Origin of the sequence: Pseudomonas sp. IT-196MI5, from assembly GCF_949767415.1 — a bacterium.
Classification (GTDB): Bacteria; Pseudomonadota; Gammaproteobacteria; order Pseudomonadales; family Pseudomonadaceae; genus Aquipseudomonas.
Window position 1 is genome coordinate 54,439 of the sequence record NZ_CATKPZ010000009.1, and the last position, 56,158, is coordinate 110,596.

Sequence of the window (56,158 nt, forward strand, 5' to 3'; positions counted from 1 at the left end):
AAAAATGAATCCATCGCGGTGACCGGCTGGGTGCCGCACTGGATGTTCGCCAAGTGGAAACTGCGCTTCCTTGAAGATCCGAAAGGCGTGTACGGCGCGGCTGAAACCGTGAACAGCATCGGCAGCAAAGGCCTGGAGGCCAAGGCGCCGGAAGTGGCCAAGTTCCTGAAGAACTTCCAGTGGGCATCCAAGGATGAAATCGGCCAGGTGATGCTGGCGATCCAGGACGGTGCCAAGCCTGAAGCGGCGGCGAAGGATTGGGTCGCCAAACACCCTGAGCGTGTGGCTGACTGGACTAAATAATAGCAAAGAGCACGCTTGACCCTGTGGGAGCGAGCCTGCTCGCGAAGCGGTCTGTCGGTTGACTGATATGTCGACTGGCATGACGCCTTCGCGAGCAGGCTCGCTCCCACAGTTGTTTTGTACATGCCGGAAATTGGCGAATCCGTCATGGCGTTCTAAGACTAAGGTCGTCTGGAACCTGCCCCGCAGCCGCATAGAGTGGATACCGTTCCAACTTAATCTGTGCTGCGAGGATAAAAACAATGAACGACAGCATTTACCTCTCGATTCAAAACAGCCCGCGCTTCAAGGAGCTGGTTAGCAAGAGGGAACGATTCGCCTGGATTCTTTCGGCGATCATGCTAGGGCTTTACTCTGCCTTCATCCTTTTAATTGCTTACGGGCCGCAAGTGCTGGGGACGAAAATCAGTCCCGAGTCTTCGATTACCTGGGGCATACCGATCGGCGTCGGGCTGATTGTTTCCGCCTTCGTCCTGACCGCTATCTACGTACGACGTGCCAATGGCGAGTTTGACGACCTGAACAATGCGATTCTCAAGGAGGCTCAGCAATGATCCGGCGTCTACTGGCTCTATTGAGCGTCGCAGCTTTTGCACCGGGCGCCTGGGCGGCTGAAGCCCTGACCGGTGAAGTGCAAAAACAACCTCTCAACGTCGCCGCGATCCTGATGTTTGTCGTGTTCGTGGGTGCAACCCTGTGCATTACTTACTGGGCCTCCAAGCGCAACAAGTCGGCGGCCGACTACTACGCGGCGGGTGGCAAGATCACCGGGTTCCAGAATGGTCTGGCGATTGCCGGCGACTATATGTCGGCCGCTTCGTTCCTGGGGATTTCCGCGCTGGTGTTCGCTTCCGGCTATGACGGACTGATCTATTCGATCGGCTTCCTGGTGGGTTGGCCGATCATTCTGTTCCTGATCGCCGAGCGTCTGCGTAACCTGGGCAAGTACACCTTTGCCGACGTGGCGTCCTACCGCCTGGGGCAAACCCAGATCCGCACACTGTCGGCCTGCGGTTCGCTGGTGGTGGTGGCGTTCTACCTGATCGCCCAGATGGTCGGTGCCGGCAAGCTGATCCAGCTGCTGTTCGGTCTCGACTATCACGTCGCGGTGATCCTGGTGGGCGTGCTGATGTGCCTTTACGTGTTGTTCGGCGGCATGCTGGCAACCACCTGGGTGCAAATCATCAAGGCTGTCCTGCTGCTGTCCGGTGCTTCCTTCATGGCACTGATGGTGATGAAACACGTCAACTTCGACTTCAGCCTGCTGTTTTCCGAAGCGATCAAGGTTCACCCTAAGGGTGAAGCGATCATGAGCCCTGGTGGCCTGGTGAAAGATCCGGTCTCGGCGTTCTCCCTCGGCCTGGCATTGATGTTCGGTACCGCAGGCCTGCCGCACATCCTGATGCGCTTCTTCACCGTGAGTGACGCAAAGGAAGCCCGCAAGAGCGTGCTGTACGCAACCGGCTTCATTGGTTACTTCTACATCCTGACCTTCATCATCGGCTTCGGCGCGATTCTGCTGGTCAGTACCAACCCGGCCTTCAAAGACGCGGCCGGCGCGTTGCTCGGTGGCAACAACATGGCGGCGGTGCACCTGGCCAACGCAGTCGGTGGCAGCATTTTCCTGGGCTTCATCTCGGCTGTGGCGTTCGCGACCATTCTGGCGGTGGTTGCCGGTCTGACCCTGGCCGGTGCGTCGGCGGTGTCTCACGACCTGTATGCCAGCGTGATCAAGAAGGGCAAGGCCAACGAGAAGGATGAGATTCGTATTTCGAAGATCACCACCGTTGCTCTGGGTGTGTTGGCCATCATCCTGGGCATTCTGTTCGAAAGCCAGAACATCGCGTTCATGGTCGGCCTGGCGTTCTCCATCGCGGCGAGCTGCAACTTCCCGGTACTGCTGCTTTCCATGTACTGGAAAAAGCTGACCACACGTGGTGCGATGATCGGCGGCTGGTTGGGGCTGATCAGTGCCGTGGGCCTGATGGTGCTTGGTCCGACCATTTGGGTGCAGATACTGCATCACGAGAAGGCCATCTTCCCGTATGAGTACCCGGCGCTGTTCTCGATGATGATTGCCTTTGTCGGGATCTGGTTCTTCTCGATTACCGACAAGTCGACTGCGGCTGACAATGAGCGGGCGCTGTTCTTCCCGCAGTTTGTTCGTTCGCAGACTGGTCTGGGGGCGAGTGGGGCGGTTTCGCACTAAGGCTTGATGCTTTTATATAGCTGGCGATGTTTTATGAAGTGCTCCGGTCGAGAGATCGGGGCACTTTTTTATTGTGCGTTAATCGACCTGAATTTTGCGGATTTACCCGATTTACTGTGGGAGCGGGCTTGCTCGCGATGGCGGTCTGCCAGTCAGCATCGATGTGGGATGTACTGGCCTCATCGCGAGCAAGCTCGCTCCCACAGGTTTGGTGCTGTTCGAATACTTTGTGTTCGACGCAAATACTGTAGGAGCGATCCTGTTCGCGATAACGGCCTGCCAGTCGACCGAAATTTTGCAGAAAACCTACCCGGCAACCAGGCCGGCCGGTAGGCCGCCTCGGGTTAGCCGCGTACGGCCATGGATGGCCGATCGCGGCGGGCCTACGGAGCAGGACCGGAGCGAGGCACCGAACGTCAGGGGCAAAAGCGCTTGGTTACTTGGCGCTTTTCCAAGTGACCCGCCGTAAGGGCGGAACCAATGGCGGCCATAACCGCAGGAATGGATATGTACACCAGCAAAAAACCGCACAAACAAAAACGGCCTCCTGCTCTTTATATAAAAAGCAGAGGCCGTTCCCGGTACAACTCAACACGCTACAACAAGACAACTCTTACTTGCGGTCTTCCAGCTTGGTGATGTCACGCGACTCGTAGCCGGTGTACAGCTGGCGCGGACGGCCGATCTTGTACGGGCTGGAGAGCATTTCTTTCCAGTGGGAGATCCAGCCGACGGTCCGCGCCAGGGCGAAGATCACGGTGAACATGCTGGTTGGAATGCCGATCGCCTTGAGGATGATCCCCGAGTAGAAGTCGACGTTCGGGTACAGCGAGCGTTCGATGAAGTACGGGTCGGTCAGGGCGATCTCTTCCAGGCGCATGGCCAGTTCGAGTTGCGGATCGTTCTGGATGCCCAGCTCCTTCAACACTTCGTCGCAGGTCTGCTTCATGACGGTGGCGCGCGGGTCGCGGTTTTTGTAAACGCGGTGACCGAAGCCCATCAGTTTGAACGGATCGTTCTTGTCCTTGGCCTTGGCGATGAACTTGTCGATGTTCGAAACATCGCCGATTTCATCGAGCATGGTCAGTACGGCTTCGTTTGCACCGCCGTGGGCAGGGCCCCACAGTGCAGCGATACCGGCGGCGATACAGGCGAACGGGTTGGCACCCGAAGAACCCGCCAGACGCACGGTGGACGTCGAGGCGTTCTGCTCGTGGTCGGCATGGAGGATGAAGATCCGGTCCATGGCCTTGGCGAGCACCGGGCTGATCGGTTTGATCTCGCACGGGGTGTTGAACATCATGTGCAGGAAGTTTTCCGCATACGACAGGTCGTTGCGCGGGTACATCATGGGTTGGCCCATGGAGTACTTGTAAACCATCGCTGCCAGGGTCGGCATCTTGGCAACCAGGCGGATCGCGGAGATTTCGCGATGCTGCGGGTTATTGATGTCCAGGGAGTCGTGGTAGAAGGCCGAGAGGGCGCCGACTACGCCGCACATGACGGCCATCGGGTGGGCGTCGCGACGGAAGCCATTGAAGAAGGTCTTCAACTGCTCGTGAACCATGGTGTGGTTCTTTACGGTGCTGACGAACTGGGCCTTCTGTTCTGCGGTCGGCAGTTCGCCGTTGAGCAGCAGATAGCAGGTTTCCAGATAGTCCGACTTTTCAGCCAGCTGTTCGATCGGGTAGCCGCGGTGCAGCAGGATGCCATTGTCGCCGTCGATATAGGTGATCTTCGACTCGCACGAGGCGGTCGACATGAAGCCTGGGTCAAAGGTGAAACGGCCCGTGGCCGTCAGGCCCCGAACATCGATAACATCGGGACCAACGGTGCCGGTTAAAATGGGCAGCTCGACGGGGGCTGCGCCCTCGATGATCAACTGCGCTTTTTTGTCAGCCATGTGGCCTCCTATTTATGCTTGAAATCATCAGACAGACCCCCCACGCAGGGCCCGCACCACTATAGTGAGATAAATTCGAATGTCAATTTGCCTAAAGTCTTGCTCCAGAAGGCTTTAACCGGACTTTTTCCTCGAAATTGACTGCCATTTACGCCTTTTATGGCAGTTGCGCAATCAGCTGTTTGGGTTAGGTGTTTGCGTTGTCATTAGTAGCCTAACTGTCTATACTCGGCCACCGACCGCCAAGGGCTTTTGGGCCTGCTTTATTGGGGGTCGCATCCCTGGGTGGTGGTTACCTGACCAGTGCACTCCCCAACAACTTTGCCCTGATTGTTAGGGGCTCTTCAGTGTGAAAAAAAAGCCGTGAAAAGCCAACGACCTGTAAACCTAGACCTAAGGACCATCAAACTCCCCATCACCGGCGTTACGTCGTTTCTTCACCGTGTTTCCGGCATCATCCTCTTCCTGGGCCTTGGCTTCATGCTTTATGCATTGGGCAAATCCCTGGGTTCCGAGGAAGGTTTTGCCGACGTGAAGGCAACCTTGACCAGCCCGCTGGCCAAGTTCGTAGCATGGGGCCTCCTGTCCGCTCTTCTTTATCACCTGGTAGCCGGTGTGCGCCACTTGATTATGGATATGGGCATCGGTGAGACGCTGGAAGGCGGCCGCCTGGGCTCGAAAATTATCATCGCCGTTTCCGTGGTGCTGATCGTTCTGGCAGGAGTTTGGATATGGTAACCAGCGTTACGAACCTTTCGCGTTCCGGTCTTTACGACTGGATGGCGCAACGTGTGTCTGCGGTCGTTCTCGCGGCTTATTTCATCTTCCTGATCGGATACCTCGCGGTGAATCCGGGCATTGGCTATGAGCAATGGCACGGCCTGTTCGCTCACAACGGGATGCGTATTTTCAGTCTGCTGGCCCTGGTGGCCCTGGGCGCTCACGCCTGGGTCGGCATGTGGACCATCGCGACCGACTACCTGACGCCGATGGCGCTGGGCAAGTCCGCGACTGCAGTGCGTTTCCTTTTCCAGGCAGTATGCGGCGTCGCGATGTTCGCTTACTTCGTCTGGGGTGTGCAGATTCTCTGGGGTATCTGATTCATGGCTAACATTCCAACGATTTCTTTCGACGCCATCATCATTGGTGGTGGCGGTGCCGGCATGCGCGCAGCGCTGCAACTGGCACAGGGCGGTCACAAGACTGCCGTGATCACCAAGGTTTTTCCGACCCGTTCGCACACTGTATCCGCTCAAGGCGGTATCACCTGCGCCATCGCGTCTGCTGACCCGAACGATGACTGGCGCTGGCACATGTACGATACCGTCAAGGGTTCCGACTACATCGGTGACCAGGACGCTATCGAATATATGTGTCAGGAAGGCCCGGCTGCCGTTTACGAGCTGGACCACATGGGCATGCCATTCTCGCGTACCGAGCAAGGCCGTATCTATCAGCGTCCGTTCGGTGGCCAGTCCAAGGACTACGGTAAAGGCGGCCAGGCTGCGCGTACTTGCGCTGCTTCCGACCGTACCGGTCACGCACTGCTGCACACCCTTTATCAGGGCAACCTGAAAGCCGGTACCGTGTTCCTGAACGAGTACTACGCTGTCGATCTGGTGAAGAACGGCCAAGGCGAGTTCGTCGGCGTGATCGCCATCTGCATCGAAACCGGCGAAACCACCTACATCCGTGCCAAGGCCACCGTATTGGCCACCGGCGGTGCGGGTCGTATCTACGCTTCGACCACCAACGCCCTGATCAACACCGGTGACGGCGTTGGCATGGCGCTGCGTGCCGGCGTACCGGTACAAGACATCGAAATGTGGCAGTTCCACCCGACCGGCATCGCCGGCGCTGGTGTACTGGTTACCGAAGGTTGCCGTGGTGAAGGTGGCTACCTGATCAACAAGCACGGCGAGCGTTTCATGGAGCGTTATGCTCCGAACGCCAAAGACCTTGCCGGTCGTGACGTTGTTGCCCGTTCGATGGTTAAAGAGATCATCGCCGGCAACGGTTGCGGTCCGAACGGCGACCACGTGATGCTCAAGCTCGACCACCTGGGCGAGGAAGTGCTGCACAGCCGTCTGCCAGGCATCTGCGAACTGTCGAAGACTTTTGCGCACGTTGACCCGGTTGTCGCTCCGGTTCCGGTTGTTCCGACCTGCCACTATATGATGGGCGGCGTTGCCACCAACATTCACGGCCAGGCGATGACCCAGAATGCCGAAGGCGTGGACGAGATCATTCCTGGTCTGTTCGCGGTAGGTGAAGTGGCTTGCGTATCGGTTCACGGTGCCAACCGTCTGGGCGGCAACTCGCTGCTCGACCTGGTGGTATTCGGTCGTGCTGCCGGCCTGCACCTGGAAAAGGCGCTGACCGACGGTATCGAATACGACGACGCCACCGACGCTGACATCAATGCGGCCCTGGCACGCCTGTCCGCTCTGAACGAGCGTACCGAAGGCGAAGACGTGGCTACCTTGCGTCGCGAGCTGCAAAACTGCATGCAGAACTACTTCGGTGTATTCCGTACCGGCGAATACATGCAGAAGGGTATTGCCCAGCTGGCTGATCTGCGCAAGCGCATCGCCAACGTGAAGATCAACGATAAGTCGCAGGCGTTCAACACTGCGCGTATCGAAGCGCTGGAACTGCAGAACCTGCTGGAAGTGGCCGAAGCCACCGCCATCGCTGCAGAGGTACGTAAAGAGTCCCGTGGCGCTCACGCCCGTGAAGACTTCGAAGACCGTGACGACGAAAACTGGCTGTGCCACACCCTGTACTTCCCGGGTGACAAGCGCGTGACCAAGCGTGCCGTGAACTTCTCGCCGAAGACTGTTCCGACTTTTGAACCTAAGATTCGGACTTATTAAGGGTGGCCGCCATGTTGCAAGTCAGCGTTTATCGTTACAACCCTGATCAGGACGCCGCGCCGTTCATGCAGGAATTCCAGGTCGATACCGGTGGTAAAGACCTGATGGTGCTGGACGTGCTGGCCCTGATCAAAGAGCAGGACGAGGGGTTCTCCTATCGTCGCTCTTGCCGTGAAGGTGTTTGCGGTTCCGACGGCATGAACATCAACGGCAAAAACGGCCTGGCGTGCATCACGCCGCTGTCTGCTGTCGTAAAAGGTAACAAGTTGATCGTTCGTCCTCTGCCAGGTTTGCCGGTTATCCGTGACCTGGTCGTCGATATGAGCATCTTCTACAAGCAATACGAAAAGGTTAAGCCATACCTGCAGAACGACACGCCGGCTCCGGCCATCGAGCGTCTGCAGTCCCCTGAAGAGCGTGAAAAACTCGACGGTCTGTACGAGTGCATCCTGTGCGCTTGCTGCTCGACCTCTTGCCCGTCCTTCTGGTGGAACCCGGACAAGTTCCTGGGTCCAGCTGCCCTGCTGCAAGCGTACCGCTTCCTGGCAGACAGCCGTGACACCAAGACGTCCGAGCGTCTGGCTTCGCTGGATGACCCGTTCAGCGTATTCCGCTGCCGCGGGATCATGAACTGCGTCAACGTATGTCCGAAAGGCCTGAACCCGACTAAGGCCATCGGTCACATCCGTAACATGTTGCTCTCGAGCGGCGTGTGATTCAGCTGCTGTACCCGTAGGACCGCAGTACCCGTAGATGCTACGGCGCAGGCTTCAACCGGCGCCGTAGTTTTAACCTGAGCAGCAGCTTAAAAGGCTGCGGCTCTTATTTTGAAGAAATGAGACAAGCAGGGGCATCCGGGCTGGTACCCGGACTATCAGTGTGATCCTAGTGGCTTGTTTTGGTCGCTGCATTCGGACTTCTGCAAGTTTGCTCGGTGTCGACACCGATGGTGTTCCCCTAACCGAGGGTGACCAAGCATGCAAGAAAGCGTGATGCAGCGCATGTGGAACAGTGCCTACCTATCCGGTAGTAACGCTGCCTATGTGGAAGAGCTTTACGAGCTCTACCTGCACGACCCTAACGCTGTGCCAGAAGAGTGGCGCACCTACTTCCAGAAGTTGCCAGCCGACGGCAACTCTGCCACCGATGTTTCGCACTCCACAATTCGCGACCATTTCGTCTTGCTGGCAAAGAACCAGCGCCGCGCCCAACCGGTTTCCGCCGGCAGCGTGAGCAGTGAGCACGAAAAGAAGCAAGTTGAAGTGCTGCGATTGATCCAGGCCTACCGTATGCGTGGCCACCAGGCAGCCCAGCTTGACCCGCTGGGACTGTGGCAGCGTCCTGCACCTGCAGACCTGTCGATCAATCATTACGGCTTGACCAATGCCGATCTTGATACGACCTTCCGTGCCGGCGACCTGTTCATCGGCAAAGAGGAAGCGAGCCTACGCGAAATTCACGAAGCGTTGCAGCAGACATATTGCCGCACCATCGGCGCTGAATTCACGCACATCACAGATTCCGAGCAGCGCCAGTGGTTCCAGCAGCGTCTGGAAAGCGTGCGCGGTCGTCCGGTGTACTCTGCCGACATCAAGAGCCACCTGCTCGAGCGCGTGACCGCCGGTGAAGGCCTGGAAAAATACCTGGGCACCAAATACCCGGGTACCAAGCGTTTCGGTCTGGAAGGCGGGGAAAGCCTGATTCCGATGCTCGACGAGCTGATCCAGCGTTCCGGTTCCTACGGCACCAAGGAAATCGTCATCGGCATGGCCCACCGTGGCCGTCTGAACGTGCTGGTCAACACCTTCGGCAAGAACCCGCGCGAGCTGTTCGACGAGTTTGAAGGCAAGAAGAAGGTCGAGCTGGGTTCCGGTGACGTCAAATACCACCAGGGCTTCTCGTCCAACGTGATGACCACCGGCGGTGAAGTTCACCTGGCCATGGCGTTCAACCCGTCCCACCTGGAAATCGTTTCCCCGGTGGTCGAGGGTTCGGTTCGCGCCCGTCAGGACCGTCGTAACGATCCGACCGGTGAGAAGGTTCTGCCGATTTCCATCCACGGTGACGCTGCATTCGCAGGTCAGGGCGTGGTCATGGAAACCTTCCAGATGTCGCAGACCCGCGGTTTCAAGACCGGCGGTACCGTGCACATCGTGATCAACAACCAGGTCGGTTTCACCATCAGCAACCCGCTGGACTCGCGTTCCACCGAGTACGCGACCGACGTTGCGAAAATGATCCAGGCACCGATCCTCCATGTGAATGGCGATGATCCGGAAGCCGTATTGTTCGTGACCCAGCTGGCCATCGACTACCGCATGCAGTTCAAGCGTGACGTGGTGATCGACCTGGTCTGCTACCGTCGTCGCGGCCACAACGAGGCCGACGAGCCAAGCGGCACCCAGCCGATCATGTATCAGCAGATCAGCAAACAGCGCACTACCCGTGAGCTGTATGCCGATCGTCTGACCCAGGGCGGTGTGCTGGACGCAGAGCGTGTTCAGGCGAAAGTCGACGAATACCGCAACGCACTGGACAACGGTCTGCACGTGGTGAAGAGCCTGGTCAAAGAGCCGAACAAAGAGTTGTTCGTGGATTGGCGTCCGTATCTGGGTCACGCCTGGACCGCACGTCACGACACTCGCTTCGACCTCAAGACCTTGCAGGAACTCTCCGCCAAGCTGCTGGAAATCCCGGAAGGCTTCGTGGTTCAGCGCCAGGTCGCGAAGATCTACGAAGATCGTCAGAAGATGCAAGCCGGCGGCCTGCCGATCAACTGGGGTTACGCCGAAACCATGGCGTACGCGACCCTGGCGTTCGAAGGTCACCCGATCCGCATGACCGGCCAGGACATCGGCCGCGGTACGTTCTCGCACCGTCATGCAGTCTTGCACAACCAGAAAGACGCGGGCACCTACATCCCGCTGCAGAACCTGTACAACGGCCAGCCACGTTTCGACCTGTACGATTCGTTCCTGTCCGAAGAAGCGGTGCTGGCGTTCGAATACGGTTACTCGACCACCACGCCTGATGCGCTGGTGATCTGGGAAGCCCAGTTCGGCGACTTCGCCAACGGTGCCCAGGTGGTTATCGACCAGTTCATCACCAGTGGCGAGCACAAGTGGGGTCGTCTGTGCGGTCTGACCATGTTGCTGCCGCACGGTTATGAAGGTCAGGGGCCGGAGCACTCCTCGGCTCGTCTGGAGCGTTACCTGCAGCTGTGCGCCGAGCACAACATTCAGGTAGCCGTGCCGACTACGCCGGCACAGATCTATCACTTGCTGCGTCGTCAGGTTATTCGCCCTCTACGCAAGCCATTGATCGTTCTGACTCCGAAGTCTCTGCTGCGCCACAAGTTGGCCATCTCGACGCTGGAAGATCTGGCCGAGGGTTCGTTCCAGACCGTTATCCCGGAAATCGATGCCCTGGACCCGAAAAAGGTCGAGCGCGTTGTTCTGTGTAGCGGCAAGGTCTACTACGACCTGCTGGAAAAACGTCGTGCCGAAGGTCGTGACGACATCGCCGTCGTGCGTATCGAGCAGCTGTACCCATTCCCTGAGGACGACTTGAAAGAAGTCCTGGCGCCTTATACCAACGTCAAGCATGCCGTCTGGTGTCAGGAAGAGCCGATGAACCAGGGTGCCTGGTACTGCAGCCAACACCACATGCGTCGCAGCATCAGCAACCTCAACAAGTCTCTCGTACTCGAGTACGCGGGCCGTGAGGCTTCTGCTGCACCGGCATGCGGTTACGCATCGATGCACGCCGAACAGCAGGAACAACTGCTGCAAGACGCCTTTACTGTTTAACGCCTTCGCGCACCTGAAACCGAATTTAAGGAACCACAGACAATGGCTATCGAGATCAAAGCCCCCACTTTCCCGGAATCGGTTGCCGATGGCACCGTTGCCACCTGGCACAAAAAACCGGGCGACGCCGTCAAGCGTGACGAGCTGATCGTCGACATCGAAACCGACAAGGTCGTGCTGGAAGTCCTGGCCACCGCTGACGGCGTGCTGGGCGCGATCATCAAGAACGAAGGCGACACTGTTCTGTCCGACGAAGTACTGGGCTCCATCGGCGAAGGCAGCGGCGCCGCCGCTCCAGCCGCGGCTGCTCCAGCGGCTGCCGCTGCTCCAGCTGCCGCCGAAGGCGAAGACGATCCTGTTGCTGCTCCGGCTGCCCGCAAGCTGGCTGAAGAGAATGGCATCAGCATCGCTTCCGTTGCCGGTACCGGCAAAGGCGGTCGCGTGACCAAGGAAGACGTGGTTGCAGCCGTTGCTGCCAAGAAAGCCGCACCGGCCGCCGCGCCTGCCAAGGCTGCTGCACCTGCCGCTGCTGCTCCGGTGTTCGCTGCTGGCGAGCGCATCGAGAAGCGCGTACCGATGACCCGTGTGCGGGCCACCGTTGCCAAGCGTCTGGTTGAAGCTCAGTCGAACATGGCGATGCTGACCACTTTCAACGAAGTCGACATGACCGAAGTCATGGCGCTGCGTTCGAAGTACAAGGATCTGTTCGAGAAGTCCCACAACGGCGTGCGCCTGGGCTTCATGTCGTTCTTCGTGAAAGCGGCCACCGAAGCGCTGAAGCGCTTCCCGGCGGTCAACGCCTCGATCGACGGCGGCGACATCGTTTACCACGGCTACGCTGACGTCGGCGTTGCAGTTTCCAGCGATCGCGGCCTGGTTGTACCGGTCCTGCGTAACGCCGAACTGATGAGCCTGGCTGAAATCGAAGGCGGCATCGCCACCTTCGGCAAGAAAGCCCGCGACGGCAAACTGTCGATGGACGAAATGACCGGTGGTACTTTCACCATCACCAACGGTGGTACTTTCGGTTCGATGATGTCGACTCCGATCGTCAACCCGCCACAAGCGGCCATCCTGGGCATGCACAACATCATCCAGCGCCCTATGGCCATCAACGGTCAGGTCGTTATCCGTCCGATGATGTACCTGGCACTGTCCTACGATCACCGTTTGATCGACGGCAAAGAAGCTGTGACCTTCCTGGTTACCATCAAGAACCTGCTGGAAGACCCGGCTCGTTTGCTGCTGGATATCTGATTTCGTTGCACGGGCCGCCCAGCGATGGACGGCCCTTCTGTAATGACCAGCTTCGTCCCACGACGGTCCCCAAAAGGGGTCGTCCGGTTTGATTCGAGAAGGAATGACACATGACTCAGAAATTCGACGTGGTAGTGATTGGTGCGGGCCCTGGCGGCTACGTGGCTGCCATTAAAGCAGCGCAACTGGGCCTCTCCACTGCCTGCATCGAGAAATACACCGACAAGGAAGGCAAACTGGCCCTCGGCGGTACTTGCCTGAACGTCGGCTGCATTCCATCCAAGGCCCTGCTGGACAGCTCGTGGAAATTCCACGAAGCCCAGGACGGTTTCGCGATCCACGGTATCAATCACGCTGGCGTGACCATGGACGTGCCAGCGATGGTCGGCCGTAAAGCCAACATCGTCAAAGGCCTGACCTCCGGCGTTGCGACCCTGTTCAAAGCCAACGGTGTGACCTCGATCCAGGGTCACGGCAAACTGCTGGCCGGCAAGAAAGTCGAAGTCACCAAGCCAGACGGCTCGGTAGAAATCATCGAAGCCGAAAACGTCATCCTGGCTCCAGGTTCGCGTCCGATCGACATTCCGCCAGCTCCGGTTGACCAGAATGTGATCGTCGATTCGACTGGCGCCCTGGAATTCCAATCCGTGCCTAAGCGTCTGGGCGTGATCGGCGCTGGCGTGATCGGTCTGGAACTGGGTTCGGTGTGGTCGCGTCTGGGTGCAGAAGTAACTGTCCTGGAAGCCCTGGACACCTTCCTGATGGCAGCGGACACCGCTGTTTCCAAGGAAGCGTTGAAAACCCTGACCAAACAGGGTCTGGACATCAAGCTGGGCGCTCGCGTAACCGGTTCCAAAGTGAACGGCGACGAAGTCGTGGTGAACTACACCGATGCCAAGGGCGAACAGAACATCACGTTCGACAAGCTGATCGTAGCCGTTGGTCGCCGTCCGGTGACCACTGATCTGTTGGCTGCCGACTGCGGCGTGACCCTGGACGAGCGCGGTTTCGTGCACGTTGACGATCATTGCGCCACCACCGTACCGGGCGTTTACGCCATCGGCGACGTGGTTCGCGGCATGATGCTGGCGCACAAAGCCTCGGAAGAGGGCATCATGGTTGTCGAGCGCATCAAGGGCCACAAGGCCCAGATGAACTATGACCTGATCCCTTCGGTTATTTATACTCACCCGGAAATCGCGTGGGTCGGTAAAACCGAGCAGGCCTTGAAAGCTGAAGGCGTTGAAGTTAACGTCGGCACCTTCCCGTTCGCAGCCTCTGGCCGTGCCATGGCTGCCAACGACACCGGTGGTTTCGTCAAGGTCATCGCAGATGCCAAGACAGACCGCGTACTGGGCGTCCACGTGATTGGCCCAAGCGCTGCAGAACTGGTTCAGCAGGGCGCGATCGGTATGGAATTCGGCACCAGCGCTGAAGACCTGGGCATGATGGTTTTCTCCCATCCGACCCTGTCCGAAGCCTTGCACGAAGCAGCTTTGGCTGTGAATGGCGGCGCCATCCACATCGCCAACCGCAAGAAGCGTTAAGACATAATAAGAAACCACGGCGGTTTGGCCCGTCGTGAGCCTTGCATGCAAGACTCACCGCGGAATATCCGCTGGACGCAGTCTTGCATAGCTGCACCGGGTATCCGGAAAGGCTATGCAAGCAGCAGTCACAGGTGGTGCGGCACTTGAATGAGTGCAGCACCGAATGCGCAGTACCTAACGAAGACGGTAATAAGCATGAATCTTCACGAGTATCAGGGTAAGCAGCTGTTCGCTGAATACGGCCTGCCAGTTTCCACCGGTTACGCGGTAGACACCCCGGAAGCAGCAGCAGAAGCTTGCGACAAAATCGGCGGCAGCGAGTGGGTTGTCAAAGCCCAGGTCCACGCCGGTGGTCGCGGTAAAGCGGGCGGCGTAAAGCTGGTTCGCAGCAAAGAAGATGCCAAGGCATTCGCACAGCAGTGGCTGGGCAAGCGTCTGGTGACTTACCAGACTGACGCCAATGGTCAGCCAGTCACCAAGATCCTGGTTGAATCGTGCACTGATATCGCTAAAGAGCTGTACCTGGGCGCTGTCGTGGACCGTTCGAGCCGTCGTATCGTGTTCATGGCTTCCACCGAAGGTGGCGTGGACATCGAGAAAATCGCTCACGACACGCCAGAAAAAATCCTGAAAGCCACTATCGATCCGCTGGTTGGCGCTCAGCCATTCCAGGGTCGCGAGCTGGCATTCCAGTTGGGTCTGGAAGGCAAGCAGGTTGCTCAGTTCGCCAAGATCTTCGTAGGTCTGGCCAAGCTGTTCAAGGATCACGATCTGGCTCTGCTGGAAGTGAACCCGCTGGTGATCAAGGCTGACGGCGATCTGCACTGCCTGGACGCCAAGATCAACATCGACGCCAACGCCATGTACCGTCAGCCTAAGCTGAAAACTTTCCACGATCCGTCGCAAGACGATCCGCGCGAAGCGCACGCTGCCAAGTTCGAACTGAACTACGTAGCACTGGAAGGCAACATCGGTTGCATGGTCAACGGTGCTGGCCTGGCCATGGGTACCATGGACATCGTCAACCTGCATGGCGGCAAACCAGCCAACTTCCTCGACGTGGGCGGCGGTGCTACCAAGGAACGCGTGACCGAAGCGTTCAAGATCATCCTGTCCGACACTAACGTCGCTGCAGTTTTGGTCAACATCTTCGGCGGCATCGTTCGTTGCGACATGATTGCCGAAGGCATCATCGGCGCGGTGAAAGAAGTCGGCGTGAAAATCCCGGTTGTTGTTCGCCTTGAAGGCAACAACGCTGAGCTGGGCGCTAAAGTACTGGCAGAAAGCGGTTTGAACATCATCGCTGCTACCAGCCTGACCGACGCTGCTCAACAAGTCGTCAAAGCTGCGGAGGGCAAATAATGAGCGTCCTGATCAATAAAGACACCAAAGTTATCTGCCAGGGTATTACCGGTTCGCAAGGTAGTTTCCACACCCAGCAAGCCATCGAATACGGCACCAAGATGGTCGGTGGCGTAACTCCAGGCAAAGGCGGCACCGAGCACCTGGGCCTGCCAGTGTTCAACACCGTTAAAGACGCTGTAGCTGCTACTGGCGCCACCGCCAGCGTGATCTACGTTCCGGCTCCTTTCTGCAAGGACTCGATCCTGGAAGCGGCTTTCGGCGGCATCAAGCTGATCGTCTGCATCACCGAAGGCATTCCTACCCTGGACATGCTGGACGCTAAAGTTAAGTGCGACGAGCTGGGTGTTACCCTGATCGGCCCTAACTGCCCAGGCGTGATCACTCCAGGCGAATGCAAGATCGGCATCATGCCAGGTCACATTCACTTGCCAGGCAAGGTCGGTATCGTTTCCCGTTCCGGCACCCTGACCTACGAAGCTGTGAAGCAGACTACTGACGCCGGTTTCGGTCAGTCGACTTGCGTCGGCATCGGTGGTGACCCGATCCCGGGTTCGAACTTCATCGACATCCTGAAGCTGTTCCAGGAAGACCCGAAGACCGAAGCGATCGTGATGATCGGTGAGATCGGCGGTTCGGCTGAAGAAGAAGCGGCTGCCTACATCAAGGCACACGTGACCAAGCCGGTTGTTTCCTACATCGCTGGTGTGACTGCTCCTCCGGGCAAGCGCATGGGCCATGCTGGCGCAATCATCTCTGGCGGCAAAGGCACTGCAGACGAGAAATTCGCTGCTCTGCAAGACGCAGGCGTTAAAACCGTGCGTTCGCTGGCAGACATCGGCAAGGCCCTGGCCGAGCTGACCGGTTGGGCTGTCAAGTAAGCCTCGCGCTTGACTGACGCTTCACCAGACAAAGGCCACCTTCGGGTGGCCTTTGTCGTTTCTGGCATTTGTGTTGGCTGTGCTGGCCCCTTCGCGGGCAAGCCCGCTCCCACAGTAGATCTCGAGTGTTCACAAATCCTGTGGGAGCGAGCTTGCTCGCGATGACGGACTTATAGACGACAACCATTTATATGCATAAACGCGACACGAAAATGTCGTAGATCGGAATGTTCGCCCTCAAACAGTGCGTTTCTGGTCCGAATTCGTTAGTCTACGCGCCATTTTTGCGTCTGCGGCCCACAAGGCAGCAACGCGCTAAAAGGGTTGGTCTCATACGGACCGACAGCATTTCCCTCACCCATAGGGAAATCCCTCTCTAAATTCCGATTCAGTAGTGTGGTATTTCCTTAATGAAAGTGTTGAAAGGCCAGGACATCCTGGCACTTGGTTTTATGACGTTTGCCCTGTTCGTCGGGGCTGGCAACATCATCTTCCCGCCTATCGTCGGTTTGCAGTCCGGGCCCAATGTCTGGATGGCGGCGCTGGGCTTTCTGGTCACCGCGGTCGGTCTGCCAGTGATCACCGTTGTTGCGCTGGCGAAAGTCGGTGGGGCAATGGATGCATTGAGCAGCCCGATCGGTAAAGTGGCTGGCGGTCTGTTGGCGGCTGCCTGCTATCTGGCCGTAGGGCCACTGTTCGCGACGCCACGTACCGCCACGGTATCGTTCGAAGTCGGTCTGGCGCCGCTGACCGGTGAGAGCCCGCTGGCGTTGTTCCTGTACAGCTCGGTGTACTTCCTGCTGGTGTTCTTCATCTCGTTGTATCCGGGCCGTTTGCTCGATACCGTGGGGCGCTTCCTCGCGCCGCTGAAGATCATCGCCCTGGCCGTGCTGGGTATCGCAGCCTTCGCCCTGCCGGCCGGTGACATTGGCCAAGCAACCCCTGAATACATGGCCGCGCCGTTTTCCCAAGGCTTCATCAATGGTTACCTGACCATGGATACCCTGGGCGCCCTGGTGTTCGGCATCGTCATCGTCAACGCCATCCGTTCCCGCGGTGTCGAGTCGCCCGCACTGATCACCCGTTACGCGATCATTGCCGGCCTGATTGCCGGTGTGGGCCTGGCGCTGGTTTACGTCAGCCTGTTCCGCCTGGGTTCAGGCAGCCACGAAGTGGCCGCTGGCGCTACCAATGGCGCGGCGGTATTGCATGCTTACGTGCAGCACACCTTCGGATCGCTGGGCAGTGGTTTCCTGGCCGTGCTGATTTCGCTGGCGTGCCTGGTGACTGCGGTCGGCCTGACCTGTGCCTGTGCCGAGTACTTCAGCCGAGTGCTGCCACTGTCCTACAAGACGCTGGTCATCATCCTTGCTGCGTTCTCCCTGCTGGTGTCCAACCTGGGTCTGACCAAGCTGATTGCGTTCTCGATCCCGGTGCTCACCGCGATCTACCCGCCGTGCATCGTTCTGGTGGCGTTGAGCTTCTGCAAGGACTTCTGGCATGAGCAGGGTCGTATCCTCGGCCCGGTCATGCTGGTGTCGTTCATCTTCGGCCTGATCGACGCCCTCAAGGGTGCAGGTCTGGCGGACTGGATGCCGACGCAAATGGCCCACCTGCCGCTGAGCGAGCAGGGCCTGGCCTGGCTGGTGCCGTCGGTGATGACACTGGCGGTCGCAGTGGTTTGCGATCGCCTGCTGGGCAAGCGCGCCGAAGCCTTGGCTTAAGTCGCTTCACGGCCTGCCACAAGCGGGTTTTGAGCAGAAACAGAAATGCCCCGTATCAATCGATACGGGGCATTTTTTATGGGATTGAGGCAGTGTCTTTTTTTTCGGGCTAACGTCGAAAGACTGCCAAACCCATTGATGTAGGAGCAGCCGGTCGACGCTCGATTGCTCGCGAAGGTCGTGAACTATGGCGCGTGATTTCTGGATAGGCGCGTTGCTCTCAGGTTCTTCGCGAGCAAGCTCGCTCCTACAAATACATCCCAAGGACCTGCATGTCGTTCATCCACGCCAACCTGATCCACATTCTTGCCGCTATCTGGTTCGTTATCTGCTGGGGCGGCTACACCCGCTATGCCACATGGAAGGGTCGTGATACGGCGTGCCTGGCCAGTGTTCTGCACCTTTATCGCGAAGACTGGATGCGTCGCATGCTGTTGCGCGACAACCGCATCGCCGATGCCAGCGTGATCGGCAATCTGGAGCGCAACGCTTCGTTTTTCGCCTCGAGTACGTTGATTATCCTGGCCGGTATTCTCACGGTGTTGGGGGCTTCGGAGCGGGCGGTATCGTTGCTGGCGGATATCCCGATGGTGCAGCAGGCTTCTCAGGGCATGTCGGAAATCAAGTTGCTGTGCCTGGCGCTGGTGTTTGTCTATGCGTTCTTCACGTTCAGCTGGTGCATGCGCCAGTACAACTTTGCAGCGATACTGGTGGGGTCGGCGCCGATGGTCGGTGAACGCCATGTGTCCGAGCAGGAGCGCAGGGCCTTTGCCGCCCGTGCAGCCCGTGTCATCTCCATGGCTGCCAACCAGTTCAACTTTGGCCTGCGCTCTTATTACTTCGGCATGACCATGCTGGCCTGGTTCGTTAGTCCATGGCTGTTCATGTTGATGAGTGCCGGTGTGGTCTTCGTATTGTATCGCCGCGAGTTTCACTCCGACGTTCTCGATGTGATGGTCTATACCCCTACAGAGGCGCCATCGTCCGAGGTGAATAAAGACGCTGCCTGATTGGGCGTCCGCGCTGGCTATCCAGTGTGTTACTGGAGGGATCTGTCCCGGCAGCGCAGTCTGGTTTGGCTGGTGGGATTAATCTGTTTTTTGTTGTTGATGATTAGTCCGACTTTTCGCACGATTTTTCTCTAATCGCTTTTTTGCAGACAAAAGAAAACCCGCACCAGGCGGGTTTTCTTTCATCACACAAAAAACGGATTAGTACTTAGGCGCTTGCGGAGCGGCTGGAGCGGCTGGAGCAGCTGGAGCAGCCTCTTTTGGCGCTTCTGCGTTCGGTTCAGCCTGATCTTTGGCGGCTTCGGCGTTTTCTTTCGCCGCGTCGTTCACTTTATCCTGAGCTTCGTTCATTTTTTGCTGGGTTTGCTCAGCTTGTTGTTTAGCATCTTGAGCTTTGTCCTCGGATTTTTTATCGCAGGCAGCGAGACCGAGGGAAGCGGTCAACATCAAGGCAATAGCTAAAGTCTTACGCATGGGGTGTTTCTCCTGATGAAAAGCATCTACTGGCCTTAAGAACCCAAGTATCAGCGTTAAGTTCCTTAATTCTTTCAGATATATAAGTTTGTTCTAATGCGGAACTTTTACCCGGACCGCCACTGCACTGTACGGATTTAAACAAGGGTTTTTATCAAATGGCTGAAAATCCCGTTTTTGAGCGTGCGACGCGCTTTCTGTCGGCGCTGCGACATTGTCAGGTACTTGGACTAAGCGTTCACAGCGCCAGCAGCGAAGGGCTGACGATTGTGCTGCCGTACAGCCCGCAGATCGTCGGCAATCCTGAAACCGGCGTGATTCATGGCGGGGCGTTGACCTCGCTGATGGACACGGCCTGTGGCATGGCGACGCTCTGCGGGCTCCCGGAGTTCGAGGTCTGCCCGACCCTCGACCTGCGCATCGACTACATGCACGCCGCCGAGCCGCATAAGGATGTCTACGGCTTTGCCCAATGCTATCGGGTCACCACTGACGTGATTTTTGCCCGTGGCTTCGCCTATCAGGATGACCCCGGGCAACCCATTGCCCATGTGGTGGGCACTTTCATGCGTATGGGCAAGGGCATCAAGGGTACCAAGGGCTTTGGTGGCGTGGTTGCCGGAGGTGCGCAATGAGCGAATCTCTGAAGGACCAATTGCAAAAGGCCCGCGAGCAGGGCGATTACGCCTCGCTGCTGGATCTGATTCCCTATGCCCGGCTGATCGGCGTCGAATGTTCACGGGTGGGAGATGAGTTGCTGTTCAAGCTGCCAGCGAACAAGGACAACATCGGTAACCCTTTGTTGCCGGCGATTCATGGCGGTGTGATCGCCGGGTTCATGGAGTTGGCCGCGGCACTGCACCTGTTGGTGTTTACCGGAACGCCCGGGGTGCCGAAGATCATCGACTTCTCCCTGGATTACCTGCGTGCCGGGCAGTTTCGCGATACCTGGGCCCGATGCCAGGTTTGCCGCCAGGGCCGCCGGGTCGCCAACGTGGCGATTACCGCCTGGCAAAGCACTGAGGCCGAACCCATTGCCACGGCCCGCGCACATTTCAAACTCGAAGAGCCCTTGAAATCCTGAACTCAGCCCCAAACTCTGAGGACAACCCGTCGTCGACCCTCAAGGTCGCGGCTTAAGCCATCTGATTGGAGTTTGATAACCATGAGTGTGGAAACTCAAAAGGAAACCCTGGGCTTCCAGACCGAGGTGAAGCAACTGCTGCATCTCATGATCCATTCGCTGTATTCCAACAAGGAAATTTTCCTTCGCGAATTGATCTCGAACGCCTCTGACGCTGTCGACAAATTACGTTTCGAAGCCCTGGCCAAGCCAGAGCTGCTGGAAGGTGGCGCCGAACTGAAAATCCGCGTGAGCTTCGACAAGGACGCTAAAACCGTCACCCTCGAAGACAACGGTATCGGCATGAGCCGCGAAGACGCGATCACCCACCTGGGTACCATCGCCAAGTCCGGCACCGCCGATTTCATGAAGCACCTGACCGGCGACCAGAAGAAAGACTCGCACCTGATCGGCCAGTTCGGTGTCGGTTTCTACTCCGCATTCATCGTCGCTGACAAAGTCGATGTGTTCAGTCGTCGTGCCGGCAGCGCTGCCAGCGAAGGCGTGCACTGGTCGTCCAAGGGCGAAGGTGACTTCGAAGTTGCGACCATCGACAAGTCCGAACGCGGCACTCGCATCGTCCTGCACCTGAAATCCGGTGAAGACGAGTTCGCCGATGGCTGGCGCCTGCGCAACATCATCAAGAAGTACTCCGACCACATTGCCTTGCCGATCGAACTGCCGAAAGAAGTGGCAGCCACCGAAGGCGAGGAGAAGCCAGCCGTTGAGTGGGAAACCGTCAACCGCGCCAGCGCCCTGTGGACCCGTCCGCGTACCGAGATCAAGGACGAGGAGTACCAGGAGTTCTACAAGCACATCGCTCACGATTTCGAAAACCCGCTGAGCTGGAGCCACAACAAGGTCGAAGGCAAGCTGGAATACAGCTCACTGCTGTACGTGCCGAGCCGCGCTCCGTTCGACCTGTACCAGCGTGAAGCGCCGAAAGGCCTGAAGTTGTACGTACAGCGCGTGTTCGTCATGGATCAGGCCGAGTCTTTCCTGCCGCTGTACCTGCGCTTCATCAAGGGCGTGGTCGACTCTAACGACCTGTCGCTGAACGTATCGCGGGAAATCCTGCAGAAAGACCCGATCATCGATTCCATGAAGTCGGCGCTGACCAAGCGCGTTCTGGACATGCTGGAAAAACTGGCGAAGAACGAGCCTGAGCAATACAAGGGCTTCTGGAAAAACTTCGGTCAGGTCATGAAAGAAGGCCCGGCAGAAGATTTCGCCAACAAGGAAAAAATCGCCGGCCTGCTGCGTTTTGCCTCGACCCTTGGTGACGATGGCGAGCAGGTTGTTGGCCTGGCCGAGTACCTGGCGCGCGCCAAGGAAGGCCAGGACAAGATCTACTACCTGACCGGCGAAACCTACGCCCAGGTCAAAAACAGCCCGCACCTGGAAGTCTTCCGCAAGAAAGGCATCGAAGTGTTGCTGTTGACCGACCGCATCGACGAGTGGCTGATGAGCTACCTCAGCGACTTCGACGGCAAGAGCTTCGTCGACGTGGCACGCGGTGACCTGGACCTGGGCAACCTGGACTCGGAAGAGGACAAGAAGGCTGCGCAAGAAGTCGCCAAGGCCAAAGAAGGTCTGGTCGAGCGTCTGAAGACCGCCCTGGGCGAATCCGTTGCGGAAGTTCGGGTGTCCCATCGCCTGACCGACTCCCCGGCGATCCTGGCCATCGGCGAGCAAGACCTGGGCTTGCAGATGCGCCAGATCCTGGAAGCCAGCGGCCAGAAGGTTCCGGATTCGAAGCCGATCTTCGAATTCAACCCGGCTCACCCGCTGATCGAGAAGCTCGACAACGAGCAGAGTGACGAGCGCTTCGGCGACCTGACGCACATCCTGTTCGATCAGGCGGCGCTGGCGGCCGGCGACAGTTTGAAAGATCCGGCGGCCTATGTGCGCCGTCTGAACAAGCTGTTGGTTGAGCTGTCGGCTTAACTAGGTTGCAGAAAACCCGCTTCGGCGGGTTTTTTCATTCTGGTGTTCAAAAATCAGGAGTCAGAAATGAGCCAAATCACTGTACGTTCCGTTGCCTATCGGATTGACGGCCAGGCTTACGAAAGCCGTGTGGCCTTCGATGCCGACCAGAAAGGCCCGCGCCCGGGTTTGTTGATGGCGCCGAACTGGATGGGCGTCAGCGCCGGTGCCGAGGAGATCGCCAAGTCGGTGGCCTCCAAGGGTTATGTGGTACTGATCGCAGACCTTTACGGTCAATCGGTTCGTCCGACGAACAATGACGAGGCCGGCGCGGCCATGATGCCGTTGAAGAATGACCGCCCATTACTGCGCAAGCGCATGCAGGTGGCGTTCGAGCAGCTGCAGAGTCAGGGTGAAGTGGCTGTCGATACTTCGAAACTGGCCACTTTCGGTTTCTGCTTCGGCGGTTGCTGCGCCCTGGAGCTCGCCCGTACCGGCGCACCAGTGAAAGTGACGGTATCGTTCCACGGAACGCTGGACACACCAAACCCGGCCGATGCGAAAAACATCAAGGGGAAGGTCCTGGTGCTGCACGGTGCCTCCGATCCATTGGTGCCGAAAGAGCAGTTGCCGGCGTTCGAAGATGAAATGAACGCAGCCGGTGTGGACTGGCAGTTGCTGAGCTACGGCGGTGCGTTCCATTCGTTCACCGACCCGCACGCCAACGTGCCGGGCATGATGATGTATGACGCGAAGGTGGCTGCCCGGGCCTTCACGTCGATGCATAACTTGCTGGATGAAGTGTTCAAGGGTTGATTGCGGTTTTCAACTAACGCTTGGCCGGTGTAAGTGCCGACCTCATCGCGAGCAAGCTCGCTCCCACAGTTGACCGAGTCGACCGCAAGAATTGCGTACGACTCCATTCCCCTGTGGGAGCGAGCTTGCTCGCGATGGCAATTGAATGAACGACGCTAAGCCGAAGGCAGTTCGATCCGCTCCACTTCCCCGGGCACCGTCGGCCAGTCCCCGGCCGCCCAACGCCGGCGTGCCTCATCGATAGCAGCCGGATCGCTCGCGACAAAATTCCAGTTGATCCGCCGTGGCCCGTCCAACGGTGCACCGCCGAACAACACTGCGTGACTGTCGCTTTCAGCAAACAGGGTCATCTCTTCCCCGGCAGGCAGTATCACCAGCGAATGCGGCTCCAGCGGCTCGCCATCCAGTTGCACCTCGCCGCTCAGAACATACAGCGCACGTTCTTCATGCTCGGTGGGGATCAGCAATGTCGTCGCCGTTTGCAGGTGCAGTTCGGCGTACAGCGTAGGAGAAAGCACCGGCACTGGTGATTCCAGGCAAAAGCCCGACCCGGCAATCATGCGGATCTTCACCCCCAGGTTTTCGCTGACCGGCAAAGTCGACGCCGGATGGTGAATGTAATGCCCCGGACCTCGCTCTTTGTCCTTGGGCGAAGCCAGCCAGATCTGCAGGCCGTGCATCGTGAAGCCGCTTTCTTTCAAAGCCTCAGGCGTGCGTTCGACGTGGGCGATGGCGCTGCCGGCCGTCATCCAGCTGACATCGCCAGTCCCGACCACTTGATCGGAACCGAGGCTGTCCTTGTGCTGGATCTGCCCCTGGAACAAATAGGTGAGGGTAGACAGGCCAATGTGCGGATGCTGGCGGATGTTCATGCCTTTGCCCGGTGGGTAACGGGTTTCCAGCATGTGGTCGAAAAACACGAAGGGCCCGACGCTGCGGCACTTGGCCGATGGCAGCGGGCGAAGAATCGGTTGGCCCTCGACATCTTCGGTGCGGGGGCGAATCACGAGCGGAGTGTTCATGGTGCGTTCCAGGCTGAGCGGGTAATGCGTTCGAGCATAACCCGCTTGCGCAGCCCTTGCCGCTATTGGCTGAACGCGCCTTCGGACAAATGCGTTTCGATGCTGACTTCAGACGTGGTCATCAGCTTGTGGATAGGGCAGCGATCAGCCACGCGGTGCAGCTCTTCGCGCTGGGCGTCGGTGAGTACGCCCTTGAGGGTCAGTTTGACGTGCAGCGCGTATTGGCCTTTCTGTTCCTGACTGTTGTCGCGCTTGACCTCCACGCCGACACCGGTCAGCGGGATGTTCTTCTTTTTGGCATACAGCTTCAGGGTCAGGGCCTTGCAGGCGCCTAGCGCGGCATCGAAATAATCGTGCGGTTCCGGCGCAGAGCCATCACCGCCGGCCGTGATGGGCACGTCGGCGAAGAGTTCGTGGTCATCGATTTGTACGCTGTGGCGAAAACCTTCGGCGGAAACGGTATTGACGGTAACAGTCATGGCAAACCTCGCAGGCGACAGGAAAACTCATTCGATCAAAAAAGACCTTGAAGGTATAGAGCCATCGCGCTTGTCGGGTGTTCCAATTTGTAGGAGTGAGCTTGCTCCGGGCGGCGCTCCGACGATGATCTCAATGGCACCGCGTGTATCCGCAAGGGCGAGTCATCGTTAAAGTCCATCGCGAGCAAGCTCGCTCCTACAGGCATCGATCCGGATCAGCTGCCTTTGACAGTCTTGCCGTTGACCTTGCCGTCCAGGAGCATGATGTTGTACTCCTTGCCGTCGGTTTCGACCTGTTGCAGGCGGACCAGCAGGTAATCCCAGTCCTTGGCGAACCACATCACGGTAATGCGTTTGTTCTGTGTCGGGTCGCGCACACGTTCAACCTTGATCGCGTCGATCTTGCCGGCCTTGGTGTCAACCTTTTCCGGGCCCAGCACGCGGAAGTCATAGGTATCGACTTCATCGCCGTCGACTACCTGATAGCTCATGCTTTTTTTGCCAGCAGCGACATCGTGCTGCAAGGCCAGTTGATAGCTGGATTTGTCGAGCATGCCACGGTTCAGCGAAACCTTGACCGGGTCACCACGATCGGTGCCGGTGACCATTTTGGTGGTCCAGTCGAAGTCCAGGTCAGCCTTTTTGGCCTTGCCCAGGCCGCCGCGTTCGAAGTGATAGGACTTAGGCAGCAGGGTGTCCTTGTCGACGGTCAGGGTGCTTTCTTCGGTCAGGCTGGCGATCATCATCGAAGCCTTGAAGCTGAGCTTCCAGACGCCATCGGCTTCCTGGGTCAGGTTGCGTTCGGCGGTGCCACTCATGGGCAGCTGTTTCCAGTCGGCGGTGTAGCTGGCGGAGAAAGGTTGAAGTTCTGCCGCCTGGGCGAAGGGCAGGGCGAACAGAGCGCAAGCGAAGAGCAGGGCGCGACGCATAAAATCTCCTAGGTTCGAATCAAGTGGCCGCTGGCCGCGAGTAACTGTCCGTCCAGTAAAGCACCTTGTTCACCGAGTGATAAACGACCTTCAGCAAACCAGCGTACGGCCATCGGGTAGATCAGGTGTTCCTGAACATGGACTCGCTGCGCCAGACTCTGCGGCGAATCCTGTAACTCTACCGGTATTACAGCCTGTACGACCAGTGGTCCGCCATCGAGTTCCTCGGTGACGAAGTGCACGGAGCAGCCGTGCTCGGTGTCGCCGGCCTCCAGTGCGCGCTGATGAGTGTGTAACCCTTTGTATTTGGGTAGCAGCGAAGGATGGATGTTGAGCAGGCGACCCTGATAGTGGCGTACGAAGCCAGCGCTGAGAATGCGCATGAATCCGGCCAGTACCACGAGTTCGGGGTTGAAGGCGTCAATCAGTTCGATCAGCGCGGCGTCGAAGGCCTCGCGACCTTCGAAAGCCTTGTGATCCAGGGTGCGGGTATCGATACCCGCGTCCCTGGCGCGTTGCAGGCCGTAGGCGTCGGCGCGGTTGGAAATCACCGCAGCGATGCGAACCGGGCTGTCGCCGGTCCGCGTGCTGTCGATCAGGGCCTGCAGGTTACTGCCGGTGCCGGACAACAGCACCACCACATCACAGGTCTGGGACATCAATGAGCCTTGAGGTTCTTCAGTTCGACCTGAGCCGCGCCTTCGGCAGCGGTAGAGATCTGGCCGATGACCCAAGGCTGCTCGCCTGCTTCACGCAGCACGTTCAGCGCGGTTTCAACGTGCTCTTGAGCAACGCAGATGACCATGCCCACGCCACAGTTCAGCACGCGGTGCATTTCGTTCTCGTCAACGTTGCCTTTCTCTTGCAGCCAGTCGAACACGGCAGGACGGGTCCAGCTCGCGACGTCAACCACGGCTTGTGCGCCCTTTGGCAGAACGCGCGGGATGTTGTCCAGCAGGCCGCCACCGGTGATGTGGGCCATGGCTTTGACCGCGCCGGTTTCCTTGATCAGCTTGAGCAGCGGCTTCACGTAGATACGGGTCGGGGCCATCAGCAGGTCGGTCAGCGGCTTGCCGTCGAGCTGGGTGTTTTCGATGTCGGCGCCGGACACTTCGATGATCTTGCGGATCAGCGAGTAGCCGTTGGAGTGCGGGCCGGAAGACGGCAGGGCGAGCAGGGCATCGCCGGCAGCAACCTTGGAGCCGTCGATGATTTCGGATTTTTCCACGACGCCGACGCAAAAGCCGGCCAGGTCGTAGTCTTCGCCTTCGTACATGCCCGGCATTTCAGCGGTTTCGCCGCCGACCAGGGAGCAACCCGACAGTTCGCAGCCAGCGCCGATACCGGTCACTACCTGGGCAGCGGTGTCGACGTTCAGTTTGCCAGTGGCGTAGTAGTCGAGGAAGAACAGCGGCTCGGCGCCGCACACCACCAGGTCGTTGACGCACATGGCGACCAGGTCGATGCCGATGCTGTCGTGCTTGTTCAGGTTCAGTGCCAGGCGCAGCTTGGTGCCAACGCCGTCAGTGCCGGAAACCAGCACAGGCTGCTTGTAGCCGGCCGGGATTTCGCAGAGGGCGCCGAAACCGCCCAGGCCGCCCATGACTTCCGGGCGCGCAGTGCGCTTGGCGACGCTCTTGATGCGTTCGACCAATGCTTCGCCGGCGTCGATGTCTACACCGGCGTCTTTGTAGCTCAGGGAGGGTTGCTTGCTCATGATCCAGGCCTTTAGGGGGGGATTTCTGGGTAACGACCGAGTTCATCGGGAACGCCGAAACTGCGTAGGCGAGAGCCATGCGCGCTATTCGGACACTACCCGGCTGTTGCCGGTCTGCGAAGGCGCGCGATTTTATCAGGCTTGAGCCGCAGCGGCCATCCTCAGGCCGACAGCAGGGCCATATCCGTTCAAAAAAAACCGTTAATGCGCGGTGTCGGTGGCATCCTGCATGGCTGTATAAGGTGTCGCGATTAACCGTCTATCGTTATGACAGTGCGAAAACTTACCCGGAACGTGTGAATGTTTTGCGTCGGGCAATGGTCACAGCCTTGCTCGATCGCTTTCATGCGGTCTGTTCCAGCCGCTCTCGTCGTCAGGATTCTTCCATGCGTTTTTGTAAATTCTTGCTTGTGAGTTGTTTGTCAGTGGTCAGCCTGGCCAGTCATGCCGAAACCGTCAAAGGCCTTTACCAGGTACGCGAGCCGGTGAATGGCCAGTCGCCCGAGGAGCGCGACCAGGCGACTCAACGTGCGTTGGACACATTGGTGTTGCGCCTGACCGGCGACCCCAAGGCTGCTCAAAGTCCGGGGCTGGCAGCGATTCGCAAAGACCCGCAGCAGATCATCAGCCAATACGGCTTTGATGCCGGGCCGCCGGAAGTCCTGAAAGTCGATTTCGATCCGGGCACCACCGAGCAGGCCTTGCGCCGCGCCGGCCTGGCGATGTGGGGGGCCAATCGGCCGTCGATCCTCGGCTGGTGGTTGAATGACTCCACCGAGGGCTCAAGTCTGGTGGGCGACGGTCAGGCCAGCGCGGCGCCGTTGCGTCGGGCTGCTCAACACCGTGGTTTGCCGTTGCGCCTGCCATTGGCGGACCTGAACGAACAGATCGTCGCGACCGCGCCGAATCTGGAAGGCGCAGATCCCGCGCCTTTGAATGCCGCTTCGGAGCGCTACAACGCCGACGCCTTGCTCGCGGTACACGCCAAGGAGGAGGGCGGGCAGTGGCAAGCCAAGTGGCAATTGTGGCTGGGGGATAAAAAAGAGGCCGGCAGCGTGCAAGGCGCCGATCAGGCCGCCGTGGCCGATGCGGTGATGCTGGCGGTCAATGAGCGCCTGGCGCCGCGGTTTGTTGCCAGGGCCGGTGCTTCGAGTGAGCAATTGCTGGAGGTGCAAGGCATGAATCTTGAGCACTACGCGTCCCTTGGGCGCTTGCTGGAGCCATTTGGCGGGCGTGTGCAAAGTGTCGACGGCGACCGGATTGTCTACAGGGTCAATGGCAGCGCCGATCAACTGCGTGCACAACTGTCGCTGGCGAGGCTGCAGGAGGCACCGGCGGGTCAGGCACCAGCCCCGGCAGTGCCGGTTCAACCTGCCGCCGGTGGTGCGGTGCCTGCCCCGGCGCCAGCCCCGACACCGCAACTGCGTTTTCGCTGGTAGTTTTTCTTTCTTTATATAGAAGCAATGGAGTGGTTCATGGCCGATACGCGGCGTTGGTTCTGGCTCGGTGGGGTGGCCCTGCTGTGTGCGTTTGTCTGGTTGTTGCATCCGATCCTGACGCCGTTCCTGGTGGCGCTGCTGTTGGCCTACCTGTTCGACCCGCTGGTGGATCGGCTGGAGAAGGCAGGCCTGTCTCGAACCTGGGGTGTCGTGGCGGTGTTTACCCTGTTTACATTGATCTTCACCGCGCTGCTGTTGGTCTTGGTGCCGTTGCTCGCCAGGCAGTTGTTTCGTTTGTATGAGCTGGCCCCGCAGATGCTCGACTGGCTGCAGCACACGGCGTTGCCCTGGGTGCAATCGAAGTTCGGCCTGTCGGAAGGTTTCTGGAAGTTCGACAGGCTGAAGGCCGCCATCAGCGAGCATATGAGTCAGACCACTGATATTGTCGGTGTCGTGTTGAGCCATGCCACGGCCTCGGGGTTGGCGCTGATTGGCTGGTTGGCGAATCTGGTGCTGATCCCGGTGGTGAGCTTCTATCTGTTGCGCGATTGGGACTTGATGATGTCCAGGATCCGCAGCTTGCTGCCCCGTGATCGTGAAGCGCGCGCTGTATCCCTGGCGGGTGAATGCCACGAAGTGCTCGGAGCCTTCGTTCGCGGACAGTTGCTGGTGATGGTGGCCTTGGGTGTGATCTACGCCGCGGGCCTGATGCTGGTCGGGCTGGAACTGGGCTTGTTGATTGGCGTGATTGCCGGTCTGGCGGCGATCGTGCCGTACATGGGGTTTATCATCGGCATTGGCGCGGCGCTGCTTGCGGGGTTGTTCCAGTTCGGTGGTGATCTTTACCCGATGCTCGGTATTGTCGCGGTGTTCATGGTCGGCCAGGCGCTGGAGGGTATGGTGCTGACGCCGTTGCTGGTGGGTGACCGGATTGGCCTGCACCCGGTGGCGGTGATTTTCTCGATTCTGGCCGGTGGTGAGCTGTTTGGCTTTACCGGTGTGCTAATGGCATTGCCGGTCGCGGCGGTGATCATGGTGCTGGTGCGCCATGTGCGTGATTTGTATAAGGATTCTGAAATCTACGGGAGTATCGACGAGCCGGAGTAGTGAGGGGCGTCGATGGGTGATGGCGAGTTGACCGGGTTCATGCCGGGTCAGCCTGCTTGCATCGCGCGACTGTCACATGCACCGCCAAAGAAACTGTCATAAAACCGGTGCATTAACGCAAACCTTTGATTTTGCTTGTGGTCTGTCGCATTGTGCGGCCCGGCTCACGGGTATAAACTTCGCAAACTTTACACAGAGGCCACTAACGGTTCCTTTGGAACTGTTCAGTCAGGATGAAACCGATTCAGCTGCCCCTAGGTGTGCGTCTGCGTGACGACGCCACCTTTATCAATTACTACCCAGGCGCCAATGCCGCTGCACTCGGCTATGTCGAGCGGCTGTGCGAAGCCGACGCCGGCTGGACCGAGAGCCTGATATACCTTTGGGGCAAGGATGGGGTAGGGCGTACGCATCTGTTGCAGGCCGCCTGCCTGCGCTTCGAGCAATTGGGGGAACCTGCGGTCTATCTGCCGCTGGCCGAGCTGCTCGATCGCGGTATCGAAATTCTCGACAACCTTGAACAATACGAACTGGTCTGTCTCGATGACCTGCAGGCAGTTGCCGGCAAGGCGGACTGGGAAGAGGCGCTGTTCCATCTGTTCAATCGCTTGCGCGACAGCGGCCGACGCTTGCTGATTGCCGCGTCGACATCCCCCCGTGAGTTGCCGGTGAAACTGGCGGATCTCAAGTCGCGCCTGACCCTGGCCTTGATCTTCCAGATGCGCCCGCTTTCCGATGAGGACAAATTGCGCGCCCTGCAATTGCGCGCATCTCGTCGCGGACTACACCTGACCGACGAAGTCGGGCATTTCATTTTGACTCGCGGTACCCGCAGCATGAGTGCGCTGTTCGAGCTGCTCGAGCGTCTCGATCAGGCCTCGCTCCAGGCTCAGCGCAAGCTGACAATCCCGTTTTTGAAAGAAACCCTCGGCTGGTAACCCCGTTGAATCCGGGGCTTTTAGCCAGTTCGGCGTATTTCGGACAGCACAAACCCCCGCTTTGCTGCCCTGTTGCAGGCTGCGCGTATGTTTAAAATGGGCTTAAGCGCTTAGATGTAAACGGGAAACGGATAAGTCACAAAAAGATCGATTGAATTTGCAAATCAGGATGATAGCGGGCATAGTCTCGGCTTCTTTACAACTATCAGCCACGGTCGTGCCCATGCTAAACCGCTTCGCACCCCTCGTGCCTCTCGCACTCGTCACCCTGTTGTTCGGTTGCGCTGCCCACACTCCGGTGTCTCAGCAAGAGCAACAACAGCAGGTTAAAAACTCCGTTACTGCCCAGTCTTCCGCTCTCTTTCAGGAAGAGCTGGCTACCGAAAAAGAACTCGCAGACTTCGCTGGCGGCAAGTCCTACCAGCTTCCGGTTCTGGCCGACAGCATCCTCGAACGTGGCATGTCCCTGATCGGTACCCGTTACCGTTTCGGCGGTACTTCTGAAGCCGGCTTCGATTGCAGCGGTTTCATCGGTTACCTGTTTCGCGAAGAAGCGGGCATGAACCTGCCACGCTCCACCCGCGAAATGATCAACGTGGACGCTCCGCTGGTCTCGCGCAGCAAGCTTGAGCCGGGCGACCTGCTGTTCTTCGCAACCAATGGCCGTCGTGGCCGTGTCAGTCACGCCGGGATCTACCTGGGTGACAACCAGTTCATCCACTCCAGCAGCCGCCGCAGCGGTGGTGTGCGCATCGATAGCCTGGGCGACAGTTACTGGAACAAGACCTTCATCGAAGCCAAGCGCGCCCTGGCGATGGCACCTAGCGCGTCGCCAATCGTCACTGCACGTAAATAAGCGGACAGTTTGTAGGGCGAACTTAAAGTCTTACTTGAAGTTTGGCGTATACCCGCTAGAATCTTGATCTACAAATGATGGCAAACCGCCTGCGTCCAACGCAGGCGGTTTTCTTTTCTGCGCTCTCCGCAGAAAAAGCCGCAGCCAGATCAGGATGCTCTGCTTATGACGACGTCGGCCCGCCTCGCAATCATGTTCTTCGCAGCGCTGCTCAGTGCCTGCGCCAGCCGCACACCGCCACCAGTGCAGGTGGTTCGCGCGCCCATCGTATTCGGATCCTCACAAGCTTTTTCGCCCGAGGCGGAAGACGTGCTGTTTCGCGCGCTCGGCCTGGTGGGCACGCCTTATCGTTGGGGTGGTAATACGCCGGATTCCGGATTTGATTGCAGCGGCCTGATCGGTTATGTGTACCGCGATGTCGCCGGTATTTCCCTGCCGCGCACCACTCGCGAAATGATCTCCATGCAAGCGGCGAGTGTGGGCAAGGAAGGCCTGCAAACCGGTGACCTGATTTTCTTTGCCACCAATGGCGGTTCCCAGGTCAGTCATGCCGGCATCTACGTGGGAGAAGGGCGCTTCGTCCACGCACCGGCCACCGGCGGCACCGTGAAGCTCGACAGCTTGTCCAAGGCCTATTGGCAAAAAGCGTATCTGAGCGCCAAACGTGTTCTGCAGCCTGAACATCTGGCGCGCAACCCGTAACGTCCGGAGTTGCTGGTCATGACTGCTCGCACGCTTAATCTCGACGACGCCCTGTACCAATACCTGCTTGATGTCTCCCTGCGCGAAACGCCACTGCTCAAGCGCTTGCGCGATGAGACCCAGGCGCTGCCGATGGCACGTTGGCAGGTGGCGCCGGAGCAGGGGCAGTTTCTCGCTTTGCTGGTGAAACTGACGGGGGCCAGGCGCTTGCTCGAAGTCGGCACTTTCACCGGTTACAGCGCCCTGTGCATGGCGTCGGCATTACCGGCTGACGGCTCGCTGATTTGCTGTGATATCCCCGGCGACTATAACGCCATCGCACGACGGTACTGGCAGGAGGCGGGGCTCGCCGGACGGATTGACCTGCGCCTGGCCCCGGCGCTGGAAACCCTCGCCGAGCTTGAGCGACAAGGGCAGGGCGAGCAGTACGACCTGGTGTTCATCGATGCCGACAAGGCCAACTACCCGAGTTATCTGGAACACGCCCTGGGATTGCTGCGGGTTGGTGGGTTGGCGGTGTTCGATAACACCCTGTGGAGCGGGCGCGTGCTCGAGGCCAGTCCCGAGAGCGCGGACACCCGGGCGATCCAGGCGCTCAACCGGGCCTTGAAAGACGATGCGCGGGTGGATTTGTCGTTGTTGCCGTTGGGCGATGGTTTGACCCTGTGTCGAAAAAGGTAAGCACTGACTCCGATCCAATGTGGGAGCGAGCTTGCTCGCGAATGCGCAATGTCAGACGCCACATCTGTTGACTGATACACCGCCTTCGCGAGCAAGCCCGCTCCCACAGGGGAATAGGGTGGCAGTTGGAATTTATTTTACTGCCGACACCCGCCACACCTTGTTCCCCACATCATCGGCCACCAACAGGTCACCTTGCCGGTCGATCACCACGCCCACCGGGCGACCCATGGCTTGTTCCTTGTCGTTGAGGAAACCGGTAAGCACGTCAACCGGTTTTCCTGCGGGTTTGCCCGCACTGAAGGGCACGAAAATCACTTTGTAACCACTGTGGGGCTTGCGGTTCCACGAGCCGTGCTGACCGATGAATGCCCCTTGGGTGAAGGGCGCCGGCAGCTTGCTGTTTGCGGCGAAGGTCAGGCCCAGCGACGCCGTGTGCGGGCCGACGGCGTAGTCCGGGGCAATGGCCTTGGCCACCAGATCCGGGTTTTGTGGGTCGACGCGAACATCGACATGCTGGCCGTAGTAACTGTACGGCCAGCCATAAAAAGCGCCGTCTTTCACCGAGGTGATGTAGTCCGGTACCAGATCACTGCCGATTTCATCCCGCTCGTTGACCGCAGTCCACAGTGCACCACTGTGCGGCTCCCAGGCCATGCCGTTGGGGTTGCGCAGGCCGGAGGCGAAGATCCGGTGCTGGCCGGTGGCGCGATCCACTTCCCAGATCGCTGCGCGACCCGATTCCTTGTCCATGCCGTTTTCCGCGACGTTGCTGTTGGAGCCTACGGTGACGTAGAGCTTGCTGCCGTCCTTGCTGGCGATGACGTTTTTGGTCCAGTGGTGGTTCAACGGGCCGCCCGGCAGGTCAATCACCTTGATCGGTGGTGACTGGATCTGCGTTTCGCCACTTTCATAGTGAAAGCGCAGAAGGCGATCAGTATCGGCCACATACAGGTCATTGCCGACCAGCGTCATGCCGAAGGGCGAGTTGAGATTTTGCACAAACACCGTGCGGGTTTCCGCGACGCCATCGTGGTCCTTGTCGCGCAGCAAAGTGATGCGGTTCGCGCTGGGCACGCCGGCCCCGGCGCGCTCCATGACTTTCTTCGCGACCCAGCCGCGAATGCCTTTGCTGTCTTCGGGGTTGGGTGGTGCATTGGTCTCCGCCACCAGCACATCGCCATTGGGCAGCACATAAAGCCAGCGGGGGTGATCCAGGTCTTCGGCAAAGGCGGCCACTTGAGTGCCCGGGGCGGCGACAGGTTTTGCGCCCTGCGGCCAACCGATGGCCGGGGCGATGTTCACGGTCGGAACCAGGGTCTTGTCGGGTTCTGGTAGTTGAGGGGATGGGCCGGTGCCGTCGGAGACCTGCAGGCGGGAGGTCTCGCCACAAGCGGCGAGCCCTGTGCAGAGCGCGATAACGAGAGTGAGCGGGGGCATGCGCATGCTGGTCTTCCCTATGAATGCCTTGTTCCAATCATAGAGAAGCGTTGTCGTGCGATGGTTCAACGCCTCAGCCGCGAGCTTCCTTGAACAGCACCGCAATACCGGGGTGATAGTTGCCGGCTTCGTTGCGCAATTTGCGATAGGCGTATGGGAAATACCAGGCGACCGCGCAGGTGTGCTCCTTTTGCAGGTCGTCGACCATGTCCTGGAGTTCTTCCGGCGTGGCGCCTTGTTGGGCTTTTTGCGGGGCGACGAACAGGCAGCCGAGTTTCAGGTCGCTGGCGTGGCTCACGCGCTTCGCATCGCTGACGATGTCGAGCAGGGCCTGGCTCAGGTTGAGGCTGTTGACCCGTGGCCAGCGCTGGGTGGTCTGGATGTAAGCGCGGGTTTCGGGCGAGGCGAGGAACAGGTCGGCACGGCCGTTGCGCTCGCCTTCTTCGGTCTGTTTACGGGTTGGCGTCTGTTGCAGCGTGACCATCTCGGCCATCCAGGCGGCGGCAGACAGCAGTCCGAGATTGGCCTTTTCGTCGTGCCAGTACGGTGTGTCGCCATCGCCGCGGACGGCGTTGTAGCGGTCGATGCATTCGAACCAGCGCTCGAGCACCGGGCGCAGGAATTCCAGCTTTGGATTGCTGATGATCATGCCTTGCATGGGCTCACCCTTGTTGTTGTGTTGTGAGGTTGTGGCTCTTTGATATCACTGCTGAGAGCGTGGCACAAGATTGACGTCAGTTTATTGATCGACGGCAGTTATTCGGCAAGTGGCCTCCCGGCTTTAATTGACGCTCCACCCCCAACCCTCTAACCTTCGCGGCTTGTTTCAGGTGCTCTGTGACTTGGGTCGACAGAGTGAAACAGGGAAGCCGGTGAGTGAGTCCTTCTGTTGGTCGAAGGCCCGCAATTCCGGCGCTGCCCCCGCAACGGTAAATGAGTGAAAACTGTGTCTGATGCCACTGTGTCGATTCGATTCGATGCGGGAAGGCGCACAGTCTGGCCCCCAGGCCACTCATGAGCCCGGAGACCGGCCTGATTCATCCAGCGGCATCACGGTGGGCGATGCCAGGCTTAGTTGCCTTCTATTCTTGTGCCTGCCCGCCGTTATTCCTGCCTCAACGGAGAGCTCCCCCCATGACTGATACCCCCGATCGTGACGAACGCCACCTGGCGCGCATGCAGCGCAAAAAAGCCGTGATTGACGAGCGCATCGCCAATGCCCCGAACGAATGTGGCCTGCTGCTGGTGCTGACCGGTAACGGCAAGGGCAAGAGCAGTTCGGCCTTCGGCATGCTCGCCCGCGCCATGGGGCATGGCATGCAATGCGGCGTAGTGCAGTTCATCAAGGGCCGCAACAGCACCGGAGAAGAGCTGTTCTTCCGGCGCTTTCCCGAGCAGGTGCGCTTTCATGTGATGGGCGAAGGTTTTACCTGGGAAACCCAGGACCGCCAGCGTGACATCGCCGCCGCCGAAGCCGCCTGGGCGGTGTCGCAGCAACTGCTGCGCGATCCGTCCATCGGTCTGGTGGTGCTCGATGAGCTGAACATCGCCCTCAAGCACGGCTACCTCGATCTCGATCAGGTGCTCAGCGACTTGCAGGCCCGGCCGCCAATGCAACACGTGGTGGTCACCGGTCGTGCCGCCAAACCGGAAATGATCGAGATGGCTGACACCGTCACCGAAATGGGCGTGATCAAACACGCCTTTCAAGCCGGGATCAAAGCGCAGAAAGGCGTCGAATTGTGAGTCAGCCTCGGCACTGCCCGGCGGTACTGATTGCCGCGCCGGCTTCCGGCCAGGGCAAGACCACCGTCACCGCGGCGCTGGCCCGATTGCATCGCAATCAGGGGCGCAAGGTCCGTGTGTTCAAGTGCGGCCCGGATTTTCTCGATCCGATGATCCTCGAGCGCGCCAGCGGTGCGCCGGTGTATCAACTGGACATGTGGATGGTTGGTGAGCAAGAGAGTCGGCGGCTGCTGTGGGAAGCCGCCGCTGAAGCCGACCTGATCCTGATCGAAGGTGTCATGGGGCTGTTCGACGGTACGCCGTCGAGCGCCGATCTGGCGCGGCATTTCGGTGTGCCGGTGCTGGGGGTGATCGATGGCACCGCCATGGCCCAGACCTTTGGCGCCCTGGCCCTGGGGCTGGCGCGTTATCAGCCGGACTTGCCGTTTGCCGGCGTGCTGGCCAATCGCGTCGGCACGCTGCGCCACGCGCAACTGCTCGAAGGCAGCCTGACTGAAGGTTTGCGCTGGTACGGCGCGCTGTCCCGGGAAACCGGGATCGAACTGCCGAGCCGACACCTGGGGCTGGTGCAGGCCAGTGAGTTGAACGATCTCGACCTGCGCCTCGATGCGGCCGCCGATGCCCTGGCCAGCAGTTGTGAGGTCGCGCTGCCACCGGCGGTCGAGTTCGCCGCCCCTGATGTCATCTCGGACGAACCGCTGTTGGCCGGTGTGCGCATTGCCGTCGCCCGTGATGAAGCCTTTGCGTTCACCTACGGCGCGAGCCTGGATTTGCTGCGGGCGATGGGCGCCGAGTTGTCGTTCTTCTCGCCGATCCGCGACCGTGCATTGCCGGAGGCCGACAGCCTGTATCTGCCGGGTGGTTACCCGGAGCTGCACCATGTCGCGCTGGCGCAAAACACCGCGATGCTCGATGCAATTCGTGCCCACCACCGGGCAGGCAAACCGTTGCTCGCCGAGTGTGGCGGCATGCTGTATCTGCTCGATTCCCTGACCGATGTCGAGGGCACTCGCGCCGAACTGGTTGGCTTGCTGGCCGGTGATGCGGTCATGCAAAAGCGTCTGGCCGCGCTGGCGTTGCAAGCGGTGGAACTGCCGGAAGGCTCGTTGCGCGGGCACACCTATCACCATTCGCTGACCACCACAGAGCTGGCGCCGATAGCCCGTGGCTTGAGCCCGAATGGCGGGCGCGGGGCAGAGGCGGTCTACCGAGAGGGGCGAATGACCGCCTCTTACGTGCATTTTTATTTCCCGTCGAACCCTTCGGCGATTGCCGCGCTGTTTGCGCCGGACCTTGAGACCGTAATCGCGAGCAGGCTCGTTCCTACAGGGGAATGCGTTTCTTCAGGCAACACACCATCAACTGTGGGAGCGAGCCTGCTCGCGAAGAGGCCATGAGCGACAACGCATTCTCTGAAGCCGAACGCGCAGCGGTCTATCGTGCCATCGCCGAACGCCGCGACATGCGCCACTTCAGCGGCGGCACCGTCGAGCCCGAATTGCTGCGGCACCTGCTCGAGGCCGCACACCAGGCCCCAAGTGTCGGCCTGATGCAGCCCTGGCGCTTCATCCGCATCAGTGATCGCACTTTGCGTGGGCAAATCCAGGCCCTGGTGGAAGAGGAGCGTATCCGCACCGCCGAGGCCCTCGGCGAGCGCAGCGATGAGTTCATGAAGCTCAAAGTGGAAGGCATCAACGATTGCGCCGAGGTACTGGTCGCCGCACTGATGGAGGACCGCGAGCAGCATATCTTCGGCCGCCGCACGTTGCCGGAAATGGACATGGCCTCGCTGTCCTGTGCGATCCAGAACCTGTGGCTGGCATCCCGCGCCGAAGGGCTGGGCATGGGCTGGGTGTCGCTGTTCGAACCGCAAGCCCTGGCCGATTTGTTGAAATTGCCACCTGGAGCCAAGCCTCTGGCCGTGCTGTGCCTGGGGCCGGTGAAGGCGTTCTATCCGGCACCGATGCTGGTGCTCGAAGGCTGGGCGCAGGCGCGTCCGCTACATGAATTGCTGTATGAAAATTATTGGGGAGTAAGTCAATGAGTGTGGCGTTGTTGAGTGTCGCCGCGGTTGCGCTGGATGCGCTGCTGGGCGAGCCCAAACGCTGGCATCCGCTGGTGGCGTTCGGCCGTTTTGCCGACCGCATCGAGCAACGTTTCAACGGCGGCGGTCGCGGCTGGCGCAGTCATGGCGTCACCGCGTGGGTGATCGCCGTGTTGCCGCTGACGCTGTTGGTCACGGCTTTGTCCTGGGCACCTTATGTCGGCTGGATCATCGAGATTCTCGCGCTCTATTGCGCCCTCGGCATGCGCAGCCTCGGTGAGCACGTCACGCCTGTGGCCAAGGCATTGCGCGGCGATGATCTGGATGAAGCGCGCAAACGCGTGAGTTATCTGGTCAGCCGTAAAACCAGTGATCTGGATAAAACCGAAGTCGCCCGTGCCGCCACCGAGTCGGTACTGGAAAATGGCAGCGACGCAGTGTTCGCCGCATTGTTCTGGTTTGCTGTGGCGGGTGCGCCGGGTGTGGTGCTGTACCGCCTGAGCAATACGCTGGATGCGATGTGGGGTTATCGCAATGAGCGCTTCGAACGGTTCGGTTGGGCGGCGGCGAAGGTCGACGACGTGCTCAATTACATACCTGCGCGCCTGGTGGCACTGACTTACGCGCTGCTGGGCAAAACCCGGCTGGCGTTGAAATGCTGGCGCACCCAGGGCCCGACCTGGGACAGCCCGAACGCCGGCCCGGTGATGGCGGCAGGGGCGGGTGCCCTTGGTGTCGAGTTGGGCGGGGCGGCGATTTATCACGGCGAATTGCATCAGCGTCCGCAGTTGGGCGAAGGCGTACCGGCGGATGCCGACTCCATTGACCGGGGCTGGCAATTGGTCCAGCGCGGGGTATGGTTATGGCTGCTGATTCTCTGCCTGGGGGCCGAATTTTATGCTTGAGCACGGTGGGCGATTGCGCAAGGCGGCGCTCGAATACGGCATAGATGAAGCCGACTGGCTGGACCTGTCGACGGGCCTTGCGCCCTGGCCGTTCCCGGTGCCGGATATTCCGTTGCGGGCCTGGGCCCGTTTGCCGGAAGCGGACGATGGCCTGGAGCAGGCCGCCTGTGATTACTACGGCACCTTGCAGGCATTGCCTGTGGCCGGTTCGCAAATGGCAATCCAGCTGCTGCCGCGATTACGTCGGGCCGGCAAGGTCGGCGTGCTGTCGCCGTGTTATGCCGAGCACGCTGAAGCGTGGCGTCGTAACGGCTACATCGTGCGTGAAGTGCTGGAGCACGAAGTCGACTTCTTTATCGACAGTTTTGACGTGCTGGTGGTGGTCAATCCGAATAACCCCACGGGCCTGAACCTCACCCCCAGTCGCCTGCTCGACTGGCACACGCGGCTGGCCCAGCGCGGTGGCTGGCTGGTGGTGGACGAAGCGTTCATGGATAACACGCCGCATCTGAGCCTGGCGCCGTTTGCCCATCAAGTCGGATTGATCGTCTTGCGCTCCTTCGGCAAGTTTTTCGGCCTGGCCGGAGTGCGCCTGGGGTTTGTGCTAGCCGAGCGCAAGTTGCTCAAGTTACTGGCTGAACAAGTGGGACCGTGGGCCGTGAGCGGGGCAACCCGGGTAGTGGGCCAGGCCTGCCTGCGCGATACCGAGGGGCAAACGCGGCAACGAGTGCGCGCCGAAGAGGCCAGCGAGCGCCTTGCGTCGTTGTTGGCGCAACATGGCTTCGAGCCTCAGGGCGGCTGTGCGCTGTTCCAGTGGCTGATCACCGAGCGCGCCGAAGAGCTGCATGAATTCATGGCCCGGCGCGGCATTCTCCTGCGGTTGTTCACGCACAACAGCAGCCTGCGCTTCGGCTTGCCCGGTGACGAAATCGCCTGGGTACGACTGGCGCGGGCGTTCGAAGATTTCGCCAAGGAAAACCAATGACCACGCTGATGGTGCAGGGCACCACATCGGATGCCGGTAAAAGCACGCTGGTAACCGCGCTGTGCCGTTGGGTCACACGTCAGGGCATAAGGGTGGTGCCGTTCAAGCCGCAGAACATGGCACTCAACAGTGCGGTGACCGCTGACGGTGGCGAGATCGGCCGCGCCCAGGCGGTCCAGGCCCAGGCCGCGCACCTCGAACCGCACACCGACATGAACCCGGTGTTGCTCAAGCCCAACAGTGATACCGGCGCTCAGGTGATCATCCATGGCCGCGCCGTCACCACCATGAACGCCGTCGCCTATCACGACTACAAAACCATCGCCATGCAAGCGGTGCTGGCCTCCCACGAGCGCTTGAGCGCGGCGTATCCGCTGGTGATGGTCGAGGGTGCAGGCTCGCCGGCGGAAATCAATCTGCGGGCCGGCGATATTGCCAACATGGGCTTTGCCGAAGCGGTGGATTGCCCGGTGCTGCTGATCGCCGATATCAATCGCGGCGGGGTTTTCGCCCACTTGGTAGGCACCCTCGAACTGCTGTCGCCGAGCGAACAGGCGCGAATCAAAGGCTTCGTCATCAATCGTTTCCGTGGCGACATCGCGTTGCTGCAACCCGGTCTCGACTGGCTCGAAGAGCGCACCGGCAAACCGGTGATCGGCGTGCTGCCGTACGTGATGGATCTGCACCTGGAGGCCGAGGACGGCATCGATCAACGCCAGACCGACAAAGCCGAACAGGTGCTGAAAGTGCTGGTGCCGGTGCTGCCGCGCATCAGCAACCACACCGATTTCGATCCGCTGCGTCTGCATCCGCAAGTGGACCTGCAATTCATCGGCCCCGGCCAGGCGATTCCACCCGCCGACCTGATCATCCTTCCCGGCTCGAAAAGTGTGCGCAGCGACCTCGCTTACCTGCGGGCCAACGGCTGGGACACCGCCATCGCCCGGCATCTGCGTTACGGCGGGAAGCTGCTGGGGATCTGTGGCGGTCTGCAGATGCTCGGTGAGCAGGTGCATGATCCGCTGGGCCTCGAAGGTGCGCCGGGTTCCAGTGCCGGGTTGGGGCTGCTGGCGCTCCACACCCGGCTCGAACAAGAGAAACAGTTACGCAATGTGCGTGGTCGCCTGGCGCTGGAAGATGCGCCGGTATCAGGCTATGAAATTCATGCCGGCGTGACCACCGGACCGGCGCTGGAACATACCGCCGTGCATCTGGATGACGGCCGCTGTGATGGTGCGCAAAGTGTTGACGGGCAGATTTTCGGCACCTATTTGCACGGGTTGTTCGAGTCCCCGGCAGCGTGCAGTGCGCTGCTGCGCTGGGCCGGGTTGCAGGAGGTGCAGGCGGTGGATTACCACGCCTTGCGCGAGCGTGATATCGAACGGCTGGCGGATCTGGTGGAGAAGCATCTGGATACTTCTCTGCTTCGTCAGCTCTGTGGGTTCTGAGGTGGCTGTTGTGGCCCCATCGCGAGCAAGCTCGCTCCCACAGAGATTTGGGTTGATCATGAGATTTGAGTACACCTCGTAACCCTGTAGGAGCGGGCTTGTCCCGGGCGGCGTTCCGACGAAGGGGCCAGTCGCCTCCCCGAAGATTTTAAGGAATAAGCAATGCTCCAACTGATCCTCGGCGGCGCCCGCTCCGGCAAGAGTCGTCTGGCTGAAAAACTCGCCATCGACAGCGCGCTGGCCGTGACCTACATCGCCACCAGCCAGCCACTCGATGGAGAAATGAGCGAGCGGGTGGCCCATCATCGCGCCCGTCGTCCTGCCGAATGGGCATTGATCGAAGAACCGGTGGAACTGGCCCGGGTGCTGCGCGAATCCGCCCGTGCCGACGGTTGCCTGTTGGTGGATTGCCTGACCCTGTGGCTGACCAATCTGCTGATGCTCGACGATGCCGGGCGCTTGCAAGCCGAACGTGATGCCTTGCTGGGCTGCCTGGTGTCGCTGCCGGGTGAAATCATTTTTGTCAGCAACGAGACCGGAATGGGTGTCGTGCCGCTGGGCGAATTGACTCGCCGCTATGTCGATGAAGCCGGTTGGCTGCATCAAGCTCTGGCTGAGCGCTGTCAGCGTGTCGTCCTGACCGTCGCCGGCCTGCCCCTGACTCTGAAAGGAACTGCGTTATGACTCAATCCTGGTGGCTGAACCCGTGCAAGCCGGTCGATACCCAAGCGGTCGAACAGGCGCAGGCGCGGCAGCAGCAACTGACCAAGCCGGCCGGCTCCCTCGGTCAGCTGGAATCGGTGGCGGTGCAACTGGCGGGTTTGCAGGGGCGGGTCAAGCCGAGTCTGGAGCAGGTGTGGATCGCGATTTTTGCCGGCGACCATGGTGTGGTCGCTGAGGGTGTGTCGGCGTTTCCCCAGGAAGTGACCGGGCAGATGCTGCACAACTTCGTCAACGGCGGTGCGGCGATCAGCGTACTGGCGCGGCAGTTGGGCGCTTCCCTTGAGGTGGTGGACCTCGGCACGGTGACGCCGTCGCTGAACTTGCCGGGCGTGCGGCACCTGAATGTCGGCCCGGGTACGGCGAATTTTGTCCAGGGACCGGCCATGACCGAAGCCCAGGGGCAACTCGCCTTGCAGGCCGGCCGTGACAGCGTGCAGCGGGCAATGGCTACCGGTGCGCAGTTGTTTATCGGTGGCGAAATGGGCATCGGCAACACCAGCGCTGCCAGCGCCCTGGCGTTTGCGCTGCTCGATTGCCCGGTGGGCCATTTGACTGGGCCAGGCACCGGGCTCAATGCTGAAGGTGTCAGCCACAAGGCCCAAGTGATCGAACGCGCCTTGGCATTGCATGGTGCGCAGCGTGGCGATGCCTTGCAGACCCTGTTCAACCTCGGCGGTTTTGAGATCGCCGCGCTGGTCGGTGCCTATCTCGCCTGTGCCCAGGAGGGTGTCGCGGTGCTGGTGGACGGCTTCATTTGCAGCGTTGCGGCGCTGGTGGCGGTGCGCTTGAATCCTGAATGCCGTGAGTGGCTGTTGTTCGGTCACCGCGGCGCCGAGCCGGGGCATCGTCATGTGCTGGAAACCCTGAAGGCGCAGCCATTGCTCGAGCTTGGCCTGCGCCTGGGCGAAGGCAGTGGCGCGGCGTTGGCTGTGCCGCTGTTGCGTCTGGCTTGCGACCTGCACGGGCAGATGGCGACCTTCGCCGAAGCCGCCGTGGCAGATCGACCGGTATGACCTTGCGCGTGGATCTGTTGCGGCACGGTGAAACCGAACTCGGTGGTGGTCTGCGCGGCAGTATCGATGATGCGTTGACCGATTTGGGCTGGGCGCAGATGCGCGCTGCCGTGGCCGGGCAAGGGCCATGGGATCGGCTGGTCAGTTCACCCTTGCAGCGTTGTGCGCGGTTTGCCGAAGAGCTCGGTGTGCAATCGGGTGTGCCGATGCACCTGGATAAAGACCTGCAAGAGTTGCATTTCGGCGCCTGGGAAGGGCAGAGCGCGGCGGCGTTGATGGAAACCGATGCGCAGGCGCTGGGTTTGTTCTGGGCCGATCCGTATTCGTTCACGCCGCCTCAGGGTGAGCCGGTTGCAGACTTTTCGGCACGGGTGCTGGCAGCGCTGGAGCGATTGCACGCGACCTGTGCCGGTGAGCGCATTTTGCTGATCAGCCACGGTGGAGTGATGCGTCTGTTGCTGGCACAAGCCCGGGGGCTGCCGCGAGAGCAACTGCTCAACGTTGAGGTCGGGCATGGCGCACTGTTTTCGCTGACGCTGGAGTCTGCTGGCGTATTGAAGGAAGTGCTCTGACCATGCTGCCATTCTGGATCGCCCTGCAATTTCTCAGCAGCCTGCCGATTCGCCTGCACGGCATGCCTGAGCCCCGGGAACTGGGGCGGTCGCTGCTGTTTTATCCGCTGGTGGGATTACTCTTTGGCGCGATACTGTGGGCAGTCAACTGGCTGCTGCTGGGCACGCCGACATTGCTGCATGCGGCGTTACTGTTGAGCGTGTGGGTACTGCTCAGCGGTGGGTTGCACCTGGATGGCCTGGCGGACAGCGCCGATGCCTGGCTCGGCGGTTTTGGCGACCGTGAGCGTACGCTGACCATCATGAAAGACCCGCGCAGCGGGCCGATCGCGGTGGTGACGCTGGTGCTGGTGCTGTTGCTCAAGTTCACCGCGCTGCTGGCGCTGATCGGGCAACCGCATTCGCTGGCATTGATCATCGTGCCGTTGATCGGTCGCAGCGCATTGCTCGGCTTGTTCCTGACCACGCCCTATGTGCGTGCCGGTGGCCTGGGCCAGGCATTGGCCGATCATCTTCCGCGTTCGGCGGGCAGGCAGGTGTTGGCGGTCAGTGCATTGGCCTGTGTGTTGATCGCCGGTTTGAGTGGTGTGGTGGCGGTGGTGTTGGCGGCGCTGGGGTTTGTCTGGCTGCGTCAGGTGATGTTGCGGCGGCTCGGTGGAACGACGGGCGATACGGCAGGGGCGATGCTGGAGTTGCTGGAAGTTGCAGTGCTGGTAGGCTTGGCGCTGGTCTGATCGGGTTGTGTTGAATATTCCGGCCTCTTCGCGAGCAGGCTCGCTCCCACAGGGTTTCAGTTTTGTTGACACAATGGTGGGCACACCGAAAATCTCTGTGGGAGCGAGCCTGCTCGCGAAACGATTTTCGGGACACCACCTGAACACTGAACAAACCCCATGCCACTTGATTTAACCGACTCGCGGGTATATACACGCACCATGCTCGATTCCCAATGTTTATGCATCAACCTGCGTCGCGCCGCCCGCGGCGTCAGCAGGCATTACGACGGCGCTCTCGACGGCTTCGGGATCAACGTTGCGCAGTATTCTTTGCTGTGCAATCTGCAACGCCTGGATCAACCGAGCATCTCGACCCTGGCCGAGGCCATGGGCCTGGATCGCAGTACCTTGGGGCGCAACTTGCGGGTGCTGGAGGGTGATGGCCTGGTGACGCTGGTCGAGGGCGAGGACATGCGTAACCGCATCGTCCTGCTGACCGAGGCCGGGGCAGAGCGTCTGAAGGCTGCCTTGCCGGCCTGGGAAGCCGCTCAGCAACGTTTGATCGATCGCTTGGGCCCCGAGAAGCGCGAAACTTTACTCAAGCTGCTGGACGAACTGGCGTGATGCCGGTTTTTTCGATCATAAGCGGGTATATACCCGCAACCGGAGAACAACAATGACATCGATGTGGCGTACATGTGGTTGGGTTTTGTTGGGGAGTGCGCTGATCCTTGCGTTGTCTCTGGGGGTTCGACATGGCTTCGGGCTGTTTCTGGCACCCATGAGCGCCGAGTTCGGCTGGGGCCGTGAAGTCTTTGCCTTCGCCATCGCCTTGCAGAACCTGATCTGGGGCCTCGCTCAGCCATTCACCGGCGCGCTGGCCGACCGCTTCGGCGCGGCGAAAGTGGTGCTGATCGGTGGCGTCCTGTACGCAGCCGGGTTGATTTGCATGGGGCTCTCCGACTCGGCGGTGACCCTGTCCCTGAGTGCCGGCCTGCTGATCGGCATCGGACTGTCCGGTACGTCGTTCTCGGTGATTCTGGGTGTGGTCGGCCGCGCGGTGCCGCCGGAAAAACGCAGCATGGGCATGGGGATCGCCAGTGCTGCCGGTTCGTTCGGCCAGTTCGCGATGTTGCCCGGCACCCTCGGTTTGATCGGATGGCTTGGCTGGTCCGCGGCGCTGCTGGTGCTGGGCTTGCTGGTGGCGTTGATCGTGCCGCTGGTGAGTATGCTCAAGGACAAGCCGCTGCCCGTCCTGGGCCACGAACAGACCCTTGGCGAAGCACTGCGCGAAGCCTGCTCCCACTCCGGATTCTGGCTGCTGGCGTTCGGCTTTTTTGTGTGCGGGTTCCAGGTGGTGTTCATCGGTGTGCACTTGCCGGCCTATCTGGTGGATCAGCATCTTCCGGCGACGGTCGGCACCACGGTGCTGGCGCTGATCGGCCTGTTCAACATTTTCGGCACCTATACCGCAGGATGGCTTGGCGGGCGCATGTCCAAGCCGCGTTTGCTCACCGGTTTGTATTTGCTGCGGGCGGTGGTCATTGCGTTGTTCCTGTGGGCGCCGGTGACCACCACCACGGCCTATTTGTTCGGCATGGCCATGGGCTTTTTGTGGCTGTCGACAGTGCCGTTGACCAACGGTACGGTGGCGACCTTGTTTGGTGTGCGAAACCTGTCCATGCTCGGCGGGATTGTTTTCCTGTTTCACCAGCTCGGTTCGTTCCTGGGCGGCTGGCTGGGTGGCGTGGTGTATGACCGTACCGGCAGCTATGACTTGATCTGGCAGGTCGCGATTCTCCTGAGCCTGTTGGCCGCCGCCCTGAACTGGCCGGTGCGTGAACGGCCGGTAGTGCGCCTGCAAACACAAATGAGTGCAACATGAGCAGTCTCTGGCCTCGTATCACGGTTTTCGCTGTCTGTGCCTTGCTGCTTGCCCTGACGTGGTGGGGCTGGCATCAGGGCGGGCTGGCGCTTTTGCAGTTGGGCATGGGGACTTGCTAGCGTGCGGCGAGGGCGAGTAACGTCGCTTTTGACGAGTTTTCAAGGATGCACCGACATGCTGATGCGCGCGATTGCAGTCCCCACGTTGCTGGTGACGTTTACCGGGCTGGCCTACGCGGAGTGCCCGGAGCTGTTGCAAGGATCACTGCAACAGCTGCGCGCCAAGGAATCCATCGACCTGTGCCAACGGTATGAAGGTAAGCCGCTGGTGGTGGTCAATACGGCGAGCTTCTGCGGTTTCGCCCCGCAGTTCAAAAGCCTTGAGGCGCTGAATCAGCGTTACAAAGGGCGGGGGCTGGAAGTGCTGGGTGTTCCATCCAATGACTTCAAGCAGGAGTCATTGGACGGTGCCGAAACCGCCAAGGTTTGTTACGTCAACTATGGCGTGACTTTCACTATGACCGAGCCGCAGTCGGTACGTGGCGCCGACGCAACCCATCTGTTCAAGGTACTGGCCGAACAGAGCAGTGCGCCAAAATGGAATTTCTACAAATACGTGGTCGATCGCAAGGGTAAGGTGATTGCCAACTTTTCCAGTCTGACCAAGCCCGATGATCCCGAGTTCATTGCAGCGGTGGAGCAAGCTCTGGCTTCGCAACCGCTCGTTTCGCCCCCCTGACCTGTAGGAGCGAGCTTGCTCGCGAAAACTTCAAGGCGTCTCGTACATCCTGAAAGCACGCGTCATCGTTCGCGTCCATCGCGAGCAGGCTCGCTCCTACAAAAAAGCCCCGCCTCCGTGAAGAGAGCGGGGCTTTTTTGATTCCGATGGCGAGCGGTTCAGGCTCGCCGGGAATCATCAGAAGCGGTAGGTCGCACCGACACCGAAACCGTTGGCGCTGTTTTCGTACTTGGCGCTGTAACTGTCTACCAGGTTGGAGCGATCCACCTTGACAGCTTCTTCCTTCAGGTAGGAGTAGGCGACGTCGATGGTCAGATCATCGGTGACGTTGTAGCCGGCGCCAAGGCTGAAGATTGTGCGGTCACCTGTAGGAATACGTGGGGATCGGTCGGTATTGTTGGTAGGCGACTGGTCAAAGCTCAGGCCGGTGCGCAATACCCACTGCTTATTCAGCTGGTAGGAGGTACCGATGGCGTAGGCCCAGGTATCGTGCCAGTTCTGCTCTTCCGTAATGGTGCCGAACAGGGCCGGGGACAATGCACCGCCTTGTGCCGCCGTTACGCCGTCGTTGTTGACGGTGATGTCTTTCAAACGGCTCCAGCGAGTCCAGGTGGAACCTGCATAAAGGGTCCACGCATCCGTCAGCTGTTGTGTCACGGAGAAGTCGACAGATTCAGGTGTTTCGATTTTCAGCGAAGCATCGTATCGATTGCTTTTCAGGAGGGCGGAAGGTGAATTTGCGCCTGCGCTGATATCGGTATGACCTTCAATCTTGTAGTTCACTTTCGAGTGATAGGTCAGGCCGACACGAGTGGTGTCTGTTGCTTGTACCAGGACCCCGAAGTTGTAGCCAAGAGCGACATCATCCCCTTTGATTTTGACGTGGGTATCGCCAAAAAGAGGTACATCCGACTCCAGAGTGCCGCCAATGCGGTTGATGGTCGGGCCGAAACCAATCGATACTTTGTCGTTAAAGGCGTAGCTGACGGTAGGCTGGAAGGTGACAACCTTGACTTCACTCTTGCTGCCGAAACCGGCACCCTGGAAGCCATTTTCATAGTCGGTAATCAGACCAAAAGGTGCGTAGACACCGAGGCCGAATGCCCAGTGATCATCAATCGGCTTGACGTAATAGCCCATCGGAACGGCTGTGAATGGCACCATGTCGCCTTTGTTGGTACCCGGGTGGGCGCCTTGGGCGTCTTTGATATCAGACGAGGCATCGATAGCTGCGATCCCGCCAGTGACTTCCTGGCGCTTGATTCGCGACATGCCGGCAGGGTTGCCAAAAACAGTGCTTGCATCATCGGCAGATGAAGAGCGTCCCGCAAAACCAGTCCCCATTCCACTGATGCTCTGTTCGTTGAGGGCAAAGCCACTCGCGAAGATCTGGGTGGATGCCAAGGCAACGGCGAGGCTAAGGGTGGTTTTGAGCATTACTTTTTTCATTATTAGAACTCCTGATGATCACCGGGGCGAAAATTACCAACATTTTCGTCCCGGCGCCATAGGCTGTATCGCTTGATTTAGAGCGGTTTTGTAGGACAATCCGACCAAAATCGCGACGTGTTGCGCGATCTTTGGATCCAGAGGGATCAGCAGGCGACCTGATTCAGTGGTGAAACACAGGTTTGCCAGGCGCTGGTGAAATCACGCAGACGTCCCTGGGGCTGAAAGGTCTGGCGCCAGATTCTGGCCATGCCCAACAAATCATCAGGGGCGGGGAGGGGGGTGTTCTGTTCTTCCACCAGCAGCCAGGCGATGGCGGTGGCGTAACGCAGGTTGACGGTCAATTCGAGGTGCGGGCCACTGAGAAACGCATGCTGGCTGGCCAAGCCGCGGACCAGGCTTGCACGCTCCGGATCAAGGGCCAGGTAATGGTCCCAAAGGGCTTGGTGGCGGGGCTCGGCAATGCGGTACAGGCCGTGCCCGCGGCGGTCATGCAGGGCGGAACCAAGAGCGGACTGGCTGGCGGCAATGCCCAGCAGCAGGGATTCGGCAGTAGCGCTATGGCGTCCGAGGTAGATCAATGTCGGACGAATCACATAACGGCACAGTTCGCTGGCAGCGATACCCATAAAACCCTCGAGACCTGAATTGGACGGCGATACCTGAAGGGGGGGCTTGGCAGCAGTGAATCGACTCAGGCTCGCCGCAAGCGGGTCAAGCCGCTTGAGTTGAAGTGTAGTGTCATATTCGCGCTGTAAAGGCCTGTTTTTAAAATATTTCCAATGACCAGTTATAACCGTTATATCGGATCGTGCTTAGTCGTTGCGCGGGGGATGGGAAACATCGGGCAATAAAAAGCCCCGCTTTTCAGCAGGGCTTTTGAGGTTTTCAGCCTTTCTGGCGTCTCAGGCAACCAGTGCCTGGCGAGTACGCTCAATCACAGCCTGCAGCGGTTCTGCGCTGGAGTATTGATCCGGGTACAGGCGTTCGCTGTGACGAGCGATGCCGTGTTCGTTGACCAGAGTGAAGCTGAAGCAGCCTTTGCGAGCGGCCATGATCAGGCAGTTCATTGGAGCAAAAGCGTTGGTTAGGGTGCGGATGGCATCCTGAGTGTGGATTTGAGTGGACATAATTGGTGTTCCTACAAGCGACACGGATAAGAACCGTGCAAAGTTTAAACGTTCCAGTGACGACGACCACCATTGGTCGAACGAAGAACCCGACTGGAACAAAGCAGCCAGTTTGAAGCGCTGACAAGTTGGCGCGCTTGGGCTGGCAGGTAGGTACTTAGGAGGGCAGGCAACACATCAAGGGCAAAGGTTCTGGGCCCGGGGTGAAGATCCTGATCAATTTGCAGGTTGGTTAGAGCAGAGTAAGCAGGCGGAGCAACACCCTTTGCTTTCGATTCAAAGGTTGTGTCGGCGCAAGATTTACCTGGAAACCATCGAGGTGGTCGATCCCGCTTGCTCGGTGGAGGCTTCCGTTGGGAAGGCTGACCCGGGGGATTTGTTCGACCAGAATTGACTTTCAGCTTGGTACTAACGCCGCGGATACTAACGGATTGAACCGGCCAAGGGAAGTGTGTTAGCAAAAAAATTCCCAAAAGATGCCCGATCGGGCTGTTTTACCTTGTAGCCCAGCGCATGAGGCTGCGGTGCCTGCGATTGCTGCGCCCTGTAGCACAACAGAATCCGACCATCGGGCATCGACGTTGGCAGAAACGCAGCCGTCTAAACACCGGGTTTGCCAAGGCTTATCCCCAGGCATGACCAAAAAACGCGCCGAAAAAGTGCATCGATATAACCGTCGCGAAGGCACTTGTGCACATTAGTCGCGCACTCTGTCACCCTGCTGTCATCTCACGTTCAAGCGCAGTAGCTGCCTGTATCTAAAATTTAAGTCAATGAAAAACATCGCTTTTTTTTACTGGTGAAAAAATCGTCAGTTTGACTGCGAGCCCCATTCCACAGGGCTTTGAGCGGGTTCAAGAGCGGTTGTCCACTGAGTTATCCACAGCTTCTGTGGATTGTCCCGAGCGCTTGCTCTAGGACGGGCGTGCCGGGATATTTTCAGCTTTACCTGTAAGAAAAAGAGCGTAAAGTTGCGCGCCTTCCGATCTGCCCTACAGTGCTTTATGAAGTTTCGCTCAGCCTCCGTTTCCTCTTCCCCTACAGAACCTTCTGTTGCCCCTACCAAGCGCTTTTCCATGCGCGTGGCAGAGTGGCTGTTGGACAGTCCGCACCTGGGCGAAAACCGTAACGTCAAACACATCGCCGGACGTCTTCTCAAACAACCGGCCCGTGAAGGCGTGGTGGCTGCGCAAAGTCGCCTTGGCCAGTTGATGTGCCGCGAATGCGGGAATGCCCGGGACCGCCGGATCGGCCAGGACCTGTTGCGTCAGGCCGCTCGGGCAGGCGATCGCCGCGCTCAACAGGAACTGGGGCTGATCGAAGACTGAGCTGTCCAAGACTGAGCTGTCCAAGACGTAGCACCTTGGTTAACCTTCAGGCTTTATCCGAATGGCAGGAGTGGCTATGGCAATGGACTTGACCAGCGTATTGCTGGGTCTGGCAGGGGCAGCGTTGCCGTTGCTGGTATTGGCCTGGCAGCTTCAGCGTCGGGCCAGCACCACGCAAGCTGATGTCGCGCTGCTGCAAGAACGCCTGGCGATGGCGCAACTGGCGCAGGACGGATTGAATGCTCAGATCGAGTCGATTCGCGATGAAGCGGCTGATCTGACCCAGGCCAACGCCGCCAAACAGGCGGATCTGGCGGCGCTGCGTCGTGAAGTCGAACTGCTGCAGATCGAGCGCGACGACGCCCGGGACGCCGCCCATGCGTGGAATATCGAACGCGCCGGCAAGGAAGCCGAATTGCGCCGTCTGGATGCCCAGGCCGCGTCGCTCAACGCCGAATTGCGCGAGCAACAGGACAGCCATCAGCAGCGCCTCAACGACCTGCAAGGTTCGCGGGACGAGTTGCGCGCGCAGTTTGCCGAGCTGGCGGGGAAAATTTTCGATGAGCGCGAGCAGCGTTTTGCCGAAACCAGCCAGCAGCGCCTGGGGCAGTTGCTCGATCCGCTCAAGGAGCGCATCCAGTCCTTCGAAAAGCGTGTCGAGGAAAGCTATCAGAACGAGGCGCGTGAGCGTTTCTCCCTGGCCAAGGAACTGGAGCGTCTGCAACAGCTGAATTTGCGCTTGAGCGATGAAGCCACCAACCTGACCCGCGCCTTGAAAGGGCAGAAGACCCAGGGCAATTGGGGCGAACTGATTCTTGAGCGAGTGCTCGAGCATGCGGGGCTGGAGAAGGGCCGCGAGTACCAGACGCAGGTCAACCTCAAGGGACCGGACGGCGAGCGCTTCCAGCCGGACGTGATCATTTATCTGCCGGGCGACAAGCAGGTGGTGGTCGACTCCAAGGTCAGCCTGACGGCCTATCAGCAATACGTCGCGGCTGAGGACGAGGTCATCGGCCAGATCGCCATCAAACAGCACGTGCTGTCGTTGCGCAATCACGTCAAAGGCTTGGCCGGCAAGGATTACAAGCGTCTCGATGGCTTGCACAGCCTGGATTTCGTGTTGCTCTTCGTGCCGATCGAGGCAGCGTTTTCTGCCGCGTTGCAGGCTGAGCCGACGCTGTTTCAGGAGGCATTCGACCGCAACATCGTGATCGTCAGCCCCACCACGTTGTTGGCGACCCTGCGTGTCATCGACAGCCTGTGGAAGCAAGAGCGCCAGAGCCAGAATGCCCGGGAGATCGCCGAGCGGGCCGGGTGGCTGTACGACAAGTTCGTGCTGTTCATTCAGGATCTGGACGAGGTCGGCAATCGCCTGCAGCAACTGGACAAGGCCTACAGTTCGGCACGCAACAAGCTGACAGAGGGGCGTGGCAACCTGGTCAGTCGCAGTGAACAACTCAAGCTGCTGGGCGCGCGGGCGAGCAAGAGCCTGCCGGCGGACTTGCTGGAGCGGGCGATGACCGATGTCGATGGGTTGGTCGAGTTGCCGGAATAGCTGAAAAAGCTTCGCGAGCAGGCTCGCTCCCACAGGTGCCATGTTGTTCGCAGATGTTGTGAGTGATGCAAAACCACTGTGGGAGCGAGCCTGCTCGCGAAAGCACTGGAGGCATCACCGCACAACCCAGTGATTAGAGCGGCAGATACCGACTCAACAACGCCCGCAACGCCGCCGGTTTCACCGGTTTGGCCAGGTAATCCAGCCCCGCGGCATGCACCAGGTCGACCGTCTCCGGCCGGCCATCGGCGCTGATCACCACCCCGGGAACCGGCTCGCCCATTTGCGTGCGCAACCAGGCCATCAAATCGGTTCCGGTCTCGCCATGATCGAGGTGGTAATCCACCAGCGCCAATTGCGGGCGCACGCCTTCGCCCAGCAGCGCTGCGCACTCCTCGCGATTGCGTGCGGTCCAGACCTGGCAACCCCAGCGGCTGAGCAGGCTGTTCATGCCGATCAGGATGCTGTCCTCGTTGTCGATGCACAGCACCTGCGCCCCATTGAGCAATTTGCCATTGAGTTCGGCGACCTTGACCGGCGCTGCGGTTTGCGCCCGGGCCAACGGCACGTTGACGCTGAACACGCTGCCGCGTCCCGGCCAGGAGCGTACGCGCAAGGTATGACCGAGCACGCGACATAGGCCGTCGGCAATCGCCAGCCCCAGGCCGAGGCCTTTTTCGGCTCGCGTCTGGTGGCTGTCGAGGCGCTTGAACTCTTCGAAAATCACCTGCTGTTTGTCTTCCGGAATACCCGGTCCACGGTCCCAGACTTCCAGGCTCAATCCTTCCTTGTGCCGACGAACCCCCAACAACACCGGCCCTTTGCCGTAGCGGAAAGCGTTGGTCAGGAAGTTCTGCAAAATCCGCCGCAGCAGTTTGATGTCGCTGTCGACCCGTAGCGCGCTGCCGCGAACGCGGAACTCCAGTTTTTGTTCTCGCGCCAGCACCTTGAACTCGGTACCAAGGGTGTCGAACAGTTCGTTGAGTGCGAACGGCTGGCGATTCGGGTTGATCTTGCCGTTCTCCAGGCGGGAAATGTCCAGCAGGTCGCTGATCAAGTCCTCGGCCGAGCGCAGCGAGCTGTCCAGGTGCTCGACCAGTTTCTGCGCTTCGCCGGACAAACCATCGTTCTGGTGGGAGAGGGCGGCGGAGAACAGCCGCGCCGCATTCAGCGGCTGCATCAGGTCATGGCTGACAGCTGCGAGGAAACGGGTCTTCGACTGGTTGGCCGCCTCGGCGGTGCCCTTGGCTTCGGTCAGGGCAACGTTGAGTTGCGACAATTCGTGGGTCCGTTCGGTGACCCGTTGCTCCAGGCCTTCATTGGCCTCGGTCAGCGCCTGCTCGGCTTCGCGGAACGCGGTGATGTCGGTGAAACTCATGACGAAGCCGCCGCCAGGCATCGGGTTACCGATCAGTTCGATCACCCGACCATTGGGGAACAGGCGCTCGGAGGTGTGCGCGCGACCCTGGCGCATCCAGTGCAGGCGACGGGCGACATGCACTTCGGCCTCACCGGGGCCGCACAGTCCACGCTCGGCATTGTGACGGATGATGTCGGCAATCGGCCGGCCGACTCTGATCAGGCCATCCGGGTAGTTGAACAAATCCAGATAGCGACGGTTCCAGGCCACCAGTTTCAGCGACTGGTCGACCACGCTGATGCCCTGGGTGATGTTCTCGATGGCGCCTTGCAGCAAGGCACGGTTGAATTGCAGCACTTCCGAGGCTTCGTCGGCGATGCGCACGACGTCCTCCAGCTGCATCTCCCGGCCTTCAATGGCCGCCTTGACCACCGCACGGGTCGAAGAGGCGCCAAGCACACCGGCCAGCAAGCGTTCGGTATGGGCGATCCATTCACTGTCGGCGTTCTGGTTCGGGTTGAAGCCCTTGCCCTGGCGATAGGCAAAACGGATGAAGCTTTGCCGGGCGCGTTCTTCGCCGACGAAGCGCGCCGCCAGTTGCAGCAGGTCGTCGATCTGCACTGAAAGCATCGAGCGTGCGCTGGGGCGGGCACTGATTTCCTGGCCGATGAAGCGGCCCGCCTGCCAGTGCTCGGAAACCCGGGTGCGGGACAGCACCGAGACCCAGGCGAACAGCGTGAAGTTGCCTGCCAGCGATAGCACCACGCCTTGGGTCAACGGAGTGATCGGCAGGTTCAGTGGATTACTGTGCAACCAGGCCAGGCCCGGGAACGTGCTCAAGGACAGGCCGAGGCTGAGGGCGGCAATCGGCAGGACCAAGGTGTAGAACCACAGGAAGGTGCCCGCGGCGAGGCCGGCGAACACGCCGCGACGGTTGGCCTGTTTCCAGTACAGCGCACCGAGCATGGCGGGGGCCAGCTGGGTCACGGCAGCGAAGGCGATCTGGCCAATGGTCGCGAGGCTGGCGGTCGAGCCCAGCAGGCGGTAGCTGACGTAGGCCAGCAGCAGAATGACCACGATGCTGACGCGGCGCACCGACAGCATCCACTGGCGGAACACTTCGAACGGGCGCTCGGCATTGTTGCGACGAAGCAACCAGGGCAACAGCATATCGTTGGACACCATGGTCGACAGCGCCACGCTGGCCACGATCACCATGCCGGTGGCCGCCGATGCACCACCGATAAATGCCAACAGGGCCAGCGCCGGGTGCGCCTGGGCCAGGGGCAGGCTGATGACGAACGAGTCTGGCAACACCGAGCTGGGCAGCATCATCTGCCCGGCCAGTGCGATCGGCACGACAAACAATGCCGCGAGGGCGAGGTAGGCCGGGAATACCCACTTGGCCAGGCGCAGATCCTGGGGCTCGATGTTCTCGACCACGGTCACGTGAAACTGCCGCGGCAGGCAAATGATCGCCATCATCGCCACTCCGGTCTGTACCACCATCGACGGCCAGTTGATGGTTTCCTTCCAGTACTGTTCCAGCCGAGGCGCGAGCATGGCCTGGTCGAACAGGTCGTCGAAACCGTCGTACAGGCCGTAGGTCACGAAGGCGCCGACGGCGAGAAACGCGAACAGCTTGACCAGCGATTCGAAGGCAATCGCAAGTACCATGCCGCGGTGGTGCTCCGTGGCGTCGAGGTTGCGGGTGCCGAAGACGATGGTGAACAGCGCCAATACCAGTGACACAATCAGCGCGGTGTCCTGGGCGCGGGTGCCCATGGCGTCGGCTCCGGCACCGATCAGCAGGTTCACACCGAGCACGATGCCTTTGAGTTGCAGCGCGATGTAGGGCAACACGCCGACCAGGCAAATCAACGCCACCACCACTGCCAATGACTGGGATTTGCCATAGCGCGCAGCGATGAAGTCGGCGATGGAGGTGATGTTCTCCTGTTTGCTGATCATCACCATTTTTTGCAGGACCCACGGCGCGCCGACCAGCAACAGGATCGGCCCGAGGTA

Annotated in this window: 53 protein-coding genes, 1 pseudogene and 1 riboswitch (2 of these 55 running past the window's edge); of the genes and pseudogenes, 41 read left to right on the forward strand and 13 right to left on the reverse strand. The window is 59.7% G+C overall.

From position 1 onward, the window contains the following. From ACM6IK_RS06485 to ACM6IK_RS06495, 3 genes are all read left to right on the forward strand, one after another. A protein-coding gene (locus ACM6IK_RS06485; protein ID WP_414873634.1) for a glycine betaine ABC transporter substrate-binding protein crosses the window boundary here: on the forward strand, nt 1-303 show its 3' end. The gene continues 549 nt to the left of window position 1, outside the view; 303 of the gene's 852 nt are visible here — the last part of the coding sequence; its start codon lies beyond the left edge, outside the window; its stop codon occupies nt 301-303. 242 nt (nt 304-545) lie between these two features. Next, nucleotides 546-857, forward strand: a complete 312-nt coding sequence (locus ACM6IK_RS06490) for a DUF485 domain-containing protein (protein WP_414873635.1) — start codon at nt 546-548, stop codon at nt 855-857. Then, nucleotides 854-2,512: a cation acetate symporter gene (locus ACM6IK_RS06495; protein ID WP_414873636.1), complete on the forward strand. Its 1,659-nt coding sequence runs from the start codon at nt 854-856 to the stop codon at nt 2,510-2,512. The genes ACM6IK_RS06490 and ACM6IK_RS06495 overlap by 4 nt, the downstream gene beginning before the upstream one ends. A gap of 613 nt (nt 2,513-3,125) precedes the next feature. On the opposite strand, the gene gltA is transcribed toward ACM6IK_RS06495, so the two are convergent. Next, complete coding sequence (gene gltA, locus ACM6IK_RS06500; RefSeq protein ID WP_007977501.1) at nt 3,126-4,415, reverse strand: citrate synthase; 1,290 nt, start codon at nt 4,413-4,415, stop codon at nt 3,126-3,128. Nucleotides 4,416-4,778: 363 nt separating this feature from the next. Here gltA and sdhC point away from each other — a divergent pair, with 363 nt between their 5' ends. The 12 genes and pseudogenes from sdhC to ACM6IK_RS06560 form a co-directional block, all read left to right on the forward strand. Then, nucleotides 4,779-5,153, forward strand: a complete 375-nt coding sequence (sdhC, locus tag ACM6IK_RS06505) for a succinate dehydrogenase, cytochrome b556 subunit (RefSeq protein ID WP_033052382.1) — start codon at nt 4,779-4,781, stop codon at nt 5,151-5,153. Continuing rightward, nucleotides 5,147-5,515, forward strand: coding sequence for a succinate dehydrogenase, hydrophobic membrane anchor protein (sdhD, locus tag ACM6IK_RS06510; protein WP_095139417.1), 369 nt, complete (start codon nt 5,147-5,149; stop codon nt 5,513-5,515). Before sdhC ends, sdhD begins: the two co-directional genes overlap by 7 nt. Nucleotides 5,516-5,518: 3 nt before the next feature. Further along, nucleotides 5,519-7,291, forward strand: coding sequence for a succinate dehydrogenase flavoprotein subunit (gene sdhA, locus ACM6IK_RS06515; protein WP_414873637.1), 1,773 nt, complete (start codon nt 5,519-5,521; stop codon nt 7,289-7,291). Nucleotides 7,292-7,302: 11 nt separating this feature from the next. After that, complete coding sequence (locus ACM6IK_RS06520; protein ID WP_003223007.1) at nt 7,303-8,007, forward strand: succinate dehydrogenase iron-sulfur subunit; 705 nt, start codon at nt 7,303-7,305, stop codon at nt 8,005-8,007. A gap of 261 nt (nt 8,008-8,268) precedes the next feature. Further along, entirely contained in the window at nt 8,269-11,100 is a 2,832-nt protein-coding gene (locus ACM6IK_RS06525; protein ID WP_414873638.1) for a 2-oxoglutarate dehydrogenase E1 component, read from the forward strand. 42 nt (nt 11,101-11,142) lie between these two features. Continuing rightward, a complete protein-coding gene (gene odhB, locus ACM6IK_RS06530) occupies nt 11,143-12,357 on the forward strand; it encodes a 2-oxoglutarate dehydrogenase complex dihydrolipoyllysine-residue succinyltransferase (protein ID WP_414873639.1) in 1,215 nt (404 codons plus the stop codon). A 110-nt stretch (nt 12,358-12,467) separates the two neighbouring features. Further along, nucleotides 12,468-13,904 carry a dihydrolipoyl dehydrogenase gene (gene lpdA, locus ACM6IK_RS06535; RefSeq protein WP_108231346.1) on the forward strand — a complete coding sequence of 479 codons (1,437 nt, stop codon included), beginning with the start codon at nt 12,468-12,470 and terminating at the stop codon, nt 13,902-13,904. Nucleotides 13,905-14,102: 198 nt separating this feature from the next. Beyond that, on the forward strand, nt 14,103-15,269 hold the full coding sequence (sucC, locus tag ACM6IK_RS06540; protein ID WP_007919879.1) for an ADP-forming succinate--CoA ligase subunit beta: 1,167 nt from the start codon (nt 14,103-14,105) through the stop codon (nt 15,267-15,269). Continuing rightward, nucleotides 15,269-16,150: a succinate--CoA ligase subunit alpha gene (sucD, locus tag ACM6IK_RS06545; protein WP_003223019.1), complete on the forward strand. Its 882-nt coding sequence runs from the start codon at nt 15,269-15,271 to the stop codon at nt 16,148-16,150. The genes sucC and sucD overlap by 1 nt, the downstream gene beginning before the upstream one ends. A 410-nt stretch (nt 16,151-16,560) precedes the next feature. After that, nucleotides 16,561-17,874, forward strand: a complete 1,314-nt coding sequence (gene brnQ, locus ACM6IK_RS06550; RefSeq protein ID WP_414873640.1) for a branched-chain amino acid transport system II carrier protein — start codon at nt 16,561-16,563, stop codon at nt 17,872-17,874. Nucleotides 17,875-18,146: 272 nt separating this feature from the next. Beyond that, a complete protein-coding gene (locus tag ACM6IK_RS06555; RefSeq protein WP_414873641.1) occupies nt 18,147-18,884 on the forward strand; it encodes a DUF599 domain-containing protein in 738 nt (245 codons plus the stop codon). Between the two features lie 18 nt (nt 18,885-18,902). Next, a pseudogene (locus tag ACM6IK_RS06560) lies at nt 18,903-19,019 on the forward strand (MAPEG family protein); the annotation flags it as partial. Nucleotides 19,020-19,085: 66 nt separating this feature from the next. Here ACM6IK_RS06560 and ACM6IK_RS06565 read toward each other — a convergent pair. Then, entirely contained in the window at nt 19,086-19,358 is a 273-nt protein-coding gene (locus ACM6IK_RS06565) for a hypothetical protein (RefSeq protein ID WP_414873642.1), read from the reverse strand. Nucleotides 19,359-19,516: 158 nt separating this feature from the next. Between ACM6IK_RS06565 and ACM6IK_RS06570 the strand changes: the two genes are divergently transcribed. From ACM6IK_RS06570 to ACM6IK_RS06585, 4 genes are all read left to right on the forward strand, one after another. Further along, entirely contained in the window at nt 19,517-19,993 is a 477-nt protein-coding gene (locus ACM6IK_RS06570) for a PaaI family thioesterase (RefSeq protein ID WP_414873643.1), read from the forward strand. Next, on the forward strand, nt 19,990-20,442 hold the full coding sequence (locus ACM6IK_RS06575) for a PaaI family thioesterase (protein WP_414873644.1): 453 nt from the start codon (nt 19,990-19,992) through the stop codon (nt 20,440-20,442). The genes ACM6IK_RS06570 and ACM6IK_RS06575 overlap by 4 nt, the downstream gene beginning before the upstream one ends. Before the next feature lie 81 nt (nt 20,443-20,523). After that, nucleotides 20,524-22,428, forward strand: a complete 1,905-nt coding sequence (gene htpG, locus ACM6IK_RS06580; RefSeq protein ID WP_414873645.1) for a molecular chaperone HtpG — start codon at nt 20,524-20,526, stop codon at nt 22,426-22,428. Nucleotides 22,429-22,494: 66 nt separating this feature from the next. Then, a complete protein-coding gene (locus tag ACM6IK_RS06585) occupies nt 22,495-23,223 on the forward strand; it encodes a dienelactone hydrolase family protein (RefSeq protein ID WP_414873646.1) in 729 nt (242 codons plus the stop codon). Nucleotides 23,224-23,378: 155 nt separating this feature from the next. Here ACM6IK_RS06585 and ACM6IK_RS06590 read toward each other — a convergent pair whose 3' ends face one another. The 5 genes from ACM6IK_RS06590 to purM all read right to left on the reverse strand — a co-directional run bounded on the left by ACM6IK_RS06590 (nt 23,379) and on the right by purM (nt 27,370). Next, nucleotides 23,379-24,245, reverse strand: coding sequence for a pirin family protein (locus ACM6IK_RS06590; protein ID WP_414873647.1), 867 nt, complete (start codon nt 24,243-24,245; stop codon nt 23,379-23,381). A 62-nt stretch (nt 24,246-24,307) separates the two neighbouring features. After that, the gene (locus tag ACM6IK_RS06595; protein ID WP_414873648.1) at nt 24,308-24,724 is read right to left on the reverse strand and encodes an OsmC family protein; all 417 of its coding nucleotides are present in this window, start codon (nt 24,722-24,724) and stop codon (nt 24,308-24,310) included. Nucleotides 24,725-24,939: 215 nt separating this feature from the next. After that, nucleotides 24,940-25,653: a DUF3108 domain-containing protein gene (locus ACM6IK_RS06600; protein ID WP_414873649.1), complete on the reverse strand. Its 714-nt coding sequence runs from the start codon at nt 25,651-25,653 to the stop codon at nt 24,940-24,942. Between the two features lie 8 nt (nt 25,654-25,661). Beyond that, complete coding sequence (gene purN, locus ACM6IK_RS06605) at nt 25,662-26,312, reverse strand: phosphoribosylglycinamide formyltransferase (RefSeq protein ID WP_414873650.1); 651 nt, start codon at nt 26,310-26,312, stop codon at nt 25,662-25,664. Then, entirely contained in the window at nt 26,312-27,370 is a 1,059-nt protein-coding gene (purM, locus tag ACM6IK_RS06610; protein ID WP_034146362.1) for a phosphoribosylformylglycinamidine cyclo-ligase, read from the reverse strand. Before purM ends, purN begins: the two co-directional genes overlap by 1 nt. Before the next feature lie 386 nt (nt 27,371-27,756). Here purM and ACM6IK_RS06615 point away from each other — a divergent pair, with 386 nt between their 5' ends. The 6 genes from ACM6IK_RS06615 to ACM6IK_RS06640 all read left to right on the forward strand — a co-directional run bounded on the left by ACM6IK_RS06615 (nt 27,757) and on the right by ACM6IK_RS06640 (nt 33,093). Beyond that, the gene (locus ACM6IK_RS06615) at nt 27,757-28,809 is read left to right on the forward strand and encodes a DUF2066 domain-containing protein (RefSeq protein ID WP_414873651.1); all 1,053 of its coding nucleotides are present in this window, start codon (nt 27,757-27,759) and stop codon (nt 28,807-28,809) included. A 36-nt stretch (nt 28,810-28,845) separates the two neighbouring features. Then, a complete protein-coding gene (locus ACM6IK_RS06620; RefSeq protein ID WP_414873652.1) occupies nt 28,846-29,916 on the forward strand; it encodes an AI-2E family transporter in 1,071 nt (356 codons plus the stop codon). A gap of 233 nt (nt 29,917-30,149) precedes the next feature. Next, on the forward strand, nt 30,150-30,854 hold the full coding sequence (hda, locus tag ACM6IK_RS06625; protein ID WP_007898944.1) for a DnaA regulatory inactivator Hda: 705 nt from the start codon (nt 30,150-30,152) through the stop codon (nt 30,852-30,854). Nucleotides 30,855-31,077: 223 nt separating this feature from the next. Continuing rightward, nucleotides 31,078-31,710 carry a C40 family peptidase gene (locus tag ACM6IK_RS06630; protein WP_414873653.1) on the forward strand — a complete coding sequence of 211 codons (633 nt, stop codon included), beginning with the start codon at nt 31,078-31,080 and terminating at the stop codon, nt 31,708-31,710. Between the two features lie 165 nt (nt 31,711-31,875). Then, entirely contained in the window at nt 31,876-32,412 is a 537-nt protein-coding gene (locus ACM6IK_RS06635; RefSeq protein ID WP_414873654.1) for a C40 family peptidase, read from the forward strand. Between the two features lie 18 nt (nt 32,413-32,430). Further along, a complete protein-coding gene (locus ACM6IK_RS06640) occupies nt 32,431-33,093 on the forward strand; it encodes an O-methyltransferase (RefSeq protein WP_414873655.1) in 663 nt (220 codons plus the stop codon). Nucleotides 33,094-33,225: 132 nt separating this feature from the next. On the opposite strand, the gene ACM6IK_RS06645 is transcribed toward ACM6IK_RS06640, so the two are convergent. Together ACM6IK_RS06645 and ACM6IK_RS06650 are read right to left on the reverse strand one after the other, a co-directional pair. After that, a complete protein-coding gene (locus tag ACM6IK_RS06645) occupies nt 33,226-34,539 on the reverse strand; it encodes a PQQ-dependent sugar dehydrogenase (protein WP_414873656.1) in 1,314 nt (437 codons plus the stop codon). A gap of 67 nt (nt 34,540-34,606) precedes the next feature. Beyond that, complete coding sequence (locus tag ACM6IK_RS06650) at nt 34,607-35,191, reverse strand: hypothetical protein (protein WP_414873657.1); 585 nt, start codon at nt 35,189-35,191, stop codon at nt 34,607-34,609. Between the two features lie 153 nt (nt 35,192-35,344). After that, a riboswitch (cobalamin riboswitch) is annotated at nt 35,345-35,584 on the forward strand. Nucleotides 35,585-35,667: 83 nt separating this feature from the next. Here ACM6IK_RS06650 and cobO point away from each other — a divergent pair. From cobO to ACM6IK_RS06720, 14 genes are all read left to right on the forward strand, one after another. Then, nucleotides 35,668-36,279, forward strand: a complete 612-nt coding sequence (gene cobO, locus ACM6IK_RS06655) for a cob(I)yrinic acid a,c-diamide adenosyltransferase (protein WP_108219032.1) — start codon at nt 35,668-35,670, stop codon at nt 36,277-36,279. Next, nucleotides 36,276-37,676, forward strand: coding sequence for a cobyrinate a,c-diamide synthase (locus ACM6IK_RS06660; RefSeq protein ID WP_414873658.1), 1,401 nt, complete (start codon nt 36,276-36,278; stop codon nt 37,674-37,676). The genes cobO and ACM6IK_RS06660 overlap by 4 nt, the downstream gene beginning before the upstream one ends. Beyond that, the gene (bluB, locus tag ACM6IK_RS06665) at nt 37,673-38,323 is read left to right on the forward strand and encodes a 5,6-dimethylbenzimidazole synthase (RefSeq protein ID WP_414873659.1); all 651 of its coding nucleotides are present in this window, start codon (nt 37,673-37,675) and stop codon (nt 38,321-38,323) included. Before ACM6IK_RS06660 ends, bluB begins: the two co-directional genes overlap by 4 nt. Then, nucleotides 38,320-39,228, forward strand: a complete 909-nt coding sequence (gene cbiB / locus ACM6IK_RS06670; protein WP_414873660.1) for an adenosylcobinamide-phosphate synthase CbiB — start codon at nt 38,320-38,322, stop codon at nt 39,226-39,228. The genes bluB and cbiB overlap by 4 nt, the downstream gene beginning before the upstream one ends. Next, nucleotides 39,221-40,213, forward strand: coding sequence for a threonine-phosphate decarboxylase CobD (cobD, locus tag ACM6IK_RS06675; protein ID WP_414873661.1), 993 nt, complete (start codon nt 39,221-39,223; stop codon nt 40,211-40,213). Before cbiB ends, cobD begins: the two co-directional genes overlap by 8 nt. Then, nucleotides 40,210-41,661: a cobyric acid synthase gene (locus ACM6IK_RS06680; protein WP_414873662.1), complete on the forward strand. Its 1,452-nt coding sequence runs from the start codon at nt 40,210-40,212 to the stop codon at nt 41,659-41,661. Before cobD ends, ACM6IK_RS06680 begins: the two co-directional genes overlap by 4 nt. Before the next feature lie 162 nt (nt 41,662-41,823). Further along, nucleotides 41,824-42,345: a bifunctional adenosylcobinamide kinase/adenosylcobinamide-phosphate guanylyltransferase gene (gene cobU, locus ACM6IK_RS06685; RefSeq protein WP_414873663.1), complete on the forward strand. Its 522-nt coding sequence runs from the start codon at nt 41,824-41,826 to the stop codon at nt 42,343-42,345. Further along, the gene (gene cobT / locus ACM6IK_RS06690) at nt 42,342-43,397 is read left to right on the forward strand and encodes a nicotinate-nucleotide--dimethylbenzimidazole phosphoribosyltransferase (RefSeq protein ID WP_414873664.1); all 1,056 of its coding nucleotides are present in this window, start codon (nt 42,342-42,344) and stop codon (nt 43,395-43,397) included. Before cobU ends, cobT begins: the two co-directional genes overlap by 4 nt. Continuing rightward, nucleotides 43,394-43,969: an alpha-ribazole phosphatase family protein gene (gene cobC / locus ACM6IK_RS06695; RefSeq protein WP_414873665.1), complete on the forward strand. Its 576-nt coding sequence runs from the start codon at nt 43,394-43,396 to the stop codon at nt 43,967-43,969. Before cobT ends, cobC begins: the two co-directional genes overlap by 4 nt. A gap of 2 nt (nt 43,970-43,971) precedes the next feature. After that, a complete protein-coding gene (locus ACM6IK_RS06700; protein WP_414873666.1) occupies nt 43,972-44,703 on the forward strand; it encodes an adenosylcobinamide-GDP ribazoletransferase in 732 nt (243 codons plus the stop codon). Between the two features lie 201 nt (nt 44,704-44,904). Beyond that, nucleotides 44,905-45,309, forward strand: a complete 405-nt coding sequence (locus ACM6IK_RS06705; protein WP_108219022.1) for a MarR family winged helix-turn-helix transcriptional regulator — start codon at nt 44,905-44,907, stop codon at nt 45,307-45,309. A gap of 52 nt (nt 45,310-45,361) precedes the next feature. Then, entirely contained in the window at nt 45,362-46,570 is a 1,209-nt protein-coding gene (locus tag ACM6IK_RS06710) for an MFS transporter (RefSeq protein ID WP_108219021.1), read from the forward strand. After that, a complete protein-coding gene (locus tag ACM6IK_RS06715) occupies nt 46,567-46,689 on the forward strand; it encodes a hypothetical protein (RefSeq protein WP_414873667.1) in 123 nt (40 codons plus the stop codon). The genes ACM6IK_RS06710 and ACM6IK_RS06715 overlap by 4 nt, the downstream gene beginning before the upstream one ends. A gap of 55 nt (nt 46,690-46,744) precedes the next feature. Continuing rightward, nucleotides 46,745-47,308: a glutathione peroxidase gene (locus ACM6IK_RS06720; protein ID WP_414873668.1), complete on the forward strand. Its 564-nt coding sequence runs from the start codon at nt 46,745-46,747 to the stop codon at nt 47,306-47,308. A 177-nt stretch (nt 47,309-47,485) separates the two neighbouring features. Here ACM6IK_RS06720 and ACM6IK_RS06725 read toward each other — a convergent pair whose 3' ends face one another. From ACM6IK_RS06725 to ACM6IK_RS06735, 3 genes are all read right to left on the reverse strand, one after another. After that, nucleotides 47,486-48,757, reverse strand: a complete 1,272-nt coding sequence (locus ACM6IK_RS06725; RefSeq protein ID WP_414873669.1) for an OmpP1/FadL family transporter — start codon at nt 48,755-48,757, stop codon at nt 47,486-47,488. 146 nt (nt 48,758-48,903) lie between these two features. Next, on the reverse strand, nt 48,904-49,386 hold the full coding sequence (locus tag ACM6IK_RS06730; protein WP_008051047.1) for a hypothetical protein: 483 nt from the start codon (nt 49,384-49,386) through the stop codon (nt 48,904-48,906). A gap of 276 nt (nt 49,387-49,662) precedes the next feature. Continuing rightward, nucleotides 49,663-49,887, reverse strand: a complete 225-nt coding sequence (locus ACM6IK_RS06735) for a hypothetical protein (RefSeq protein ID WP_007898912.1) — start codon at nt 49,885-49,887, stop codon at nt 49,663-49,665. A 1,004-nt stretch (nt 49,888-50,891) separates the two neighbouring features. Between ACM6IK_RS06735 and ACM6IK_RS06740 the strand changes: the two genes are divergently transcribed. Together ACM6IK_RS06740 and rmuC are read left to right on the forward strand one after the other, a co-directional pair. After that, on the forward strand, nt 50,892-51,215 hold the full coding sequence (locus ACM6IK_RS06740; RefSeq protein WP_414873670.1) for a sel1 repeat family protein: 324 nt from the start codon (nt 50,892-50,894) through the stop codon (nt 51,213-51,215). Nucleotides 51,216-51,405: 190 nt separating this feature from the next. After that, a complete protein-coding gene (rmuC, locus tag ACM6IK_RS06745) occupies nt 51,406-52,770 on the forward strand; it encodes a DNA recombination protein RmuC (RefSeq protein WP_414873694.1) in 1,365 nt (454 codons plus the stop codon). Between the two features lie 133 nt (nt 52,771-52,903). Here the strand turns inward: rmuC and ACM6IK_RS06750 are convergent, their stop codons facing one another. Continuing rightward, on the reverse strand, nt 52,904-56,158 hold the 3' portion of the coding sequence (locus ACM6IK_RS06750) for a NahK/ErcS family hybrid sensor histidine kinase/response regulator (protein WP_414873671.1). Its footprint extends 216 nt past the window's final position; 3,255 of the gene's 3,471 nt are visible here — the last part of the coding sequence; its start codon lies off the right edge, out of view; it ends in the stop codon at nt 52,904-52,906.

Excerpts from the sequence above, each read along its gene's own strand:
- htpG (WP_414873645.1), top strand. The coding sequence starts at position 20,524 with ATGAGTGTGGAAACTCAAAAGGAAACCCTGGGCTTCCAGACCGAGGTG.
- ACM6IK_RS06600 (WP_414873649.1), bottom strand. The coding sequence starts at position 25,653 with ATGCGTCGCGCCCTGCTCTTCGCTTGCGCTCTGTTCGCCCTGCCCTTC.
- ACM6IK_RS06585 (WP_414873646.1), top strand. The coding sequence starts at position 22,495 with ATGAGCCAAATCACTGTACGTTCCGTTGCCTATCGGATTGACGGCCAG.
- hda (WP_007898944.1), top strand. The coding sequence starts at position 30,150 with ATGAAACCGATTCAGCTGCCCCTAGGTGTGCGTCTGCGTGACGACGCC.
- ACM6IK_RS06495 (WP_414873636.1), top strand. The coding sequence starts at position 854 with ATGATCCGGCGTCTACTGGCTCTATTGAGCGTCGCAGCTTTTGCACCG.
- sucD (WP_003223019.1), top strand. The coding sequence starts at position 15,269 with ATGAGCGTCCTGATCAATAAAGACACCAAAGTTATCTGCCAGGGTATT.
- ACM6IK_RS06640 (WP_414873655.1), top strand. The coding sequence starts at position 32,431 with ATGACTGCTCGCACGCTTAATCTCGACGACGCCCTGTACCAATACCTG.
- ACM6IK_RS06620 (WP_414873652.1), top strand. The coding sequence starts at position 28,846 with ATGGCCGATACGCGGCGTTGGTTCTGGCTCGGTGGGGTGGCCCTGCTG.
- cobD (WP_414873661.1), top strand. The coding sequence starts at position 39,221 with ATGCTTGAGCACGGTGGGCGATTGCGCAAGGCGGCGCTCGAATACGGC.
- gltA (WP_007977501.1), bottom strand. The coding sequence starts at position 4,415 with ATGGCTGACAAAAAAGCGCAGTTGATCATCGAGGGCGCAGCCCCCGTC.
- ACM6IK_RS06715 (WP_414873667.1), top strand. The coding sequence starts at position 46,567 with ATGAGCAGTCTCTGGCCTCGTATCACGGTTTTCGCTGTCTGTGCCTTG.
- ACM6IK_RS06595 (WP_414873648.1), bottom strand. The coding sequence starts at position 24,724 with ATGACTGTTACCGTCAATACCGTTTCCGCCGAAGGTTTTCGCCACAGC.
- cobU (WP_414873663.1), top strand. The coding sequence starts at position 41,824 with ATGCTCCAACTGATCCTCGGCGGCGCCCGCTCCGGCAAGAGTCGTCTG.
- brnQ (WP_414873640.1), top strand. The coding sequence starts at position 16,561 with ATGAAAGTGTTGAAAGGCCAGGACATCCTGGCACTTGGTTTTATGACG.
- ACM6IK_RS06590 (WP_414873647.1), bottom strand. The coding sequence starts at position 24,245 with ATGAACACTCCGCTCGTGATTCGCCCCCGCACCGAAGATGTCGAGGGC.
- sdhA (WP_414873637.1), top strand. The coding sequence starts at position 5,519 with ATGGCTAACATTCCAACGATTTCTTTCGACGCCATCATCATTGGTGGT.
- ACM6IK_RS06705 (WP_108219022.1), top strand. The coding sequence starts at position 44,905 with ATGCTCGATTCCCAATGTTTATGCATCAACCTGCGTCGCGCCGCCCGC.
- ACM6IK_RS06680 (WP_414873662.1), top strand. The coding sequence starts at position 40,210 with ATGACCACGCTGATGGTGCAGGGCACCACATCGGATGCCGGTAAAAGC.
- ACM6IK_RS06525 (WP_414873638.1), top strand. The coding sequence starts at position 8,269 with ATGCAAGAAAGCGTGATGCAGCGCATGTGGAACAGTGCCTACCTATCC.
- cobO (WP_108219032.1), top strand. The coding sequence starts at position 35,668 with ATGACTGATACCCCCGATCGTGACGAACGCCACCTGGCGCGCATGCAG.
- purM (WP_034146362.1), bottom strand. The coding sequence starts at position 27,370 with ATGAGCAAGCAACCCTCCCTGAGCTACAAAGACGCCGGTGTAGACATC.
- cbiB (WP_414873660.1), top strand. The coding sequence starts at position 38,320 with ATGAGTGTGGCGTTGTTGAGTGTCGCCGCGGTTGCGCTGGATGCGCTG.
- ACM6IK_RS06710 (WP_108219021.1), top strand. The coding sequence starts at position 45,362 with ATGACATCGATGTGGCGTACATGTGGTTGGGTTTTGTTGGGGAGTGCG.
- ACM6IK_RS06730 (WP_008051047.1), bottom strand. The coding sequence starts at position 49,386 with ATGGGTATCGCTGCCAGCGAACTGTGCCGTTATGTGATTCGTCCGACA.
- ACM6IK_RS06575 (WP_414873644.1), top strand. The coding sequence starts at position 19,990 with ATGAGCGAATCTCTGAAGGACCAATTGCAAAAGGCCCGCGAGCAGGGC.
- bluB (WP_414873659.1), top strand. The coding sequence starts at position 37,673 with ATGAGCGACAACGCATTCTCTGAAGCCGAACGCGCAGCGGTCTATCGT.
- ACM6IK_RS06630 (WP_414873653.1), top strand. The coding sequence starts at position 31,078 with ATGCTAAACCGCTTCGCACCCCTCGTGCCTCTCGCACTCGTCACCCTG.
- ACM6IK_RS06650 (WP_414873657.1), bottom strand. The coding sequence starts at position 35,191 with ATGCAAGGCATGATCATCAGCAATCCAAAGCTGGAATTCCTGCGCCCG.
- purN (WP_414873650.1), bottom strand. The coding sequence starts at position 26,312 with ATGTCCCAGACCTGTGATGTGGTGGTGCTGTTGTCCGGCACCGGCAGT.
- ACM6IK_RS06700 (WP_414873666.1), top strand. The coding sequence starts at position 43,972 with ATGCTGCCATTCTGGATCGCCCTGCAATTTCTCAGCAGCCTGCCGATT.
- sdhD (WP_095139417.1), top strand. The coding sequence starts at position 5,147 with ATGGTAACCAGCGTTACGAACCTTTCGCGTTCCGGTCTTTACGACTGG.
- sucC (WP_007919879.1), top strand. The coding sequence starts at position 14,103 with ATGAATCTTCACGAGTATCAGGGTAAGCAGCTGTTCGCTGAATACGGC.
- cobC (WP_414873665.1), top strand. The coding sequence starts at position 43,394 with ATGACCTTGCGCGTGGATCTGTTGCGGCACGGTGAAACCGAACTCGGT.
- ACM6IK_RS06725 (WP_414873669.1), bottom strand. The coding sequence starts at position 48,757 with ATGAAAAAAGTAATGCTCAAAACCACCCTTAGCCTCGCCGTTGCCTTG.
- ACM6IK_RS06740 (WP_414873670.1), top strand. The coding sequence starts at position 50,892 with ATGAAGTTTCGCTCAGCCTCCGTTTCCTCTTCCCCTACAGAACCTTCT.
- ACM6IK_RS06565 (WP_414873642.1), bottom strand. The coding sequence starts at position 19,358 with ATGCGTAAGACTTTAGCTATTGCCTTGATGTTGACCGCTTCCCTCGGT.
- ACM6IK_RS06555 (WP_414873641.1), top strand. The coding sequence starts at position 18,147 with ATGTCGTTCATCCACGCCAACCTGATCCACATTCTTGCCGCTATCTGG.
- cobT (WP_414873664.1), top strand. The coding sequence starts at position 42,342 with ATGACTCAATCCTGGTGGCTGAACCCGTGCAAGCCGGTCGATACCCAA.
- ACM6IK_RS06490 (WP_414873635.1), top strand. The coding sequence starts at position 546 with ATGAACGACAGCATTTACCTCTCGATTCAAAACAGCCCGCGCTTCAAG.
- ACM6IK_RS06735 (WP_007898912.1), bottom strand. The coding sequence starts at position 49,887 with ATGTCCACTCAAATCCACACTCAGGATGCCATCCGCACCCTAACCAAC.
- lpdA (WP_108231346.1), top strand. The coding sequence starts at position 12,468 with ATGACTCAGAAATTCGACGTGGTAGTGATTGGTGCGGGCCCTGGCGGC.
- odhB (WP_414873639.1), top strand. The coding sequence starts at position 11,143 with ATGGCTATCGAGATCAAAGCCCCCACTTTCCCGGAATCGGTTGCCGAT.
- ACM6IK_RS06570 (WP_414873643.1), top strand. The coding sequence starts at position 19,517 with ATGGCTGAAAATCCCGTTTTTGAGCGTGCGACGCGCTTTCTGTCGGCG.
- ACM6IK_RS06520 (WP_003223007.1), top strand. The coding sequence starts at position 7,303 with ATGTTGCAAGTCAGCGTTTATCGTTACAACCCTGATCAGGACGCCGCG.
- ACM6IK_RS06635 (WP_414873654.1), top strand. The coding sequence starts at position 31,876 with ATGACGACGTCGGCCCGCCTCGCAATCATGTTCTTCGCAGCGCTGCTC.
- ACM6IK_RS06615 (WP_414873651.1), top strand. The coding sequence starts at position 27,757 with ATGCGTTTTTGTAAATTCTTGCTTGTGAGTTGTTTGTCAGTGGTCAGC.
- ACM6IK_RS06645 (WP_414873656.1), bottom strand. The coding sequence starts at position 34,539 with ATGCGCATGCCCCCGCTCACTCTCGTTATCGCGCTCTGCACAGGGCTC.
- ACM6IK_RS06720 (WP_414873668.1), top strand. The coding sequence starts at position 46,745 with ATGCTGATGCGCGCGATTGCAGTCCCCACGTTGCTGGTGACGTTTACC.